At 37.9% G+C, this 54,492-nt stretch carries 42 protein-coding genes and 1 tRNA gene; 26 read left to right on the top strand and 17 right to left on the bottom strand.

Translation table 11 applies throughout. The features are described from left to right. Window positions 1-29: 29 nt before the first annotated feature. Window positions 30-656: a hypothetical protein gene (locus PLJ10_07065; protein HOK09406.1), complete on the top strand. Its 627-nt coding sequence runs from the start codon at window positions 30-32 to the stop codon at window positions 654-656. A gap of 73 nt (window positions 657-729) precedes the next feature. Beyond that, entirely contained in the window at window positions 730-2,058 is a 1,329-nt protein-coding gene (locus PLJ10_07060; GenBank protein HOK09405.1) for a P-loop NTPase, read from the top strand. 38 nt (window positions 2,059-2,096) lie between these two features. Here PLJ10_07060 and PLJ10_07055 read toward each other — a convergent pair whose 3' ends face one another. The 4 genes from PLJ10_07055 to PLJ10_07040 form a co-directional block, all read right to left on the bottom strand. Then, window positions 2,097-3,344: a glycosyltransferase family 4 protein gene (locus tag PLJ10_07055; GenBank protein ID HOK09404.1), complete on the bottom strand. Its 1,248-nt coding sequence runs from the start codon at window positions 3,342-3,344 to the stop codon at window positions 2,097-2,099. Between the two features lie 84 nt (window positions 3,345-3,428). Next, complete coding sequence (locus PLJ10_07050) at window positions 3,429-6,338, bottom strand: fused MFS/spermidine synthase (protein HOK09403.1); 2,910 nt, start codon at window positions 6,336-6,338, stop codon at window positions 3,429-3,431. A gap of 43 nt (window positions 6,339-6,381) precedes the next feature. Next, the gene (locus PLJ10_07045) at window positions 6,382-8,094 is read right to left on the bottom strand and encodes a nucleoside transporter (protein HOK09402.1); all 1,713 of its coding nucleotides are present in this window, start codon (window positions 8,092-8,094) and stop codon (window positions 6,382-6,384) included. 237 nt (window positions 8,095-8,331) lie between these two features. Next, window positions 8,332-9,564 (bottom strand): alginate export family protein, encoded by a 1,233-nt coding sequence (locus PLJ10_07040; protein HOK09401.1) that lies wholly within the window; start codon window positions 9,562-9,564, stop codon window positions 8,332-8,334. A 648-nt stretch (window positions 9,565-10,212) separates the two neighbouring features. Here PLJ10_07040 and PLJ10_07035 point away from each other — a divergent pair. From PLJ10_07035 to PLJ10_07010, 6 genes are all read left to right on the top strand, one after another. After that, window positions 10,213-10,647 carry a sigma factor-like helix-turn-helix DNA-binding protein gene (locus PLJ10_07035; protein HOK09400.1) on the top strand — a complete coding sequence of 145 codons (435 nt, stop codon included), beginning with the start codon at window positions 10,213-10,215 and terminating at the stop codon, window positions 10,645-10,647. A gap of 126 nt (window positions 10,648-10,773) precedes the next feature. Beyond that, window positions 10,774-11,280 carry a shikimate kinase gene (locus tag PLJ10_07030; GenBank protein ID HOK09399.1) on the top strand — a complete coding sequence of 169 codons (507 nt, stop codon included), beginning with the start codon at window positions 10,774-10,776 and terminating at the stop codon, window positions 11,278-11,280. Window positions 11,281-11,689: 409 nt separating this feature from the next. Next, complete coding sequence (locus tag PLJ10_07025) at window positions 11,690-12,505, top strand: SDR family oxidoreductase (protein ID HOK09398.1); 816 nt, start codon at window positions 11,690-11,692, stop codon at window positions 12,503-12,505. A 111-nt stretch (window positions 12,506-12,616) separates the two neighbouring features. After that, a complete protein-coding gene (locus PLJ10_07020) occupies window positions 12,617-13,219 on the top strand; it encodes a manganese efflux pump MntP family protein (GenBank protein ID HOK09397.1) in 603 nt (200 codons plus the stop codon). Window positions 13,220-13,277: 58 nt separating this feature from the next. Continuing rightward, entirely contained in the window at window positions 13,278-14,246 is a 969-nt protein-coding gene (locus PLJ10_07015) for an alpha/beta fold hydrolase (protein ID HOK09396.1), read from the top strand. A 190-nt stretch (window positions 14,247-14,436) separates the two neighbouring features. After that, window positions 14,437-15,024: an ATP-dependent Clp protease proteolytic subunit gene (locus PLJ10_07010; GenBank protein HOK09395.1), complete on the top strand. Its 588-nt coding sequence runs from the start codon at window positions 14,437-14,439 to the stop codon at window positions 15,022-15,024. A 79-nt stretch (window positions 15,025-15,103) separates the two neighbouring features. On the opposite strand, the gene glnE is transcribed toward PLJ10_07010, so the two are convergent. After that, complete coding sequence (gene glnE / locus PLJ10_07005) at window positions 15,104-18,187, bottom strand: bifunctional [glutamate--ammonia ligase]-adenylyl-L-tyrosine phosphorylase/[glutamate--ammonia-ligase] adenylyltransferase (GenBank protein HOK09394.1); 3,084 nt, start codon at window positions 18,185-18,187, stop codon at window positions 15,104-15,106. Between the two features lie 4 nt (window positions 18,188-18,191). After that, window positions 18,192-19,364: a glycerate kinase gene (locus PLJ10_07000; GenBank protein HOK09393.1), complete on the bottom strand. Its 1,173-nt coding sequence runs from the start codon at window positions 19,362-19,364 to the stop codon at window positions 18,192-18,194. A gap of 197 nt (window positions 19,365-19,561) precedes the next feature. Here PLJ10_07000 and greA point away from each other — a divergent pair, with 197 nt between their 5' ends. The 3 genes from greA to PLJ10_06985 all read left to right on the top strand — a co-directional run bounded on the left by greA (window position 19,562) and on the right by PLJ10_06985 (window position 24,304). Then, window positions 19,562-20,035: a transcription elongation factor GreA gene (greA, locus tag PLJ10_06995; GenBank protein HOK09392.1), complete on the top strand. Its 474-nt coding sequence runs from the start codon at window positions 19,562-19,564 to the stop codon at window positions 20,033-20,035. Between the two features lie 19 nt (window positions 20,036-20,054). Beyond that, window positions 20,055-23,354: a carbamoyl-phosphate synthase large subunit gene (carB, locus tag PLJ10_06990; protein ID HOK09391.1), complete on the top strand. Its 3,300-nt coding sequence runs from the start codon at window positions 20,055-20,057 to the stop codon at window positions 23,352-23,354. A gap of 200 nt (window positions 23,355-23,554) precedes the next feature. Then, window positions 23,555-24,304: a hypothetical protein gene (locus PLJ10_06985; GenBank protein HOK09390.1), complete on the top strand. Its 750-nt coding sequence runs from the start codon at window positions 23,555-23,557 to the stop codon at window positions 24,302-24,304. A gap of 34 nt (window positions 24,305-24,338) precedes the next feature. Here the strand turns inward: PLJ10_06985 and PLJ10_06980 are convergent, their stop codons facing one another. Continuing rightward, window positions 24,339-25,052, bottom strand: coding sequence for a metallophosphoesterase (locus PLJ10_06980; GenBank protein ID HOK09389.1), 714 nt, complete (start codon window positions 25,050-25,052; stop codon window positions 24,339-24,341). A gap of 66 nt (window positions 25,053-25,118) precedes the next feature. Here PLJ10_06980 and PLJ10_06975 point away from each other — a divergent pair, with 66 nt between their 5' ends. Continuing rightward, the gene (locus tag PLJ10_06975; protein HOK09388.1) at window positions 25,119-27,419 is read left to right on the top strand and encodes a VCBS repeat-containing protein; all 2,301 of its coding nucleotides are present in this window, start codon (window positions 25,119-25,121) and stop codon (window positions 27,417-27,419) included. A 315-nt stretch (window positions 27,420-27,734) separates the two neighbouring features. On the opposite strand, the gene PLJ10_06970 is transcribed toward PLJ10_06975, so the two are convergent. From PLJ10_06970 to PLJ10_06945, 6 genes are all read right to left on the bottom strand, one after another. Continuing rightward, entirely contained in the window at window positions 27,735-27,977 is a 243-nt protein-coding gene (locus PLJ10_06970) for a hypothetical protein (protein HOK09387.1), read from the bottom strand. A 111-nt stretch (window positions 27,978-28,088) separates the two neighbouring features. Further along, window positions 28,089-28,259 carry a hypothetical protein gene (locus PLJ10_06965; protein ID HOK09386.1) on the bottom strand — a complete coding sequence of 57 codons (171 nt, stop codon included), beginning with the start codon at window positions 28,257-28,259 and terminating at the stop codon, window positions 28,089-28,091. 265 nt (window positions 28,260-28,524) lie between these two features. After that, a tRNA-His gene (locus PLJ10_06960) sits at window positions 28,525-28,601 on the bottom strand. A 58-nt stretch (window positions 28,602-28,659) separates the two neighbouring features. Continuing rightward, window positions 28,660-29,595 carry a GDP-mannose 4,6-dehydratase gene (locus PLJ10_06955; GenBank protein HOK09385.1) on the bottom strand — a complete coding sequence of 312 codons (936 nt, stop codon included), beginning with the start codon at window positions 29,593-29,595 and terminating at the stop codon, window positions 28,660-28,662. Beyond that, window positions 29,588-30,595: a GDP-mannose 4,6-dehydratase gene (gmd, locus tag PLJ10_06950; protein HOK09384.1), complete on the bottom strand. Its 1,008-nt coding sequence runs from the start codon at window positions 30,593-30,595 to the stop codon at window positions 29,588-29,590. The genes PLJ10_06955 and gmd overlap by 8 nt, the downstream gene beginning before the upstream one ends. Before the next feature lie 9 nt (window positions 30,596-30,604). Further along, window positions 30,605-31,561, bottom strand: a complete 957-nt coding sequence (locus tag PLJ10_06945) for a GDP-mannose 4,6-dehydratase (protein HOK09383.1) — start codon at window positions 31,559-31,561, stop codon at window positions 30,605-30,607. 157 nt (window positions 31,562-31,718) lie between these two features. Between PLJ10_06945 and PLJ10_06940 the strand changes: the two genes are divergently transcribed. From PLJ10_06940 to PLJ10_06900, 9 genes are all read left to right on the top strand, one after another. After that, window positions 31,719-32,069 (top strand): hypothetical protein, encoded by a 351-nt coding sequence (locus PLJ10_06940; GenBank protein ID HOK09382.1) that lies wholly within the window; start codon window positions 31,719-31,721, stop codon window positions 32,067-32,069. Between the two features lie 106 nt (window positions 32,070-32,175). Then, entirely contained in the window at window positions 32,176-34,359 is a 2,184-nt protein-coding gene (locus PLJ10_06935) for a tetratricopeptide repeat protein (GenBank protein HOK09381.1), read from the top strand. Window positions 34,360-34,450: 91 nt separating this feature from the next. Beyond that, the gene (locus PLJ10_06930) at window positions 34,451-35,608 is read left to right on the top strand and encodes a hypothetical protein (protein ID HOK09380.1); all 1,158 of its coding nucleotides are present in this window, start codon (window positions 34,451-34,453) and stop codon (window positions 35,606-35,608) included. Between the two features lie 50 nt (window positions 35,609-35,658). Beyond that, window positions 35,659-36,828: a redoxin family protein gene (locus PLJ10_06925; protein HOK09379.1), complete on the top strand. Its 1,170-nt coding sequence runs from the start codon at window positions 35,659-35,661 to the stop codon at window positions 36,826-36,828. Window positions 36,829-36,884: 56 nt separating this feature from the next. Next, entirely contained in the window at window positions 36,885-37,442 is a 558-nt protein-coding gene (locus PLJ10_06920; GenBank protein HOK09378.1) for a TlpA disulfide reductase family protein, read from the top strand. 224 nt (window positions 37,443-37,666) lie between these two features. Continuing rightward, entirely contained in the window at window positions 37,667-38,623 is a 957-nt protein-coding gene (locus PLJ10_06915) for a substrate-binding domain-containing protein (GenBank protein HOK09377.1), read from the top strand. Beyond that, window positions 38,620-40,131 carry a sugar ABC transporter ATP-binding protein gene (gene gguA, locus PLJ10_06910; GenBank protein ID HOK09376.1) on the top strand — a complete coding sequence of 504 codons (1,512 nt, stop codon included), beginning with the start codon at window positions 38,620-38,622 and terminating at the stop codon, window positions 40,129-40,131. The genes PLJ10_06915 and gguA overlap by 4 nt, the downstream gene beginning before the upstream one ends. After that, window positions 40,121-41,119: an ABC transporter permease gene (locus tag PLJ10_06905; GenBank protein ID HOK09375.1), complete on the top strand. Its 999-nt coding sequence runs from the start codon at window positions 40,121-40,123 to the stop codon at window positions 41,117-41,119. Before gguA ends, PLJ10_06905 begins: the two co-directional genes overlap by 11 nt. Then, on the top strand, window positions 41,116-41,952 hold the full coding sequence (locus tag PLJ10_06900; GenBank protein HOK09374.1) for a hypothetical protein: 837 nt from the start codon (window positions 41,116-41,118) through the stop codon (window positions 41,950-41,952). Before PLJ10_06905 ends, PLJ10_06900 begins: the two co-directional genes overlap by 4 nt. Here the strand turns inward: PLJ10_06900 and PLJ10_06895 are convergent. Both PLJ10_06895 and PLJ10_06890 read right to left on the bottom strand, forming a co-directional pair. Next, on the bottom strand, window positions 41,949-42,671 hold the full coding sequence (locus PLJ10_06895; protein HOK09373.1) for a hypothetical protein: 723 nt from the start codon (window positions 42,669-42,671) through the stop codon (window positions 41,949-41,951). The two genes, PLJ10_06900 and PLJ10_06895, sit on opposite strands and share 4 nt — an antisense overlap. 77 nt (window positions 42,672-42,748) lie before the next feature. After that, window positions 42,749-44,476, bottom strand: coding sequence for a hypothetical protein (locus PLJ10_06890; protein HOK09372.1), 1,728 nt, complete (start codon window positions 44,474-44,476; stop codon window positions 42,749-42,751). Between the two features lie 564 nt (window positions 44,477-45,040). Here PLJ10_06890 and secA point away from each other — a divergent pair. Further along, on the top strand, window positions 45,041-47,788 hold the full coding sequence (gene secA, locus PLJ10_06885; protein ID HOK09371.1) for a preprotein translocase subunit SecA: 2,748 nt from the start codon (window positions 45,041-45,043) through the stop codon (window positions 47,786-47,788). Next, complete coding sequence (locus PLJ10_06880) at window positions 47,764-49,251, top strand: transglutaminase-like domain-containing protein (GenBank protein ID HOK09370.1); 1,488 nt, start codon at window positions 47,764-47,766, stop codon at window positions 49,249-49,251. The genes secA and PLJ10_06880 overlap by 25 nt, the downstream gene beginning before the upstream one ends. A gap of 40 nt (window positions 49,252-49,291) precedes the next feature. Here PLJ10_06880 and PLJ10_06875 read toward each other — a convergent pair whose 3' ends face one another. After that, on the bottom strand, window positions 49,292-50,296 hold the full coding sequence (locus tag PLJ10_06875; GenBank protein ID HOK09369.1) for an aspartate-semialdehyde dehydrogenase: 1,005 nt from the start codon (window positions 50,294-50,296) through the stop codon (window positions 49,292-49,294). 111 nt (window positions 50,297-50,407) lie between these two features. Continuing rightward, complete coding sequence (gene trxA, locus PLJ10_06870; protein ID HOK09368.1) at window positions 50,408-50,722, bottom strand: thioredoxin; 315 nt, start codon at window positions 50,720-50,722, stop codon at window positions 50,408-50,410. A 435-nt stretch (window positions 50,723-51,157) separates the two neighbouring features. Between trxA and PLJ10_06865 the strand changes: the two genes are divergently transcribed. The 3 genes from PLJ10_06865 to PLJ10_06855 form a co-directional block, all read left to right on the top strand. Then, entirely contained in the window at window positions 51,158-52,195 is a 1,038-nt protein-coding gene (locus PLJ10_06865) for a DUF1559 domain-containing protein (GenBank protein ID HOK09367.1), read from the top strand. Window positions 52,196-52,431: 236 nt separating this feature from the next. Beyond that, on the top strand, window positions 52,432-53,478 hold the full coding sequence (locus PLJ10_06860) for a prepilin-type N-terminal cleavage/methylation domain-containing protein (protein HOK09366.1): 1,047 nt from the start codon (window positions 52,432-52,434) through the stop codon (window positions 53,476-53,478). A gap of 25 nt (window positions 53,479-53,503) precedes the next feature. After that, a partial coding sequence (locus PLJ10_06855) for a prepilin-type N-terminal cleavage/methylation domain-containing protein (protein HOK09365.1) occupies window positions 53,504-54,492 on the top strand: 989 nt, incomplete at its 3' end.

Genomic DNA, 54,492 nt, shown 5'->3' with positions numbered 1-54,492 from the left:
AAAAACTTTAACTTTTGGGAGAGCATATTATGAAAACACAAAAATTATTTGCAACCAGTAAACTGTTGAGTATCCTCTTCATTATGATAGTGAGTATTTCTTTTTCAGGCTGTTTCAGATTAATTTTTAATTATTCTTCTTTATCAGAATTTAAGTTTGATACAACCCTTGCAAAAGATGTAAAGATTCCTGGCGAACCCAATGTCGATATTCGAATTGACAAAAGCGTTTCAATTGCAAAAGCTTGCGGAAAATTTAATATTGAAGAAATTAGGAAAGAAGTAGAACCTGCACTAAGGGATATCCCTATTGGTTCAAATATTGCACTTAATTTACTTAAAAAAATAAAAGTAAAAAACTTATGGATTGAACAAATTAAAATGAAAGCTAAAGAAGGTGATTTCTCTAAAATCGAGCAAATTTCGCTTATTTTGAAAATCAATGATAAAGAAATAACTTTTGGTGAAGGGGAAATTAGTTCAGATAAAACAGAAATAACTTTCTTAATTGACAAAGAACTTGATATATATCCCTTTATAAAAGATGCTACCGATGGCGGTTGTATCGAAGGGACATTACATGTGATAGGTTATTCCACTCAATCGGATATAAAGTTTGATGTGAATGCAAGTGTTAAAATAAAGTTAAAGTTATAATTCTACCTGTAACTATTACGTTGTTCCCTTTCTATTTTTTCGTTTTTATAACTCGTTGGGGTGAAGTGTTAATATGAGTTTTTCTGAGTCCATTAAAGAAAAGGTAATATCTATTTTAAAAACGGTCATCGACCCTGATTTAAAAACAGACATTGTCAGTGCTGGATTTGTAAAATCAGTTTCATGTGATGATGATGGCGTGGTTAATTTAATTATTGAATTAACTATTCCGACATGTCCCCTAAAAAATCAGTTTAAAGAAGAAATTGAGGCGAAGGTTTTTTCAGTACCAGGGGTAAAAAAGATAAACATCCAATTTACTTCACGTCAGCGCAACGTATCTCCACACCAACAACAAGTGACCCTGAATAATATCCACTCAATTATTGCTATATCCGCATGCAAGGGAGGCGTCGGGAAATCAACCATATCCGCATATCTTGCCCGTGCTTTACAAAGATGTGGATTAAGGGTGGGCTTGTTAGATTTGGATATGTACGGTCCTTCACTACCTACACTGATGAACAAAGTCCATGCAGATGTTGTAATGATTGATGAAAAACTTCTACCTGTTGAAATCGATGGTCTTCTAACTATGTCTTTAGGATATATATTAGGCGATTCCCCCGCAGTATTACGAGGACCCTTAGTCTCCACATATACAACACAATTGTTACACCAAACAGAATGGGGACCTCTTGATTTTTTAATCATTGATTTGCCTCCAGGGACTGGTGATATCCAATTAACACTCCTTCAACAGATTGCTTTAGACGGTGCCATTATTGTAACTACACCACAGACATTGTCGTTGGTTGATGTATCCAGAGGAATTTTGATGTTCGAAAAATTGCGTGTCCCTGTGCTGGGTATTGTAGAGAATATGTCCTACTTTATCTGCGATAACTGCGGGAAAAAACATTTTTTATTTGGAAATGGGACAGACGATTTACAACAACGTTTCGGTTTGCCAATACTGGCAAATATTCCTATTCTTCACAATTTTCATGATGCCTCTACCAAAAATGCGGGTCAAGAGCACGATACGACATGGAAACCTTTAATAGAGCAGATACAACGTGAAATAGGAAAACGTAGAGCAAATACACTATCCTCGCCAGAAGTACAAGTTAAAGGAAAAAACCTAATAATTGACTGGAAAGATGGAAAATTCTCCACAATTTCATTAGTAGAATTACGACGCGCATGTAGATGCGCCTACTGTGTAGATGAACTAACAGGGCAACCATTACTCAAACAAGAAAATATCCCAGAAGATATAAAGGTAGAACAATTCCAACTATTAGGCCATTATGCCATAAGCATATTTTGGAGCGATGGACATACTTCCAGTATATACCCATGGGAGTTTCTTAAAAAATTATCTCCTCCAAAATCATAATTCTCGATAACATACAAAAAAGAGTGATAATCAAACTTTTAAATCTTATTATTAGGGCATGCTGTTACTACAGATTGGAAGACATGGAGGTATTTCTGTGCATTTGTTTTGCGGGTAAAATGTTCAAGAACGTAGGCTCGTCCTTTTTTGCCAGCATTTTTCCTTATTTCAGGGTTATTTGCTAAAACTAAAAGCCCTTCCGTATAAGCATCAACATTTTCTGGTTCCACAGCGACACCAGCTTCTGCTTGTTCTAAAAGTTCACGTGCTTGACCTTCAGCACCTAAGAGGATAGGACGTTCACACGCCATAATTTCAAACATTTTGGACGGAATGTTATATTTGAAGACATTACGTTTTTTTAGTGAAACAAGGCAAATATCTGATGAGGCATACCAATCAGGCATTTCTTTTTTCTCCACTGCGGGGTAAAACTCAACATTATTCAATTGCATTTGAATTGATAAGCGAATAAGGTTATCTCGGTCTGCACCCGCACCCACAAAAACAAAAAGGAGACGTGGGTCATCTTTTACCCGTTCCGCAACTTCAAGGATAGTTTTTAGTCCCTGCGATAAACCCATAGTCCCAATGTAAAGTACAACAATCTTCGAATCATCCCAACCTTTTTCTTTGCGAATGCGATTTGGTGTATCTAAGGGTTTAAAGACATTTTCATCGATACCATTTGGAATAGTGAAAATTTTATTTTCATCAAAACCGCGTCGGGCTATTTCCCGTGACATAGCAGGGGCAATGGTAACAATTGCTTTAGCATGGCGATAAAGAAACGTTTCAAGGGCAGTTAGGATTGAGATAATAAATTTATTTTTGATTACTCCTAAATCAATAATCTGTGCAGGCCAGAGGTCTCGTACCTCAAATACAAAGGGTCGCCACTTAAAGACCGATACAATATAACCTGCTAAACCACATAGAATCTGCGGGGAACTTGCCATGACTACATCACATTTCCCCGCAAAAAAAGTAGCAACGATAATCGAAGAGAGCATATACGTTAAAAAGGCAATACTTCGTTTAACAACACCACGATTAGGAGTCACAAAAAGCCAGCCACGTAGTATGTTAATACCATCCCAATTTTCACGAATAAGCCACTTTCCCTGATATTCTGGAGGAACAATACCATCAGGATAGTTAGGCAGACCACAAACAACTATAACCTCATGACCTTCGGAAACCCAATATTTAGCATGCTCATAGGTACGTGCAGATAGGGCTCCCATTTCGGGTGGAAAAAATTGTGAAAGAACAAGTATTTTCATACACTTTTACTACTCGTTTGATTGATTTGATTTATTATTTTATAACGTTAACTCATACTATTTCACAAGAGAAACTATTTGTTTTTAATTCTTTGTATTAAGGAGATTTAAAAATTCAGGATTAACAGAATGATTTGCCTTTTGACATTCACGGATAAGTTCTTTAGCACGACCAGTATCACCTGAATAATAATACACTACCGCCATTTGTTCTTTAATCGAGTAATTATTGGGTTGGAGGTGTTCAGCTTGCTGTAAATATTGTAACGATTCGTCAAACTTACCCTGAGCAAACCTCAATACTGCATAATTCATCGTGGCATTAAATTTTAAGGTAGGTTCTTTTTCCAAAACATCTTTAATTAGTGTTTCTGCTCTTTCAAATTGTTTCTGTTGAATTAAGTATGTTGAGAGATTTATTTTAACATTTCCCAAATTAGGGTCTACTTGAATCGCTTGTTCCCATGCTTCAATTGCGGATTGGGTATTACTCAATCTGGCATAAGCAGTTCCTAAAAGGGTATACACTTTCACTTCATTAGGTAATCTCTGGATAAGTTTTTTTGCCCATGCCACGGCTTCTGGATACCGCTTAGCCTGAATAAGGGCATCAATCAAAATGATATAAGCATTATTAAAGTTAGGTCGTTCATTTATAATTCTTAATAACTGGTCAATAGCCTGATTTATGTTCCCACCGCTTGTTATTGTTTCTGCTATTCGTGTTAATCGACGGAGATATGGCGTCTCCTCAGTAAATGAGACGGTCGGTGCTAAAAGATTTTCCACAGGTGCAAACTGGTCTGTAAGGATAAAAGGGGTCGTTTTAGATAGTAGTGCTTTTATCTTTTCATCTGAGAAAGGATATACTTTTGTGTTATATCGTTCATATACCTGATTTGCAATTGTTTGAATTGGTAAGGGCTTCTTGGAAGCAACCAATACAAACGTATCTCTGGATTCGGGATTATCCGTAGTGGAGAACATATAGGTGTATGGGAAAACACTACTGTACGTTTCATACATGGCAGAGATAAAATAGCCATACATAAGGCAATCGATAGCATTCGTCAGATATATACCTTCCGAAGATAGTATGTAATAGATTTTTTCAACAAATTCTCTGGTTATAAGATGGAAAGGAACACTATAATCACTGAATGAGTCATTAATGATACAGTCATACGAAATCGCCATGTTACCATGTTTCTTTTCGCGGACTAAATCCTCTATGCGATTTCTGCCATCTTGATGATAAATTTTAAGATGTGTATCCTTCGGAAGCCCAAACACTTTAAATGCGGTTTTAGTCACTTCTGGGTCAATCTCTGCCACTTCAATCTGACACGTTGGATATTCTTGTTCAAGAAAATGGCAAAATGTATAGGCACCACCTCCAATGAGAAGCTGTCGATTAAATAATTTTTCTTTTTGAGTGTAATCAATGACACTATGAAATATATACTCATAAGGTGCTGTTAACTTGTTTGGCTCTTTCATATTTTTCCTATTGTGTATCATTTTATCTAATACAAGGTCCAATATATATGGTCGTTCTGGGTCTGCTAACTTAACCTGTATATAGTTATAATGACTCTCTTTCTCATAAAGGACATTTGGAGGACGATAAGGTTTTAGTCCTGTCTGTAATGCCAACGAGTCCCATGGATGCGATGGGGCTAATGCACTACAAAAGAGTATCAAAACTAAAATTGTGTAGGAAAATGACATCAACGTCTTTTTTGCTATCCAGAGGAAAAATAGAGCCGATATTATCGCTGTTAACGCAATAGTGATAGATGTGCCCCAATGTGCAATAGCATAGTAACCTGTTCCAATGACTCCTAAAATACCTCCAAAGGCATTCACTCCGTATATCATCCCAATCTTTTTGCCATGGACATCTTTATCATTTGTTGGGGAAATCATTCGTATTAAAATTGGGGAGATTGTTCCAAAAGCAACACATGCAGGTCCAAAAACAACAATAGAATGAATAAGGATCTGAACAGGCCATGAAAAATGCCATAAATATGGATTCCATGGCAGAAGGACATTTGCCAATGGAATAATCAATAGAAATAAACTCGACAAGAACAAGAAGAAACTGGCAACTTTCCTCGGATTTAAATGTTGACTTAAATAACCACCAATATATCCGCCTAAAGAAAGACAACCCAAGACAACGCCGATAATCGTTGTCCATGTATATAGGGAATTGCCGAAATTCTTAGCAAGCAGACGAGCAGATACAATTTCAAGAACCATGACCCCCGCACCAGCCCAGAACGAAATGAGTAGAACCTTATAAAATGGCTGAGTATCTACGTCTTTTATAGATTTTTCTTCCTTCTCAGAATACTCCATTTCAATTTTTTTTGAAGTAACTGATTGGATATACAAACTACCAATTGCATAGCCAATAGCAACAACAAATAAAAAAAACGCAGAAAGAAAAAGTAATGATGTATAGGCAAAATGTGCCAGAAAAACATAGCCTGTTAAAAAAGTCCCAGCTAAACTACCCAACAAAGAAAAACCAAAAAAGATACCTACACTTGTTCCCGAAGACGAAGAAACTTGAATTAATAGGCGAGTTAAAACAGGCGATATGGTACCTAATGCAAGAAAAGGTAGAAGTAGCATTAGAAATACATGTGCAAGGATTCGCCACTGCCAAGACAAATTTTGTAATAAAGAGAGATTTCCTAACAAGTGATTTGTTATATAAATAGAAGCTATAAGAATAGAGGCAAAGAAAAACTGAAAAGGAATAGTCTTAATGTTATTATATCGGTCAGATAATATTCCACCAACATGATTACCAATAGCAATTCCCGTGAGTGTAACTGCAATAATACTTGTCCAAGTAAGCAAGCTTTGACCTAAATACTGTGCAATAATCCGACCTGCCACTAATTGAAGGAACATAATTGCCATACTGGAGGTAAAAACAGTCAAATAAATAATACCGGACAATATTCGAGATCTCATGTATCCCTCAATTAGGTCTAAGTCTATCTACTTTTTTGCTTTATTAATTGTTTTGTTTCTCTCGGTCTCTTCGGATTACAAAAATCGTTCCAGCGATGAAGTATGCCAATGTTGGATAAAGAAGAATGCTATGGAACGTTTTGAGGTTTTGAGCAAAGCCATTGGTTCCTTTAACAAACACCCAGATTGAAAGTAGTAAGCATATAATTAATGATAGACCTGCGATGATACCCGATATCCATACAACAGGGTCAGATTTTGATTCTTCTTTTTGAGTGATTTCTTTTTTTCTTTGAGAAGATGTTACAATCAAATTGTTTTCTGCAGTAGGTATAACTTCTTTTGCATCCGCTGGAACATCTCTTGCCCCCATTAACATAGCCAGAATAGTATATAGAATAGAAGTCATAAGCCAGACAGGTACAAATAAGAAGAAAAGATGCAATGTCCCTGTTTTTTCCAATGTAATGGCAACTGCAATGGAGATGAGCCAACTTAACAAAGCAGGTAGATTCATCGACATTTGCTTCTTCTCAATCCAGTATCGTGTCAATCCTATTTTAGGGAATATCCAGTACTCCGTAAATGCCACTGCACCCAAGGGCATAAGAAGCAAACCATAGTAACCCACAAAATCGAGTAATTTTGTAAAGACAAATGGTGAACAAGCAATAATTGTAGTACCAGCACCTGCCAGTAAAGTAACGAGCCATCTTGGCCATCCAGGTGTAACTGCCTGCAAAGCAAGGCCTGCCCGATACAGAGTCGGGTTTGATGTAGTCCAACCTGCCAATATTACCGCAATTAGACCAGCAGTACCTAATGCTTCAGTAGCCACAGCACCAGAATCAAGTTCAATAATACTTTTTTGTAATAGGATTGCAGACATAGCACCCATTATACCAGCACAAATCCACGCTAAATAATGACCTAAAAACATACCAAAAGCAGAGAAAAGCCCATAGGCAGAGGAGCGAGCATATCTAAAAATTGCCATATCAGAGAGACCACCATGCATCGCCAGGTTACATATCCATGCAAAAGCAGATACATGCCAGAAAGATATCGGTTCTTTCCCATCTGGACGAACTCCAGTCCATATTTTCTGGGTCGCAATTTGCCAGAAATCATTCCAGGTGCGAATATCAACACCTGCTGCTGGTAAAAGGGCAATTGCACCTGCAATGAACATGAGGAACATCCATGGTGAACATACTACAGAAAATTGGGATAATCGTTTAAAGCCCAAAATAGCAAGAGTTACAACAACAGCCCCTACCACTAATACTACAAGTACGAATCGGAAGTCAGTAGGTATCCATTGCGTTTGAGGAGGTATCCCCAGCGGAACACGAACTGCTGAGGCAGAAACAGTAATCATACAGCCCGCCAAAATACAAAATAGAAATGCATTTAACACGTTATATATTGTTGTAACAGTTGGACCTGCAACTTTACGTAAAAACCAATAAAGCGTTAGACGTGTACGTACTGCAATTGGGGCACATATTAACGTCCAGGTGAGTACCGCCATTAAATTTCCAAGAAGCAACCCGACAAAGATGTCATAGGCATTAACTCCCCAACTAACAAATAACGCTCCGATAACAAATTCAGTTCCCGCAACGTGTTCACCAGCGAATAAACCTGCAAAATAACGACCTGGCTGAAGTTTATCCTCTGTCACTGGTTCACGTTCAAATTCATAGAGCAAATCTAATGCTTGAGTAGGTTTTAAGATAGGTGTTTCACTCAATTTAGGACCCTTTCTTTTTATTAAGTTTTATTCATGTTGACATTGCAAAAAAAATATGTAAAAACAATAAAAGAAATGCATAGAAAAAATCAAGTAGAGTTTTTAAATTGTTAAACAAAACCTTTAGATTAGATTGATTTAAAAATAGACAGCCTCGTAAGGTTTCCCTTACGAGGCCCTTTTCTACTCTCTTTTCCTAAATATTGATTTAGGAGAAGAAACCAATGAACAGAGACATTAGAAGCTAATCTCAGTTTCAGCAAATAGGTAGTTGAAATCCTGGTCTTCAAGCAGTTCTTGACCGAAGAAATGGGAGTAACCAGCACGAACAACTAAGTCTTCGCTGTAGTTGTAAGCACCTGTTAACTGAAGTTCCCAACCTAACTCATCATCATCATTCTTTGCTTCTTCGTCTAACATGTAATATTGACCTTCAAGAGCAAGTTTAATGGCTTCGGTCGGCTGGACACCTAAACCAAGACGATATACGAAAGCATTGCTAAGTGTTGTATCGTCTAAGAAATCAGAATATTCCCAGTTGGAGAATAGACGGTTGAAAGCAAATTCAACATCGTCTTTCTTGAACCAATAGCAATCCACATCCGGTCCTTCCAAATATGCAAAGCCGGCATAAATCCGTGGCTGCCAGGAAATATCGAAGGTGTAACCTAATTCAAGGTTTGCTGCCCATGCATTGAAATCATTGGTTTGACCAAAAATCCACCAACCTGTGTCTTCTGCATCACCTAACTGATAAGCGGCTTCAGCTTCGAAATCGAAGGCACCGACTTTACCAGCACCGCGAAGACCAAGGGTATGAAGGTTAGATTCAAGTTCTGTCGCATCGTCACGGATATACATCCAGTAGGCATCGATTACGACATCTTCAAGACCTGTATAGCTACCATAGATAGCATACAAATCAACATCATCTTCTGCGAAATCCTTCATGGATTCGACTAATTTGGCTGCGATAGCATCAACGCTGACCATGTCTGTTACATAGCTCAAGCGAAGTGCATCCCAGGAAAGACCTGTGAAGTTGTAGCGTTTGTCGTTTGTGCCGACAAGCCAGCCACTACCAAGGGTCAATTCCTGACGACCAACACGGGCACGAAGCGGGGTTCCCCACATCTCACGGGCTTCGACATAGGCTTGATAGACTTCAACATCATCTACACTCGCCTGACGATTGTCTACACCAGTAAGATAATTGGGAGAACGAAAATCCTCGCCCCAAATATCATAGCTGTCTAATTCAATCATCGCTGTAACTTCATCGGTGAAGTCTGCTTTTACATTTAAACGTGTTCTCTGTTCGATAAAGCTTGTTTCACCGGCATCATCATAATCTAACCAATTCGCACGAATGCGAATTTTTCCGCCGACTTCTACATTCTGAAGTTCGGCATAAGCCATCGTGCCTAAAAGTACGACTGCTACTGCAACTAATAACATGCTTTTACGCATAGTTTCATACTCCTTTTACAAGTTCAGTTCAATTTAATATAAACTTTTCTTTCCGTGTCTGCCCTCACAGACACTTTCTCATCTACATTTTATCGACCACATCGACCCAATCCAATTCCTGTGCGAGCCTTCTCTCTGGTCATCATACCTCCTTTCTTCTCGCTGGATTTCAGAATTGGCGGCGATGAATTTTCATATTAAATTTGTAAAATCTTAACATAAAACAAAACCACTTGTCAAATTAAAATACCCATTTTTTTTATAAAATTTAAAAATTTTTTATTCTACAATTTTCGCAGAAACACAACATATTGTATTCTTATTTTTCAGAATTACCACATATATATGTACAAACATTCCTGACAAAAAAATTTCCTTTTAATTTATACAGTATTCTGCTCAATCAACATACCGCAATTAAAAAGACACTATTTGAAAAATCTTTTTTACATATTTAGATTTTCTTTGCGATTCTCTTTTTCACCTAAACTGATTTCTTAAAAATAAAACCAAATAAAAATTAAACAAAAAATAAACCATCTGCAAAGTACTTTTTCAATTCCATATTCGTAAAATGTTCTCACCTTTTTACTATTAAGTTATTAAGGATTGTTACGTTTTATTTTCAAAAAAGAAAGGATTAAAGTTATGAAAAAGAATTCACAACACCTACTTACCAAAAGTAAAAATACCGATTGTTTAGAAAAGGAGTTTTTGAACCATACTGTTTTAGTATCGCAAGATTTTTTGGAACAAGTACCATCACATTGCTCATTGTGGTATGAATCACCAGAAGAGATTGAGAAAAAATTAGCATGGGGAGAAGAAAAGACTCGTCTTTTGCAATGGGTTAGAAAACAGGTTCAGCGAAAACTTAGTCCAAAAGAAAAACGCTATATTGAAATGTATTATTTTCAAGGACTAACACTTGAAACTATTTCAGAACGTTCAGGGGCAAACCCTTCTGCTATACATAGAGCCCTTAGACGAGGTATTCGCAAACTGATTCATTTAACCAAAGATGAAAATCTCTGTTTCCAAAAGATTCGGATGGGACGAACAAAAAAGAATGAAAAAGAATAATCCTTACATTAGAACATGAATTCCCATTTTTATTTTCAGACTTGTTTTTTATAATATTTGTAAAACTTTATTAAATTCTACAGACACCTATCTTGTCATGTCATTAAAATTATATTGGAATTACAAATGATAAAAGAGAACATTATTTTAATTGGTATGCCGTGGTCAGGGAAAAGCACCATTGGTGTCTTGTTAGCTAAATCATTGCATTGGAATTTTATAGATACCGATTTGTTAATACAATCTGAAACTGGCAAATTACTTCAACAGATTATTGATGAGCAAGGGGTAGAACAATTCCGCAAAATTGAGGAGGAGTATGTACTTAAAATCAAGCCTCTCCAGTGTGTCGTCGCAACTGGAGGTAGTGTGGTATATAGCCATAAAGCAATGGAATACCTGAAGCAACTTGGAAATATCATTTACCTAAAATATCCATTCGAAGAAATTAATCGACGTGCAAAGAGTGTTGAAGAACGTGGATTGGTAAGAGCCAAAGGACAAACTCTGTATGATTTATATCAAGAACGAACACCGCTTTATGAATCATGGGCAGACATAATCATCGATTGTCATCATTTGAATCATGAACAGGTTGTGGATAAAATCTTACTTTCCATTAAATATATTTGATTTACATTTGTTTCATATTTAGACAATAAACAGTCAATTTCTTACAACCATAAAAATTCTTTGTTTGAAAATAAAACTTTTGATATACTTACTTTTGAATTGAAAAATACACTATAATTAACCTTTAAATAAAAGGATAATTTTATGACTGAATTCCTCACAGTTGTGTTTATTTTCTTGATGGATATTGTTCTTTTGCTTCTATCTATTTTTGGGTTTAAAGAATTATTTTGATTTCAATAGATCTTATATTTTAAGGAGTTGAAACTGTGAATGTTTTAGAAGACCTTGCATATATTGGTTTGTCAATCATGGGTATACTTCTTCGGGTGCTTGCTATTCTGTTTGGGGCGTTCTTGTTTACTCTGTAAAATCTATACACCAAAACAAGAATAAAAAGGATTGACTTATGCTATCTACTTTTTTTCTGACAGGCTGTGCCAGTGGCATGGGAAGACATATGACCACTGTTTTCCTGAGGCAAGGGCATAAGGTCATAGCCACAGATATTAATGCAGAACAGTTAGAGCAAGTAGCGACAGAAGAAGGCTGGAACCCATCACAGGTTCGCCTATTTCGTCTGGATGTGACTAATTACAATGAATGGGAAGATGTCTTTCAGAAAGCAGTTAAAGAATGGGGAGGAATTGACGTAACTATCAATTTTGCGGGGCTACTTCTTTCCTCATGGGCTACAGAAACACCATTAAAAGAGATTCATTCACAAATTGATGTAAACCTTAAAGGCACAATATTCGGAACACAAATTTCCGCACGACACATGGTTGAACGTGGAAGTGGACATATCATTAACATTTCTTCAATTGCAGGGGTTGTCCCTGTGCCAGGATTATCAATTTATTCAGCAAGTAAACATGCAGTTCGGGCATATTCACTATCTGTTGCTTTAGAACTGAAAAAGAAAGGGGTATATGTTACTGTGATTTGCCCTGCTACCGTACAAACGCCAATGTTAGATAATCAGCTTCATGTCGAAGCAGCAGAATTGTACTTTTCAGGTTTACGTATTCTAACTGTTAAAGATATTGAAAAAGCTATTGTCAAAAGAGCCTTACCTAAAAAACCGATGGAAATATTCATTCCACGATTTAAGGTAAAACTTTTTCAGATTGTCTCATTATGTCCCTCATTAGGCAGATTTATTTCACCTATCTATCAATGGGCAGGAAGGTGGCGTCAAAATCGACGACGTAAAAAGAATTAATAGATGTAAAACATATCAATACCTTAATCGCAAACTATTGTATGATTTAAAAGTTTAACAATATTCTGATTAAATGGGAACATTTATTGCTTTTATGAAAGTTGACAATGCATGTTAAATCCATTTGTTTTAGCTGGAATAGCCATCGCTTTAGCGATGGATGCCTTCGCTGTATCTATTGGTATTAGCACCCTTATTCGCAAAGTCAGCCCACGACAAATGTTCCGACTATCTTTCCATTTCGGTTTATTTCAAGCAATTATGCCCATTTTGGGCTGGTATACAGGAAATCAGGTGGGGGATTGGCTTCTGGATTATGACCACTGGATTGCATGCTCCATTCTCTGGGGTATCGGTGGAAAAATCGTCTACCAATCTTTCCTTGATAAAGAACCCTCTTCCCCAGAGAATCCATCCACAGATAATAATCACCCACTGAAAAAAGATCCAACTCGTGGCATCTCCTTAATTATGCTCTCAATTGCAACCAGTATTGACGCTTATGCTGTCGGATTAAGCTTCGCTTTTATTGGTGTTTCCATCTGGTTTCCATCATTTTGGATAGGCATTACAGCGGGATTTCTAACCCTTTTGGGGATGAGAATTGGAATTTATGTAAGCAAAAAATTCGGTAAGGGCATGGAATTAGTCGGGGCTATCCTTTTGTTTATTATCGGTGCTAAAATTTTATTTGACCATATTATCACACAATAAAAAATATTAAAAACCAAACAAATTTTTTTGAATTAATAACATTTAAGGAGAGTTGACAATGCCTGTGTTTGAACTACCATTAGAGGAACTATGGAAGTATCAAGGTAGAAATCCAAAACCTGAAGATTTTGATGACTACTGGCAACGAGCGTTAGCAGAACTTAAAACGCTCGATTTTAAGGTAGAACTAATACCTGCCTCTTTTCATAGCAAAATAGCCGAGTGTTTTGACTTATATTTCAACAGTGTTCGTGGTGCTCGAATCCATGCTCAATACTTGCGTCCTGCAAAACGGTCAAAGCCATGCCCAACACTGCTTAAATTTCATGGTTACGGTGGCAATGCTGGCGATTGGTATGAAAAATTAGGTTTCGTTGCGGAAGGTTTTTGTGTAACCGCTATGGATGTCCGTGGACAAGGTGGGCAATCCACAGAAACGGGGAACATTGTAGGAAATACCCTGAAAGGACATATTATCCGTGGATTAGACGATGTGCCAGATAATTTACTCTACCGACACATCTTTTTAGATACCGTGGCATTGGTATCTGTAATAACACAGTTTGAAGAGGTCGATGAAAATAAATTGGGTGCCTATGGAATGTCCCAAGGCGGGGCATTAACATTAGCCTGTGCAGGTCTGGAACCCCGAATAAAGAAATTAGCACCTATGTGTCCATTTCTATGCGACTACAAAAGAGTTTGGGAGATGGATTTGGCAGAAGAAGCTTATGAAGAATTAAAAACATACTTCCGTTTGTTTGACCCACGACATGAACGTGAAGATGAAATTTTCCGTAAATTAGGTTATATTGACTGTCAATATTTAGCAGAACGCATACAAGGTGAAGTCCTTATGGCAATCGGGTTAATGGACCAAATTTGTCCTCCCTCAACTCAATTCTCCGCATACAATAAAATTAAATCCCCAAAAAAAGTTATTCTCTACCCTGATTTCGCTCATGAATACTACCCTGGTTTCATAGACCAAATGTTTGATTTTTTTCGCACTGGCTGGATTGAGTAAATTTATCATAAAATCTGCTTCCGAAATACAATATGAGGTTGAAAGAATAAAATCAAAAACAAGAAACCTTTCCAGTATTCGATTTTTGGAGACAAATAAAATAGATAAAATTGTTTTTTCAAAGGGTTTCAAGTTAAAATTATCTCTTAACTAATTTAGATATAATCCTGTTAATCAAAGGAGCAATACCATGATTTTTAACGAAGAGCCTGAAATTTGTGAAGAAGAAAAACCCGTTCAGTCGGAAGGCTTAACGGTTCGACTATTAAAAAATCGTGCAGTTATCATATCTGGCGAAGTAACTCAGGAATTGGCAGAAAAAGCCATAACACAATTGTTATTGTTGGATTACGAATCTCAGGAACCGATAACTGTGTATGTATGTTCTCCTGGCGGACATGTAGATTCGGGCTTTGCCATTTACGATATTATGAAGTTTATACATTCGCCAGTTACAACCATTGGCGTAGGTTGGGTTGCAAGTATTGCTGTTCCTATTATGATGGGTGCACCAAAGGAGCGAAGATTGGCACTACCAAACACACGTTTCTTGATACATCAACCTTCAGGGGGTGCTGGTGGACAGGCAGCAGATATTAGAATAGAAGCACAGGAAATTTTAAAAATTCGGGAAAGAATTAACCGTCTTTTATCATTAGAAACAGGTCATCCAATAGAGAAAATAGCCAAAGACAGTGATCGCAATTTCTGGATGTCCGCAGAAGAGGCATTAGAATATGGTTTAATTGGAGAGATTATCTCAAAAAGAAAAGTGTAACAAAAAATAAAATGGTTGAAATTACCCCTCCTGTCAAAAATCAACATTTATCCACTTGGCAAATTCAAAAAACACCTTTCTAATTCCTTAACTCAATCCAGTTTTGAACGGTTTGCATAGTTTCTAAATAAAATTGATGGACTTCTGTTTTTAAGTTAATCAGGTATTCTGATGGTGTCGGTGTAAACTGTAGTTCAGGTAATAATTGTGGAAGGGAGGAAAGTGCTTGTTCAGAAAGGGTAGAACTACGAACACCAGTGAAAAGGCGATAGCGATTCAATATTTGCAAATAGATACCAAATGTCTTCTTTAAGAATTGCCATTTTTGCAAGTGTTCAGGTGCAACATTTATTAGAATGTTTAAAGCATTAATCACAGACGGGGTTGCTAATTCTGGAAATTTCTCAACTTTCATTCTCTGCCACCAGCGAACGATATACTCTAATTCTGCAGTTCCACCTTCCGATTTCTTTAAGTTATTTGTACTCGTTTGCTGAACCATTTTTTGACGTATATCTTCACTTTTTTGTAAATCTTCTATTGATACAGGAAAATAGAATGCTAATTTGGTAAGCATCTGGTAAATATCTTTGTTAATATGACCATGTTTTATAATAACACGTGCTTTCATTAATGCCATTTTTTCCCAAATATCTGCCTCATTCTCGTAGTAGTCTTTAAATTGTGATAAGCTTATTGCTAATACACCTTTTGAGCCATAAGGACGTAATCGAGCATCAATATCATACAAAATCCCGAAACGTGTAGGTTCTTTTAGCTTTTTTATAATACGTGATGATACATCCGCAAAATATTCCGATGGGCTGATAAGCATATCCTCTGATTTTTCAACAGAATTTATATGTTCATCATCATAAACAAATATCAAATCGAGGTCGCTACCGAAAGTCATCTCTCTTCCGCCAATTTTACCCAACCCGATAACTACAAAAGGAATCGTAGACACGCCATACTTCTGCCTTGTCTCTTGTTGAGCCTCTACCACAATATCTTCCAATATTATTTCAGCCAGAAGAGTTAATTGCTCACAGACTTCATCGATAGCAAACTTGCCCAGTAAATCTCCCAATGCGATACGTAGCCATTCAGAATCCTTTAACCGATAGTGAGAAGACTCGGGGAATACAGACCTTTTCAGTTCTTGTAATGAAAATGTTAAGTAATTCGCATCAACCTTTTGTCCAATAAGTTCTTCTCGGAGAAGAACCTCGATACTACTTGGTTCTTTTATCCATACATCTGCTAAGGCGGGAGCACGAGTTGTCAATGTAACAAAGAATGAACATAGGTTATGATTTTCTTTAAATAATTCATAGACAATTCCGGGAAATCTCATTCGTGAAAGTTGAGAATAAAACTGCTCCAGAGCAATATCTGGAGAAAGTGTTTTTCTTAATTCTTCACATAAGTAGGGAACGATATTAATAAAATTCTCGCGTACATGTAGCGGGTACGGAGTTCCCTCAGAACCATTTGCTAATTTGCGGAAAATATCTTTTGCTTCTGTTACGTCTTTAAAACCAAATTCTTTTAATTTTTCTATCCCTTCCTTTCCCTCTGTTTGTAAACTTACCAAATCATAAACCCATAGATTTCCAGAAGCCTTGACCGCAACAAATTGTTCCAATATAACACGAACTTCACGGGTCTTATCTTTATAAACACGCCAAAATGATTCGCCAGAAGTATAGCCTAATCGTCGGGCAAACTCATCTAACTCCTCCGCATTCTGGGGCAAAGCGTGTTTTTGAGTTCCATATTCAATCTGTAGGCGATGTTCTATCTCTCTCAAAAAACAATAGTTCGTTATTAACGTTTCTGCATCAAACGGTTTCAAATAATTATTTTCCATCAGCTTATGAATTGCTTCAATAGTATTAGTAATCCTCAATTCAGGTTTTCTCCCACCGTTTAACAATTGAAGTAATTGCACTGTAAATTCAATATCTCGAATTCCACCCCACCCTAATTTAACTTCGTAATCTGTTTGTCCTTGCTCCGCAACTTGTTTTTCAACCATTAGTTTTGTCTGGTGTATATCCTCCAACGTTTTATCATCAAAAAATTTGGGAAAAACGAAAGGACGCATTGTTACTATAAATTCATCGCCCAAATCCAAATCACCCGCACATGGTCTACACTTTACTAATGCCTGTCGTTCCCACGCCCGTCCATATTGATAATAATACTCGACAGAATTTGCAAGAGTTTCTGCTAAAGCACCTACTTTCCCATAAGGACGTAGACGCATATCAACACGATAAATTTGCCCTTCTTCTGTATGCTCAGAAAGAAATTTGATGATTTGTTCTCCCAATTTGCAATAAAATTCACGGTTGGTAATTTGTCCTTTTAAGCCACCACTTGTCTCTCCATCATCATCGTAAATAAATAGTAAATCAATATCTGAACTAAAATTAAGTTCTCTGCCTCCTAATTTCCCCAAACCAAGGATGACAAAGCGAGAAGGAATACCTTCCTTCTTTTCGTCACTATACTTAATTGGTCTTCCATAACTTTGAGTTAAATAAGCCAAAACAAGATGAAAACATAATTCAAGGTGTGCATCTGCAAGGTTAGACAGGTCTTCTGCAATTGACTTAACTTCATTATGTTCTACTATATCACGGGTAGTGATTCTTAGCAATGCCTTCTTATGACACTGGCGAAGATATATCATGATTTTTCTTAAATTCCAATTATTTGCAGATATAAATTGATTGTTTTGGAGATAATTTATAATGTCAGAATTAGAGGTTAGCAGAGTAGAGTCCCACCCTAAATAAAGTAACCATTCATCTTTAGTGAGTGCACGTGAAAGATGAGGTGATAATAAAATCTCATCAGCATAGTCTGGATGTTTAATAAGGGTATCGGTAAGAAAAGGACTTTGAGAAAATATCCTTTCAAAAAATCGGAGGTACTTTGGTGTCTCGAGATATTTAGCGATATAAGTTTCAATAGGTGCTGGCACATTCTTTAAGAACTGAGTAAATGCAACAATAACACGCTCAGGATTAGAACTTTCACTAAGAAGCAATTCTAACTTCGTTTGCCATTCTTGAATAGGAATTGATTTCAAATAGTTTAAATCTTCTTTAACACTTTCCGACAGTCTGTTGTAAAAGTCTCTATGTTCCATATTATTAATCTGCTCTTCTTATTCCTGTCTTATGATTGTAATGAAACAGTTTTGCTATTTGTTGGCTTGTCCGTTGGAGATTAATCGAGGTATTTTTTAGGAGTTCTTCTTTTGATGTTTCTCCAGCAGAAATAGGGAAAACAATAACATTTCCCTTGGACAAACAAATCTCCCAACCTTTACCTAATGTGCCAACAAGGATTATCACTGGTTTGTCGTGTAGTTTGGCAAGATGAATCATCTCACCAACAACTTTACCTGAAAAACTTTGATAATCTAATTGTCCTTCCCCAGTGATAACCAAATCAACAGAAGCAACCTTTTCGGACAAATTACTGGCTTGGGCTATCCATTGGAACCCTGGAATAAATTTTCCAAAAGCAAAAGCGAATAGAGCACCTCCCATTCCACCAGCGGAACCGCTCCCTGGTTGTTTTTGCACATCTATCTTCATATCTCGCTTTATAATGCATGCAAAGTGTTTAAGGGCTCTGTCTACAATAGGGCACAATTCCTTTCTCAATCCTTTCTGTGGACCATAAACAAATGTGGCACCGTGAGAACCATAATAAGGGTTCTTGACATCGCTCGCTATGATGATGGCTGTGTTTTTAATTTGTTCACCATAAATACTGCTTTTTATACATGCAAGATTTTGAAGGTCCAGAGGACCTCTTCCGATAGGCTTTCCATCAAAGTTCAGAAGCTGATATCCTAATGCCTGAGCAATTCCTGCACCACCATCATTAACTCCAGACCCCCCTAAACCCAGAACAACCTGTTTTGCACCTTTCTGAATAGCATTCAGAATAACTTCACCTACACCATAACTGGTAAACTTCTCAGGTGTGCGATTTTCAGGTGGGACAAGATGAAGCCCAACAACGCTCGCAGTCTCTATAATAGCTACCTTTTGTTTGGGAAGCCAACCATATCTGATTTTTCTCTTTTTACCTGTTAAATCTGCAACCGTTGTCGATAAATATTGCATGTTTAAACTCATAGATACCGCATCTAAAAAACCTTCCCCTCCATCCGAGATAGGACATGTAATCAATTGACTGGTAGGATAAGCCTTCTTCCAGCCCTTAACAATATACTTAGCTACCTCGGTTGTATTTAAGGACTCCTTAAATGAGTCTGGAGCAACAAGAACTTTTAACTCTTCTGGTCTCATTTTACCTTCCTATCCATATTAAACAAGTATATTATTACAGACCTCTACAATGTAAAAGTAATCTCATCTTCATCTCAGAAAAATTCAATTTCAAGAGGATATTAAAATATGATATAATCCTTCCAATTTAAATAATAAAAAAATGAGAAACTACGTTTTGGGCGTCTCGTTAATCTTCAAAAGTATTGGAAACGTATATGGAACCAATTTATATTACAGAAGAAGGCTTACAAAAGTTACGAGAAGAATTAGCAGAATTAAATAAACAAAAGATTAAGTTAGCTGAAGTAATTGCGTATGCCCGTTCTTTAGGGGATTTGAGTGAAAATGCAGAATATCATACCGCTAAACACGAACAGGGATTATTAATGGCAAAAATTAACGACCTTGAAGATAAAATTGCACGGGCAGTTATTATTGATTCAACACAAATAGACACCTCTGAAGTACGATTGGGAGTAAGTGTTCGCGTGTTAAATGAGAAATTAGGCAAGGAGATTATATATACAATCGTAAGCCCAGTAGAATCGGATTTATCAGCAGGTAAGTTGTCAACGCAATCCCCTGTTGGGCAGGCATTATTAGGAAAAAAAGTTGGAGATGTAATCGAAGTTCAAGTTCCTGCGGGGACATTAAAACTCAAAATTCTTGAAATTTTACCTTCATCATAAATCGTTAAGGAACTATTATATGCCCAAAAGGACAGACATTAAGAAGATAATGATTATAGGCTCAGGTCCTATTATTATCGGACAGGCATGTGAATTTGATTATTCTGGAACCCAAGCCTGCAAAGCCCTTCGTGAAGAAGGCTATGAGGTGATATTGGTCAATAGTAATCCAGCGACTATAATGACAGACCCAGAAATGGCTGACTCTACATATATAGAACCTTTAACTGTCCCATTCCTTGAAAAGATAATTAAACAAGAGAAACCAGATGCATTACTTCCAACGGTAGGGGGACAAACAGGGCTTAATCTTTCTGTAGCATTGGCAGATGCAGGAATCCTCGAAAAATATGGGGTTCGGATGATAGGAGCTAACGCACAAACCATCAGGAAAGCAGAAGACCGTGGTTTGTTTAAGGAAGCAATGCTCCATTGTGGATTAGAAGTTCCACGTAGTATGGTTATTCATCATCTCGATGAAGCAATGGAATTCGGAGCAGAAATTAATTACTCCGCGGTGATTCGTCCTGCATTCACATTAGGTGGGACAGGTGCAGGATTATCTTTCAACAAAGATGAGTATATATCAGCAATCCAAAAAGGATTGGAAGCCAGCCCAATTCATGAGGTTCTGGTAGAAGAGTCTGTTATCGGTTGGAAAGAATATGAATTAGAAGTAATGCGGGACTTGAAAGATAATGTGGTAATTGTATGCCCAATCGAAAATGTAGACCCGATGGGTGTCCATACAGGAGATAGTGTAACCGTAGCACCTGCTCAGACCTTGACAGATAAAGAATATCAAATTATGAGGAATGCGGCGATTGCTATCATGCGTGAGATTGGAGTAGATACAGGCGGGTCAAATGTTCAGTTCGCTATACATCCACAAACAGGACGGATGGTTGTAATTGAGATGAATCCTCGCGTGTCGCGGAGTTCTGCGTTGGCTTCTAAGGCAACAGGGTTTCCAATTGCGAAAATAGCTGCGAAATTAGCTGTCGGTTATACTCTGGATGAAATACCAAACGATATCACAAAAGAAACGCCAGCATGTTTTGAACCAACTATCGATTATGTGGTCACTAAAATACCGCGTTGGGCTTTTGAAAAATTCTCTGGTGCGGAACCAATATTAACAGTACAAATGAAAAGCGTCGGCGAAACAATGAGCATCGGCAGAACATTTAAGGAATCTCTCCAAAAAGCCATTCGCGGGCTGGAAATTGGTAGATTTGGTTTTGGTGGTGATGGAAAAGCAAAACCTCTAACAAAAGAACCATATTCACAGGCAGAAAAAAATGCTCTTCTGCGAGCTCTGAGAACTCCTTCACCACATCGCTATCTTCATCTTGCGGAAGCGATTCGCCTCGGGGCGACCGTAGAAGAATTGCATGAAATAACAAAAATCGACCCATGGTTCATTCGGCAGATGGAAGAAATTGTAGAGGAGGAAAAGAATCTTATTGAATTATCATCTGAAGTACATGCTCACATAAACACAAAGAATACTACCAAAAAAGAAATCATAACGAAGAAAATAAAAAGAGCAAAACAATACGGTTTCTCTGACTTTCAATTGGCAAGGTATTGGAAGTCAAGTGAGTTAGATGTTCGGAATTTGCGAAAGGAACTCGGTATTATTCCAACATATCGACTTATAGATACATGTGCTGGTGAGTTTGAGGCATATACTCCCTACTATTATTCCACCTATGAAGATGAAGACGAAGTACGACTTGCAGATAAACCGCGGATAATCATTTTAGGAGGTGGTCCCAACCGAATAGGTCAGGGGATTGAGTTCGATTACTGTTGTGTACATGCTGTTTTTGCTCTTAGAGATGCAGGTTATGAAACCATTATGGTTAATTGCAATCCAGAAACAGTCTCCACTGACTATGACACATCAGACCGCTTATTTTTTGAGCCAGTTACTTTTGAAGATGTAATGAACATTATTGAACGGGTTCAGCCTGAGGGAGTTATTGTCCAATTTGGGGGACAAACACCTTTAAATATAGCCCAGCAATTAGAAAAAGCTGGTGCTCCTATTATCGGAACCTCTCCTTGGAATATTGCACGCGCGGAAGACCGAAAACTCTTCCGTGAGGTTGTCGAAAAATTGAACCTACTCCAACCAGAAAATGATACCGCCCGTTCATTTGAAGAGGCTCTGCAAATTGCAGAGAGAATTGGCTATCCAGTTGTGGTAAGACCTTCCTTCGTTTTAGGTGGTCGTGCTATGGAAATTGTGTATGATGCAGAGGCTCTCCAAAGATATATGGAGTTCGCAGTAGAAGCATCACCTGAACACCCAATATTAATTGATAAATTTTTAGAGGATGCTATTGAAATCGACGTGGATGCCATCGCAGATAAAGAACAAGTCATCATTGGTGGGGTTATGCAACATATTGAAGAAGCTGGTATACATTCTGGTGATAGTGCCTGCATTCTGCCTCCATACGACCTACCTTACGATATTGTAGAGGTTATCAAAGAGCAAACCCGAGCTCTGGCACGAGAATTAGAAGTACGAGGGCTTATGAATGTGCAATATGCGGTAAAAGACCGAAAAGTATATCTTTTAGAAGTTAATCCACGTGCATCACGAACAATACCGTTTGTAAGTAAAGCAGTTGGAGTTCCCCTTGCCAAACTCGCTGCTTTAGTCATGGTAGGAAAACGACTATCTGACATGGGGCTCACCAAAGACCCTGAACCACAATATATCTCCGCAAAAGAAGTCGTTTTACCTTTTATCAAATTCCCAGGCGTAGATATTGTTCTTGGACCTGAAATGAGAAGTACTGGGGAAGTTATGGGAATTGATAAAAACATGGGACTTGCCTATGCAAAAAGTCAAATCGCCGCAGGGAACAGCATCCCATTAGAAGGAACTATTTTTATCAGTTTAAACGACCACGACAAAAAAAATATAGGCTCTGTAGCTAAAGATTTATACGAATTAGGATTTAAATTCATTGCAACAAAAGGAACCGCATCTGTATTACGCTCTCAAGGTATCGATGTTGCAGAAGTATTCAAGGTCGGAGAAGGTAGACCGAACGTATTGGATTGTATTATTAATGGCTACATCAACTGGATTATCAACACACCAAAGGGAAAATCTTCAAAGGACGATGAAGTTATTATCCGTAGAAAAGCATTAGAAAATAATATCCCAACAATGACAACACTTGCAGCTGCAAGAGCAGCAGTTCAAGCATTACGCGAAATGAAAAAAGGCACTATGGATATTTTATCTATCCAAAAATACCACAGCCTAACAGGAATAAAAATAAAAACGAGGTAACTCCCTCTCTCTTAATGCCCTCTTAACTCATTTATTTTTCATTCTTTACTTTTTTTGGAATATGCAGGTTTCTTTCATGAATTATCTCTATAACTAATGAATTTATGTATATATTGAAACAAAAAATGTTAGCGGAACGTTTTACATGATAGAATTATAATGTTGATAATTACATAGAATTAATGATAAAGGTTTTTACCATGAGACCAAAAACAGTGCTTTTTATAATGGCTATTCCCTCTTGTTTTTTATTGCTATTTTCAGGGTGTGGAGTTGAGTTGTTGACAACAACAGCAATACAAGGGGAACTTCAAGCACAGCAGTTAAAAAGTATGCAGAAACAGGTACAAGGCATTGCAAACCAAACAGGCAAAATAAACCTTGAACGAGCAATTCAAACATTTCAAGCGGAAAACGGTAGGTATCCGAAATCGTTAGATGAATTGGTACCTCAATATTTACCTTCGTTACCACAGCCGTCTGGGGATAGTTTGTATAGTTTTGACCCTTCTACTGGGCAAATTATCACAGTTCCTGCGGGTATTGAACCTGCTGACCTTCGAAAGTTAGAGCAAATTAAGTTTGCAGTATTACAATATGCATACACAACGGGATATTACCCCACAAATCTTGACATGCTTTATCCGACATATCTTTCATTTCTACCGAAAACTTCGAGTGGTGAAGCCTTTGTATATAACCCACAGACAGGGGCTGTGATGCATCCAAAACAAACGTCAGGAATGCCAAACACTATTCCATCTGGAAATCCTGTACCTATTAATTCTCCAGTGTCTCCTGTGACCGGAGGGATTGCAATTCAGCAACAGTTAAATGGTATGACTAACTCGTCAGGTGCGGTAGGTTCATACTCGCGTCAATCAGTCCAAAATATTCAAAATGATTACTCAAACAAACAAAATAAAGTGATGGACGATTTAGGTTTATAATTCGGTAAGAGGGATATTTTGTTGTTAGAATGTGTTAAAGTACAAGGGTACGGAGAATATTTAGTTTCATCCCCTTGTAAGCGGTACCTGAGTTATGGAATGTTATGCCTTTATAACGGAAATTTCGCAAAGGCACATGAGTATGTCCAAAATAGACCTCGGTAATACCCGAATTTTTTCCCAATGCAAGGTCTTCAAGATACCATAATAAATTTCGTGCTGTGCGACGGCGTCGAAAATATAGTCGAGATACAACAACATGTGTTTTCATTTGGACAGCAACATCATAAATCTGATTTAGAAAAGCATCGTTCCGTGTTGGCTTATGTTCCCAACGGGCTCGATATTTTTGTAATTGACTGTGTCTCATCTTACGGATAGACGCATCTCCATGAAGAAAAACGATATTCCCTATTCTTAAATAATAAGGGTGCCACGAAAAGTTAGGAAGTTCATTTTCTAATTGAGTTAATAACTGGCAAAATTGTCGATGATGGTCATGATTGCCTAAATTTAGGTGTATCTGGCATTTTGGATTTTTAAGAACAATGCTTCGCAAGAATTGAACAGCTTGCTGGAAAACATCGTTTGCCTTCTCTTCATTTGCCCAGCGGAAATCGAAGGTATCTCCATTGAAAACAAATATATCAGATGATTGTATTGCTTCTTCAATTGCAGATAGTTTCTTTTCCCAATTTGAGCGAGAACAAAAAATATGTAAATCAGAAACGACGGATATTCTTTTCATAGGTGGATAACTTATTGTATGATATATGTTAAATTATAAAAGATATTCAAGTGAAGGACATAACATGTGAGAAGTATATCTAAATATAAGAATTTTGTGCACAAATGCATTGTTCCTTTTTTGTGGATTTCTGCTATTTTCATTTGCTTTATTTCTCTGGAAAGTTGCAAAAATACCAACGAAGCCGACCCAAACGTTCCTATTCGTTACTTTCATGCTCATTATCAATATCCTACGGGGGGAAATAGTCATTATTTAACCCACGGCGATTTTAATCGAGACGGTGCTATTGACTTAGCAATAACTACATATAATACGAATCACGTTGCTGTTTTGTTACGTGATTCGGAAAAAGGTAACTTTAAACTACATGTAGATTACCCCGTTGGCAAAGGTCCTGGCATGATAGTTTGTGGGCAGTTGGATGGAGATGGCTTCGAAGACTTGGTCGTCCTAAATCAGGACGGTGATTCTTTTTCCACACTTTACGGGAAAGGAGATGGAACTTTTGAGGACCCTATAGAGTTTGGGTTAACAAACGGAGCAAAATCTTCTGCAATCGCTTTAACAGATGCAAACAAGGATGGTTTAACAGATGTAATAATTGCAGAATATGGTACAGGTATCATCCTACTTATCCAGAATGCAGGGGCACGAACATGGGGTAACGTAGATATCATTCATTATGGAAGTGGACCTCGTTGGCTACTTCCCATTGATTTGGACAAAAACGGAGAGGTCGATTTAATCATTTCTAACCGTGATTCTAACAATATCTCTGTATTATTAAGTCAACCAGGAGCCCTATTTTCACAAAAAAATGATTATCCTGTCGGCGTATATCCTCGTTCAATAGATACATGTGATATTAATGGAGATAGTTACCCAGACTTAGTTGTTGCAAATGCTGGTTCGGGGACATACTCAGTTTTGTTAAATGATACTAAAGGAGTTATGACAGTTCTATCTACCATACAATCACGGAAATTGCCAACCAAAGCCCTACTACGGGATATAAACAAGGATGGTTTCGTTGATTTGATTGGTTTATTATATGGTGAACTTACCTTGAGCACAGGCACTATTGCTAATGGACCTTTTGCATCGGCAGAAATTTTCTACGGAACACAGGAAAGAACGTTTGAATACTTAAAAACAATCAATTTAGGGGTAGGTGCAGTAGACATAGACACAGCTGACTTAAATGCAGATACCCATGAAGATTTGATGTTTACATTATTCGGTCTCGACCGAGTAGGGATTATTTATGGGGACAGTCAATTTTTTAATAAAGCAGAAGAAAGACCCGAATTTAGTGGTGACATCGGAACATTAGCAACTGCTAATCTCGATAGTGACGCAGAAAAGGAAATAGTTATTGCATCCAATAGGGCTCCGTATTTCCGTATTTTTAAATTTGATTCTAATCAAAAACTTGTAGAAAAAGGCAAGTGGGATTTGCCATCTATTATCCAGAATATAAATCTTACCAGTATTGATAACGGTAACAACTCGATTGATATGATACTTTGCCTAAAAGGTCAAGAATATGTTGTTGTATATTTGAATAATGGCGAGGGTTTACTCCAAAAAAAAGGAGAATTTTCAGTAAGAGCCCCATCTATCAACCATCAAACCTTTCCCTCCTCTGTAGCTGTCGGCGATGTTAATAATGATGGAAATAATGACCTTGTCACAGCCAATCCACAAGCGGATACCGTCTCTGTTCTCCTTGGCGATGGTAACGGCTCATTCGGTCCAGCAAACGAAACAGTGGTTGGTGATTATCCCATGGCGGTGAAACTTGCTGACGTAAATAAGGATGGAATCCTTGATTTACTTTTTGTGAGTAGTCGTGACCCAAATGACCCAAATGATACTGCTCCATCACGGTTCGTATGTTGGCTCGGGAAAGGAGATGGAACCTTTGACAAAAGCACACAAAAACGATACGCTACAGACGGGAATCCACGTGGACTACTGCTCTATGATCTGGATAAAGATGGTGATTCAGAAGCAGTAACGGTTCACCCAGGTGGAGGAAGTTTCGTGGTATTTGGGGCTAAAGATAATGGCTCATTTGTGAGGGTTAAAACAATTAGAATAGGTAAAACATCCAAATCTTTATTTACATGGGATATAAATAATGATAGTTTCTCCGATTTAATATCTACAAATGGAGAAAGTATCATTTCCATAATCTTAAATCAAGGCGGATTAGACTTTTCTTCAGAGTATTACTATTACGTAGGACATAGTCCTGTATCTGCTATCCCTTACGATATCGACAAAGATGGAATTTTAGATATAATTATTGCAAATAATGCATCGAATGACTTGTCTTTCGTTTATGGGAGACAACCTTAAAAGTTTTTTATCAAGACGAATTTGAAACAAAAGCAATTGATAATGTGTCAAAATATCAATTCTCTTGGGACTAACTATTATCACCATAAACAAACATATAGGAGTTATCTTTATGAGTATAGTAAAGAAAACATTTAAATGGATTGGCATCACTATTCTTGTTCTAATTTTAGCGATTCTTCTATTCAAGTTTTATGCAGACCGTACTTACTTTAACAATTACGACCCTTCTCTTCCTCTTAACCCACGGGTCGAAGAAGTAAAAGAAATCAATGACGAGATAGAAGTTTTTAACGTGAAACGTCCGCGACATTTTCAGAGTGTTAAATTCTCATACGAGAGTCGACCAGGTGAACGAGTCCCTGCCTTGATTGTGTTCCCAACCGAATTAAAAGGCAAAGTGCCTTGTGTAATTTTCTTGCATGGTATAGGCCAAAGCAAAGGATTTATCCACGAAATTGCTGGCCCCTTCGTGGAAAAAGGTTTTGCTATGGCAAGTTTCGACCAGAGCATGCAAGGAGAACGGAAAATTAAAGGTGGCTGGCTTAAACAAGCCATAGCCTTCCGACAAAGACCATGGAAAACAATTAATGATGCAAGGAGATTAATAGACTATTTGCAAACACATCCAGATATTGACCCGAACCGAATTTACTTAGTGGGAGCCAGTTATGGTGCTATTACAGGCTGTACTTTAACAGCCTTTGATAAACGGATAAAAGCATCTATTTTAGTCGTAGGTGGAGGTAATATCCGTGTTATGTTAGATGCACCCCTTATAAAAAATAATTCACCTAAATGGCTCCATATGATAGCGAAACCTATTGTTTCCTTTATCATGAATGTCGCAGACCCTATACACTATGCAAAAGGGACGTCTCCAACACCACTTCTGTTTTTAAATGGTGACCAAGACAAGTTAGTCACTCCAGAAGCAGGTAAAATTTTATTCAATTCGGCGGGGGAACCAAAAGAAATACGGTGGTATCCTATTGACCACCCAGGACTTCGCAATAGTGACGGGCTGGAAATTATACGGATGTTAGATGAAGGGCTTGCTTGGCTCGTAGAACAGGACAACAAGATAAAACAAACCGCATATAACTGGTACCGGGGCTGGGAGTCGAACCCAGGACATCTGGAACCACAATCCAGTGCTCTAACCAACTGAGCTACCCCGGCACCGACTATTATTTTACACAAGAAATGAATAAAAACGCAAGATATGGACTTTTAGCGGTCAGGATGCGTTAGCAAGTTTATCTTTCCAGAATGCCAGTAAATCTATTAATATATTATTTATATCCTTTTTCGGCGACCAACCTATATTCCGTTTAATCTTTTGTGAACTTCCATAAATTTTTTTAATATCGTGCTTCCGTCTTCTTGTGTTTTCAACAACCACTTCTATTTTAAGATTTGTTAATTCTTGAAGAATATCTATCACAGTACTTAAAGCAACTGATATTCCTGAACATAAATTATATACTTCTCCTTCTTCCCCGCAATTGGCAAGCATTTCATAAGCACAAACAACATCATCGACATGCAGGAAGTCCCGCTCTACCTCGATATTGCCAACATATAATACAGGGTCTTTAAGCCCAATCTGCATTTCAGCAAATTGTTTCGCAAAATTGGATAATACAAATCGCTCATTTTGTCCCGCTCCTGAATGGTTAAAAGGTCGCACTACAATAGTAGACAACAGACCATGTCGTGCCAGATATTGGCAGTATAAATCAGAACTGAGTTTTGATATTGCATATGGATTTTGTGGATTTAATGGATGCGTTTCGTCAATAGGCAGAAACACAGGAGGTCCATATACTTCAGAGGTGCTTATAAAAATAAACTTAACATTTTCTCCAAAATATTTCCTGAGTATGTCGGTAAATACTACAACACTATCCGTATTCACCTTGAAACAATTAGAAGGGTCTTGAACTGACTGAGGAACGAATGTAATTGCAGAGAGATAAAAAACATGTGTCAATGGTGGAAGCGTATTTAGAAGGGTTTTAACTTGTTGTTCATCTTGGACATCGCATTGGATAATATTCTTCTGTGGATGAATATCACAGCCAAAGACATCCCAACCACATTGACTTAGGTATCTAAATAAATGTTGACCGACAAATCCACCTGCACCAGTAATTAAAGCACGTTTATTCATGTTTGTACCTTAATTCCCGAATGTGTCTCTCAACAAATTTCAGGTCTGCATCTACCATCATATGAATCAAATCTTCAAAGGAATGCCTCTTTTTCCAACCTAATTTCGCTTTTGCTTTGGAACAATCCCCTAACAGCAGGTTTACTTCTGCGGGACGATAAAACTGTTCGTCAACACGGACATATTTTTCCCAATCCAATCCAACATGAGCAAAAGCAATCTCACAAAATTCACGAACACTATGTGTCTCCTCACTGGCAATGACATAATCATCCGGTTGCTCCTGTTGTAGCATAAGCCACATCGCTTCAATATAATCACCCGCATATCCCCAGTCTCGTTTCGCATCCAAATTACCTAACCTTAATTCATCTTTAAGACCATGCACGATACAAGCAACCCCGTGCGTTATCTTTCGTGTTACAAATTCGAGTCCCCGCCGTGGAGATTCGTGATTAAACAATATTCCTGAGCAAGCAAATATGTCATAACTTTCGCGATAATTCACGGTTATCATGTGTCCATAAACTTTTGCCACCCCATAGGGGCTACGTGGATGAAACGGTGTATTTTCATTTTGAGGTGTCTCTTTTACCTTCCCAAACATCTCGCTGGATGATGCCTGATAAAAACGTATCTTGGGATTGACAACACGTATGGCTTCAAGAACACGGGTTACCCCTAAAGCGGTTACATCACCAGTAAGAATAGGTTGTTTCCACGACGTTGGAACAAATGATTGTGCCGCTAAATTATAAACTTCATTCGGGTCCGCTACTTGGATGGCTTCGATAACGGATACCTGGTCTGTAAGGTCCGCTTGAATTAGATGTATTTGTTCCTGAATATGAGCAATACGTTCAAACGTCTCCGTACTTGAACGTCGAACAATTCCGAACACTTCATATCCCTTCGATAGTAAAAACTCGGCGAGATATGAGCCATCCTGCCCTGTAATTCCTGTGATAAGGGCACGACGTTTTTCTTGATTATTTACCATAAAACTCTCCTAACCTATTTCATAAAATGTTTTAAACCAGCGAACATACCTTCGGATACCTTCTTCAATCGGAATGCAAGGACGATAATCCAGCAATGTACGTGCATGGGTAATATCAGCAAACGTAATTTCTACATCTCCCGGCTGTCTGGGTTGCCAATTTATTTCAACAGGCTTACCAACCGCCTCAGAAATAATCTCAATTAAATCAATCAATTTTGTCGTTCGACTCTCACCCAAATTAAATATCTCATATCGAAATGGACGTTCAATACTTTTGATAAGTCCATCCAAAATATCATCAATGTATGTATAATCTCTTGCTGAAGAACCATCTCCAAAAAGGATAACCGGCTCACCATGGAGAATTTGTTTTGTAAATTTATGTATACCCATATCAGGTCGTTGGCGAGGACCGTATACGGTAAAAAACCGTAGCATTGTTACATTCACACCATACACAGAACTATAAACATGTGCTTGGAGTTCATTTGTCCGTTTTGTAACAGCATAAGGACTAATAGGGAACATTACCGGATCCACCTCAGAATAAGGAATAGCCTTACTACCTCCATACACCGAAGAACTGGATGCAAAGACAAGATGCGATGGCTGAAAATCTCTACACGCATCTAAAATATTCTGCGAACCAATAATATTTACCCTATAATATTCCTCTGGATTTTGTAAAGAGGGACGAACTCCTGCTCGTGCTGCTAAATGAACAACAACCTCCGGGGACTCCTGTTCAAAAATTTCATATATTGCATCTCTATTGCAAATATCTGCTTCATACAACTTAAAATACTCGGACTTAGTAGCACCTTCTATATATCTTCTTTTTATTTCCGGCTTATATGTTGGACTAAAGTCATCAATTCCTATAACCCGATTCTTAAACATAATAAGTCTGTCCGCAAGACTTGAACCAATAAAACCTGCCACTCCTGTAATAAGAACCTTCATGGATCTCCCTTCTGATTTCATGTTTATGTCAATAAAAGTGTAATAAAATGAATTTTATAAAGGCAAACCTAAAACTTTTAGCATTCTCTTTTGTAGAAACCGATTTTTAGTGGTATACTGAAAATTATTTTGTGTCTATACATAAGGAAATTGTAAAATGAAATATTATAAGTGTGATGGCTGTGGAAAAATCTTGAAGCAAGACGAATTGCGTTATCGTATTAAAATAGAAGGTATGGCAATTTACGAACAAAATGAAATTCATCTGGCTGACCTAATTCGTGACCATCAGAATGAAATTTCAGATTTAATCAAAAAGATGGAAAACATGAGCCCAGATGAACTTGAAGAACAAATTTATAAAAATTTTGAATTTGATTTATGTCCTGCTTGTTACAAAATATATATTCGTAATCCAATCATTTTGTTGAAAAACGAATACCTGGAAAAAGATAATGCTAACGGAGCTATAGAACGATTTTTAAACTCACTAAAGAAACCAGAATAAAAAATATATGAGTAGGTTTATTGTTGACAAATAAATTGGTATAATAAGTACATAACTATTAAAAATTAAATAGTGAATACCAAATGAACAATCACCGGGAGAAATTATGAGCCAAGAAATCCCCAATGAAGAAGGATTAGGGGGTGCTTCACTTAGTGAGATAATAGAAGAGGTATGGCAAAATAAACTTACTAAGGTGGTAGAGTTATTTAAATCGAGGGCTTTCGCAGATGCTCTTCCAGTAGCAGAAGAATGTTTCCAATATGCACAACAGAATTTCGATGAGACAGACCCACGATATGCAATAAGTTTAAATAATCTTGCTGAGATTTTACGTGGTTTGCATAGATACACAGAGGCAGAAGAATATGCCCGAAAAGCATTAGCCACACGAATAACAATTTTTGGTGAAGAGCATACAGATGTTGCTAATAGTTATCATACATTAGGCGTTATTTGCCATGAACAAAGAAAATATACCGAAGCAGAGAGAGCCCACTTAAAGGCGTTGGAAATTCGGAGAAAGGTTTTAAGTCAGAAGCATCCAGATATTGCCCGTTCCTTATATAATTTAGCCGGTTTGTATATGACGATGAAGAATTTTGCAGAGGCGGAGAAAAGTGCTCAGGAGGCTTTAGACATTCGTGAGAAAATTCTCGGTCCGATGCACCCAGAAGTTGCTTCAACATTACAACTAATGGGTGATATATATCGTCAGCAAAATGATCTGGTACTTGCGGAGTCGTTATATAGACGGGCATTGGAGATACGCGAAAGTGCATTGGGTTCCAACCACCCAGAAACTGCATTCACGTTAAATGCATTAGGCGTCCTATGTCACGCACAGGGGAAAATACAAGAGGCAATTCATTATACAGAGCGGGCAGTTAACTTATACCGCTCTATATGGGGTAATGCGAGTATTGATGTAGCAAGGGTATTACATAATTTAGCAGGGTATTATCGGACTGTAGGCAGATTTTTTGAAGCAGAACAGTTATATCAAGAATCACTCACAATTAAACAAAGTTTCCTACCACCCAAACATCCTGACATTGCTGTTACATACTATCAATTAGCAGAGTTGTATAAAGCTCAAGGATTCCCTCAAAAGGCGGAACCTCTTAGCATGAAATGCCTTCAAATATGGGAAGAAATATTCGGACCCGAAGATATAAATGTCGGAAACGCTCTTTGCAATTGGGCAGAAGTCCTTAAATGTTTAGGCAAATTACAAGAATCAGAAAAAGCATACGTCAGGGCATTAGAAATTTGGAAAAAGAAATATGGTTCGGAACATCCAAATGTTGCAACGACATTAAACAACTTGGGGGAAGTATATCGTTTTCAGGAACGATTTATTGAGGCAGAACGACATTACCTTGAAGCCATTGAATTATGGCGAAAATTATCTGGACCAGAGCACCCTAATGTCGCTGCTGTACTATCAAATTTAGGTGAACTACGAAAATCAGAGCACCGTTATGAAGAAGCAGAACGATTTTTCCGCCAAGCACTACAAATCCTTGAAAAGAGCATGGGCACTTTTAATAACGCAGTAGCAACCTTGTACCATCAATTGGCACGTCTATTTGAACAGCAAGGAAAATACCCACCTGCGGAAAGTTTGTATCGGCGTGCCTTAGAAATACGAGAGAAAGTATTAGGTCCTCTCCATCCTGATGTTGAAACGATCCTGCAGGATTTAGAAGCCTTATATCTGGCTCAGGGCAAATATGGTTCTGCAGAACCTCTATATCTTCGTTCCTTCGAGATATGGAAATCGGCATATGGCGGTATGGATCACCCCGATTTAGCAAGGGCATTAAATAATTTAGCAGGTGTATATCAAGCACAACGTCGATTTAAAGAAGCAGAAGAATTTTATTTGAAAGCCATCGAGATGAAACAAAGAATTTACGGACCACAACACTTAGAAGTGGGAAAAACCATAAATAACCTTGCCGGGCTATACTACGAAACAAAAAGGTATCAAGAATCTGATATGTATTACCGTGAAGCACTCAAAATTAAACAAAGCTACTTAGGAGAAGACCACCCTGAGTTAGCCACTACATATAATAATATGGGATTGCTATATCTTGCGTTAAAACGGTTCAGCGAGGCAGAGGTATATTTTATCAAAGCATTAGAAATATGGCGAAAAGCATGGGGAGAAAAAGACCCATCTGTTATTTTAGTTCTTAGAAGTCTACAAGATGTTTACAATCAAAGTGGAAATCGGGCAAAACTTGAAGAAGTCCGTAAAAAGTTAATGGAACTCCTTTAATGTTGGCTGTAAATTTGTGGTATACTTTTGCTACATGCAACGTTTTATAATTATCCATAATAAAAGAGTTTGATATAGGATAAACAGCGTAATGAAATGTTTGTATAACTGTATCCAATTGATAATAGTAGGATTATTCCTTTTATTCACCACATCCTGTGGTAGAATTGGCGACCCAGAAACGATAAAAATCGCACGGATTGACAATACATATATTACAAGGGGTGATTTATATCGAATCCTACGAGAGATGGACGACCGAGAACGACCAAAAATAACCAGCCGTGGCGATTTCTTACGGGTTTTAAATCAATACATCGACCAGCAAATTAAAATTCCATTAGGCAAAAAGTTAGCTGAGGAAGGAAAAATATCCCTTAACCGTGAAATAGCCCGAGAACAATTTTTTAAGCAGGCTGGCGATGATGAAGACCAGTTTCGTTCTATCTGGAATATTCCCATTCCAGAAGGGAATACAGTTACACCATTAATGCAGGTTTATAATCTAACTCCTGCAACACTCCGTACAATGAAAGAGTATATCGAGCAAGAAACAGATAAAATCTATGAACGTCTATTAGGAGAACAAGCAGTTGCTTACCTGGTATCAGAAGATTTGAAAGCAGGAAAGTTAAATGTAACTGCAGAAGAATTGGAGAGAGAGTATAATCTACGCAAAAACAGTTTTCACGTATATGAAACAATTAAATTTAGGGGTATTTTCGTGCCTACTACTTTGTCCAATTCCGCAAGAATATGTGCAGAATATCGCAAACAAATAGATAGCGGAAAAGACTTTGACAAACTCGTAGAGGAAATTATACAACAAAAAGAATCCGCTGTTATTGTCCCCGAAATGAAGGATATAAAAATTATCGAAAGTGATATTGAGAATAATCCTGAATCGACAAGATTTCGCGGTTTCTGGACTGTTGCGGAAAATGCAGAACCAGGAACTATTTTAGGCCCTGTTTACATGCCAGAATTCCAAAGAATGGCACGGGATAGCACAGGGGTAGTCAAAGCACAAATTATGCCCGATGCCTACGTAGTCCTAAAAGTCCTTGAACATAACCCAGAACGCATACCAACCATTGAAGAAGTAAAACATCTGCTTGCTCCCAATATCCTAATGGCAAAAAAAATGGAAGAATTAAGAAAATTACATAATGTCGAAATCTATGAAAAAAATATCCCAGACCCGTCATCATCTCGTGACCAATTTACAAATCCATGGGAAGAACTATGACATCGCATTGACAAAAGATATAAAACAAAATAATAAAGAAAGGATTTTCTATGAACATAGGTAAAACAACTTTTTTACTGTTCCTAACTATCACCATTTTTTGCTTCTTTAGCTTATATGCAGAGCAAAACACAGAAAAAACGACTGAAAAACAATCGTTTTTAGACATATTAAAACCTATCCAGAATGCGGAGACATGTAAAGTACAGGTAAAAGCAATTTATACATTAACCGACGACAACAAAATGCAAGATATGCAACATACCTTTAATATCACTACCAAAGGTGACAAATTATCTTTTGTCTCCATGGAGTATAGTCAAGGAACAATACAATTTTTCCGTAACGGTCCCAATATAACAATTTATTCTGATGAAGAGAAAAAGTATATAGAACGAGAAGCTCCTAAAGGGTTAAGGATGTTCAGTTTCATTCAGGGGCTCGAACTAATGGATACAATTCTGTTCGGTGAAGAAGATACTCCTATTAATTTTGAGGTGAAAAAATATGAAGTTGTCTCCAATCCCGATACAGGCACAAAAGAAAAATATTACAAAATCGAAACCGAAAAAGGAGAAACCTACGACCTCTGGTTCTCAGACGAGGCTAATCCACAATTAATAAGAATATCAGCAGAAACCATTCGTTCAGGCAATACTGCAAAAAAAGCCACGTATTATTTCACCGATTGGAAACTTAACTCTGCTGTAGATGATAAGGTTTTCAAATTTACACCACCTGAAGGTGTTACGAAACTTGAGAGAGAAGAAACCAAAGACCCCTTATTAGGCAAAAAAGCCCCAGACTTTACCTTAACCTCATTAGATGGCTCTCAAGTATCTTTGAAAGATTTTAAGGATAAAAAAGTTGTGGTGTTAGATTTCTGGGCAAGCTGGTGTGGGCCTTGTCGAATGGCTATGCCTGTTGTGCAGGCTGTCAGTGAAGAGCTAAAAGATAAAGATGTTGCATTCTTCGCAGTGAATATTCAAGAAGATAAGAATGTAATTACACGATTCATAGAAAAGCAAAATATAAAAATACCAGTACTTATGGATAAAACAGGCAAAACAGCAGAACAATACTTAGTTCAATCCATCCCTCGATTAGTAATCATAGGTAAAGATGGGGTCATTCACGGAGGACATTCAGGATTTTCGCAAGGAATGAGAGAAAGTTTAAAGAAAGAAATTTTAGATATTTTGGAGGGAAAATCAAAATAGAAGATAAAATCTAAAAAAGATGTTATAATAATATGCTGTCTAAGAAGGAAAAGAATATGTTTAAAAAAGAGAGAATTGTTTTAGTACTATTGTTCTCCATAGTAGTAATTTATCTCTCGGTACACTATGGCATTAAGTTCTTAGGAATTAATGGAGATAACCACCCTTTGATTGGCAAAAAAGCCCCTGAACTAACCATTAAGGGGATAGATGGAACTTCCGAAGTTAAATTGTCTTCCTTTTCAGGTAAAAAAGCCATTATCTTGGATTTCTGGGCAAGCTGGTGCGGTCCTTGTCGCCAAGCATTACCTATTATGGAAAATTTAGCAAAACAATACAATCCCGAACAGTTTTCTGTTATTGCAGTAAATGTTTGGGATGGGAATATAGACCAGATTAAAAGATTCCTAAGCGAAAAAAATATTAAAACAGTAAACGTGTTTATCGAAACAGATAAAGAAACAAATGAAAAATTCATGTTTTCGGGGGTACCTGCTATTTTTATATTGGATGGAGACCTAAACATTAAACAATTTTACAGGGGTTATTCCCCTTCTTTAGAAAGAGCCATTAAAAAAACAGTAGAAAAACTAATATCTGAAAAAAATCAATAAGATATTATCATCCTCCTCTTTTAATATGATTTCTAAACCCTTAACTCATCATTTCTTCTTACTTCTATACTCATATTATCCGTAATAAAAACCTATCTGGAATAGACATTACTAAATCATTCTCATCATTATAATTGTCAGATGTAATTGGAGAAACACATATTCTATATATTAAAATGATTTTATTGAAATATAAAATCATTTACAAAAAGAGTAATCTGCTTATGAAAATAGGAAAGAAACTACTATATTTTTCTGTTTTTTTATCTATTACATTTTTTAGTTGTTCAGCTCCTATTGGCAGTAAAGAGCCAGCCCAAAATAATTCTAATAGTGGAGCGGTTGGAGCTTCGTTACTAACACAAACTCACGTTTTCTACCAAGATCTGGCTGGGGCTATGAAAGAAACAGCAAATCAGCGGAATATTAATTTGCGAATTCAGTATGCGGAATTTGACCCTCGCAAACAAAATGACCAGATTGAGATGTTCATTCTACAAGGGGTTCGTGCTTTAGTCGTTGCACCTACAGATTCCAGTGGGATGGCTCCCCTGATAAAGCAAGCGATGGATAAAAAAATACCCGTGTTCACCGTAGACATTGCCGTAAAAGATACGGATGTTATTTGTCATATTGCCTCTGACAATTATCAAGGTGGTGTGTTGTTAGGTGAGTTTTTAGCGAAGCAACTAAACGGGCAAGGTAAAGTCGCTATTATTGACCACCCGACAGTAACCTCGGTTCAGGAACGGGTTAAAGGTTTTGAAGATGCGTTAGCGAAATATCCAGACATAGCCATTGTCCAGAAAATTCCTGGGGAAGGACAACGTGATAAAGCCATGCGTTCCGCTCAGGACCTGATTGCTTCTCGTTCTGACCTCAGTGCAATATTTGGGATTAACGATGACTCAGCCCTGGGAGCATTAGCAGCAATAGAATCCGCAGGATTACAAGATAAAATCAAAATCGTAGGTTTTGATGCAACACCAGAAGCCTGCCAGGCGATTCGCGACGGAAAAGCACTTATTGCCGATATTGCCCAATTTCCAAAGGAAATTGGCAAAGTAGCAATGGAAACAATTGACGAATACTTTAAGGGAGCACAGCCCCCTCGTGTAAAATATGTACCTGTAAAATTAATAACTCGTGAAACTCTACTTTCAGAAGGGTCAAATCTATGAGCGAAACCCTACTACTTGAAATGCGTGATATTACAAAACGATTTCCTGGTGTCCTGGCACTGGATAAAGTAAAATTGGAAGTGCGTTATGGTGAAGTGCACTGTCTGGTCGGCGAAAATGGAGCCGGTAAATCTACATTAATGAAGATACTATCCGGTGCAGTCCCCATGGATTCCGGAGAAATCTTTTTAGAAGGACAACCCATTCATATTATATCTCCATATCATGCTCAACAATTGGGCATCAGTATGATATATCAGGAATTCAACCTTATCCCCTACCTCAGCGTAGCGGAAAATATTTTTCTTGGTCGTGAACCTCGCATTCCCAAAACACCGCTAATTAACTGGAAAAAAATGTACGACGAAGCAACCAAAGTGCTGGAACAGGTTGGCTTAAAACTTGATGTCCGTCTACCAGTTGCAGAGTTAAGTATCGCACAACAACAAATGGTTGAAATCGCTAAAGCACTAAGTATTAAATCAAAAATTATTGTTATGGATGAACCCTCCGCAACACTCACCGACCATGAACTAAAAACATTATTTGAACTGATTAAATCACTACGGAGGCAGAATTTAGGAATTATCTATATCTCACATCGATTGGAAGAATTATATGAGATTGGCAATCGGGTCACCGTAATGCGTGATGGGCAATATGTTGGCACTCACGAAGTATGTGATGTTACCCGCGAAGACTTAATACGGATGATGGTAGGCCGCGAACTTACCGAGGAATATCCAAAAATCTTTTTACCCCGTGGCAAAGAACGTTTACGCGTAGAGAATTTAACACGACGTGGTGCATTTAAAAATATAAGTTTTTCAGTATATTCTGGTGAAATAGTAGGATTAACAGGTTTAGTCGGTGCAGGTCGGACAGAAGTGGCTCGTGCTATTTTCGGTGCAGACCCGATAGATGACGGAAAAATCTATATCGACGGCGAAGAAGTAAAAATTCGTTCCCCTCAGGAAGCAATTAAACATGGTATCGGTCTATTAACGGAAGACCGTAAAAATCAGGGACTTGTTCTCGGCATGACTATTCGTGAAAATACAACCTTAGCAAACCTAAAAGCCATCACAAAAGGCATTTTCTTAAATCTCCCCAAAGAAAGAGAAATTACAGAAAAATATGTGCACGATATTCAGATACGTACCCCTTCCATAGAACAAATCGCCCAAAATTTAAGTGGTGGAAACCAGCAAAAAGTAGTTCTTGCCAAATGGCTATTCACTAATTCACGCATCCTTATCTTCGACGAACCTACCCGCGGAATTGATGTCGGCGCCAAAGCGGAAATTTTCCGACTTATGAATAGACTCTTAGAACAAGGAGTGGCTATTCTTATGATTTCCAGCGAACTCCCTGAAGTTTTAGGCATGTGTGACCGAATCCTTGTTATGCACGAAGGAACCTTAGTCGGTGAACTTTCACGAGATGAAGCGACACAGGAAAAAATCATGCAGTTTGCCACAGGATATAAAAAGCAAAATGTGGCTTAATAAAGGAATAAAAACCTTCTTTTTCCGCTCTTGGGTTCCGTTAACAATTACACTTGTTCTCGAATTTATTATCTTCGAATTTATTGGCAGACAAAAAGCACAACCTGGGTTCGCTTCCTTTCCCACAGTCATACTAATCCTAAATCAATTATCCATCTTCGGGATTATGGCAATCGGCATGACATTCGTAATCATGGCGGGAGGTATCGACCTATCCATTGGCTCATTAGGAGCCATGTCCGGTGTCATCTCTGCCTTAGTAGCGGTTTATATATCATCTATATCTTTACATTTCGTGCCAATAGCATTCTTATTAGGTCCCACTTTAGGCATATTCGTTGGAATTATTATGGGGAGCATAATTACCTTCTTGAATATCCAGCCTTTCATCGTCACACTTGCCTTTATGAGTTTGCTCCGTGGGTTAGCAAATATCATAACCAATGGGAAACCTATCAGTCCTGTTCCAGATAATTTCTTAATGTTAGGTCGGGGTATGTGTCTTCAAATTATACCCATCAGTGTCGTTATTTTCGGACTGATATTTTTTTTGGGATTAATTATCCTTCATTACACCTCTTTAGGCAGACATACCCTCGCCATTGGTGGAAACGAAGAATCGGCTCGCCTTAGTGGGGTTCCTATACAAAAAGTAAAACTTTCTATATATATATTATGCAGTGCCCTCTCTGCGTTAGCAGGCGTTATTTTAGCCTCACGAATGGGTTCTGGTAGTCCAAAGGTAGGTATCGGCGATGAACTTGCGGTTATCGCAAGTGTTGTAATCGGTGGCACAAGTTTGAGCGGAGGAAAAGGTTCCCTTTGGGGAACACTATTAGGATTGTGCGTCGTATTCACATTAAATAGTGGACTTAATTGGATTGGAATCGAAACCTTTGGACAGCAAGTAACATTGGGACTCGTCATATTAACAGCAGTTCTTATTGATAAAATCCAAGGAAAACTAAAAGAGCAACAACCGAAATGATTATTCCTCCGTTGTACCTTTCTCCGCTTATTGCTCTATGCCTTGCTATTATTAATAGCTCCGCACAGCCTTCACAACAACAAACAGACATGTTAAAACAGGCACAGCAAAAGATATTAAATTATGTTCACATCCATAAATCTCAATTTCGGGTCGAAGACCTTGTCTTGTTAGATTATCTCTACCGTCGATTCAACCTTGATCATGAATTTTCGTTTAAACATTCTTTCACTCGTATCCCAAGCCGACAAGATATACAATCATTAGAAGTTTATGGAAGGTTAGTAAACTACACATCTATTCCATGGAAAAAACCAATAAAAGCAGAACCATTTATTTGGATGGAAATACAGGCACTATTCATAGAAAAACAAGATGGTTGTCCATCAAAACAAAAAATATTATCAATATTAAAAAAACAACTTTATGAAGGTGGTTATTCTACGACACATACAGCATTAGCATTAGGTTGGTTTATAGAACAAGGTTGCTTATCTGAAACAGACCCAGAGGTAATCCAGTTCAAACAAGAAATTACCCACCAACTATTAAACATATCACAAACAATCACATACCCAACAGATTTAAAAACAGAGGCATTGGCATTTATTTGTTATCTCGGAGAAAAAAATAATGTCGACGCAAACAATTTTATCCAATTATTAACCTACCAGAGGGATGACGGTGCCTTTTCAGGCACTAAAAATCCCAACGACGGGATTAATGTCCACACCACATTACTAATGCTTTGGCTTACCTATGAGTTCCTAAATAAACAAACGAATTACTCAGAACCTATGATTATTCCCCTTAAAAAGAAACCCGCAAATTAATGCAAAAACCGAACTGTGTCCTCAGAACCTGGTTCCCGTACCCCAATACAATATGGAGCAACCCGTGAAATACCTTCTTTCCCCAAAGGCTGTTTAGGTGGCGGCGCTGATTTTTGGACAGCAGGAGGACTATTCAATGGTTGTTTTGCTGGAGGTTGTTTTATTGCTTGTTGTGGAGGACTACTTAATGGTTTTTTAGGAGGAGGTGCTGATTTCGGTTCTGCTGGCGGGGCAGTCAGTGCTTTCTTCGCCTGCGGTTGACGAATAGCCTGGGCTGGCGGATTACTCAACGCCTTTTTAGGGGGAGGGGCTAATTTCGGTTCTGCTGGCGGGGCAGTTAATGCCTTCTTCACCTGCGGTGCTTTTATGGGCTGTGCTGGTGGATTATTGAGAGGATTTTTCTTTGGTGGAGTAGAAATCGCCGTAGCTGGCGGATTGTTCAACGACTTTTTAGGTGGAGGTGACTCTTTGGGTTCTGCTGGTGGTGCCGTTAACGACTTTTTTGCTTGAGGTGCTTTTATTGGTTGTGCAGGTTCATTTTCCAGTGGAACACGAGAAGGTGGTTTACTAATCTGCTTTGCAGGTGGCTGTATTGCAAATCGAGAATGATATGGACCACATCCTTTATCTCCTGTTTCCTGTTGTTGTGCAAAACATGAAATAATACTCACCACAAAGAAAACAAATAGCAACAAGAAAATTATTTTATCGTGTTTCATCCACAAAACCATTTTATTTTCACCAACACGTTATAATTCTTAATATTGCATCACTTCTCACTACTGAGAAAACCATACTACTGTTGAGCAGGTGGTGCTACAGGACGAATTCCTCCCGGTGGTGCTGCTGGAGGTGGAACAAGGCGTGGTGCACCACCACCGCCACCACCACCTTGCTGTGCAGCACGCTGTTGTGCTTCTTGCATCGCTTGCTCATAACGAACTTTCGCAATCTTTGCTTCTTCAATACGCTTTTTGGAAAGTTCAATTACATTTTGTTTTTGTTGTGTTAATGTCGGATTCTCATCATCTGGAATCACGCTAACAATACTTTCCACTTTCGAATAAGCAGATATGGCTTCTTCGAACCTGTTACTTTCCTTATGCTGGTCCCCTTGGTCAATCGCATCGCTCGCACGGTCTAACACTTCATTTATAACATCAGAAATACTTTTCTTAACTCTTCGCAATCCGCCCTTGGCATTGCTTTCCAAATCTTTGAAGCGATCATCCACAGAATTATACAAACTCACTGCAATACGATAGGTCAATATTGCATTTCCATAGTCACCCGACAACCGATATTTTTCCGCTTCTTCTTGGGTCTTCTCCGCTTGAGAGATAATAGTCACTAACATATTTCGATATTCTGTTCGTTCCTTTATTTCCTGATACGTTTGCTGTATCATATTAACAATCTCTTGATTTTCTCTATCAAATTCAATTGCTTGCTGAAAACTATATAAAGCATTGTTCAGATCTTCTTCTTTACCTCCCGGTTGATTAGCACGAGCAAGACTGGTTTGCCCTTGATCATAATAATATTTACTTAACTTTTTCGCTATAGTATTCCGAAGTTCTCCCGCTGACACAGTATATGCACTTCGCCATAACTGGACAGCCCGATTTTTCGCCTCCGAAGAATTCATACGATAAAACGCGTCGCCAATACGGTTCACCGCCTCAGGGGGAGTTAGGCTCAGTTTTGTAAAGTTTTCATATACTTTATCTGCCTGAAACATATTCTTCTTTACATCAAGCAGAAATTCAATTTCTTTCACAAAATACCATGCCCGAGTACGGTCAGATGGGGGACTTACCCAAACCCCCTCATCCTCAGGTCGTAACACGGTGTACCAGACATCAGAGACTGCTCTAACAGTCCGCACAAAATAATCCAGTCCTGCTTTTGCAAGTAATCCATTATATCCTTTACCAAGACGATAATCATTTGCGATAAGTCGTTTGTTCTCCACAAAGTATGGACGCCGTTCTGAAAAATATTTTTTTACATCAATAATAAAATTTCTCTGCGTTTGCTGTGCTTGATATGCATAAGAGTCCAACTGTTTATCTATATCTTCATTTACTACCTTTTGAAGTTGTCGTTCTTCATCTGTCCACGCAAACCCATAAGGAATCATCAAATCCGCTACTAATGCGGAGAGAACACCTAAACGATACGCATAATAAGAAGATGGTCCAAATCTCCGAATATCCCGTAGCAATTGAATTTCTGACGTTATTGCCGAAAATATAGCCTCTTCATTTTCAAATGAATAAAATTCCGCTATGGTCTGCCATCCATCCGCCGAACCCTGTATCGCCTCCTTCTCATAACCAACACCAGCAGAGCCCGACGGTCGAAATGTATATGGGAATTCAGACTGTATCATCTGAATAGCCATTGCCGTTATTGCCTGCTTCGCACGGGGACCCCATGCATAAGCCGATGAAAACATACCCATTATTTGAAAAAATAAAATACCAATTAAAATTAATTTCATCCTCATAAATCTTTCCATCGTTAAAACTCCATATTACATTTTTAACATCAATAACTTTATACCTATAAATAATAAAACATTATACTACTTTTTTTGCAAAATTAACACAATTTTATCTTTACCGTCAAGATTTTTATCACAACAATTTATAAAATAAATTAAATATTTACTTATATGAGAATTATAACCTAACACTGGGTCTCTATAAAAGAATAATTATACTTGACATAAAATAAAAAATGATACTCCGTAAAAATCTATTTGCTATATAAGCAATAATTAAATTCGTGTATAATAATACACCCAATACGAATTTAAATATATTCAAAGGAGAGAGAATTAAATTTTTTAAATAGAAACTGAAATCGGATAGCCTACAATCGTTTGAGAGAATAAAAAACATTCGTGAATAAAAACAACAAAAAATAATATTTAGTTAAAGATAACATATAATATAATTAACTCTGAACGAAGATAAACATATAATTAGTTACAAATTTTATAGTTTACAACGTTTATTAATAATCGAATAATCACAAGTGAAAACGAAATGCTATCTTCAAATAAAAGGGACTCAAAACAGTGATATTCAAAGTTATTGAATGGATATTCGGTTCAAGTAAAGAACGAGCGGTGCGGAAACTTCTACCGTTGTTAGATGCAGTCCGTGAAGAAGAACCTCGTATCGTCAAAATGACAAATGCAGAGTTGCGAAACCAAACAGCAATATTAAAAGAAAAACTCTCGCAAGGTGCAAGTTTGGATGATTTACTTCCCCATGCTTTTGCGGTAGTTCGTGAAACAGCCAAACGAGTTGTTGGGTTAAGACCTTTTGACGTGCAGATTATTGGTGGCATTGTTCTCCATCAAGGTGGCATTGCAGAAATGGTTACAGGCGAAGGAAAGACATTAGTTGCTACAATGCCTGTATACTTAAATGCCTTAACTGGAGAAGGCGTACATGTAGTTACCGTAAATGACTATTTAGCACGCCGTGACGCGGAATGGATGGGACCTATCTACCAGTTCTTAGGTCTAACCGTTGGACTCATCCAACATGACATGGGACTCTATGAACGACAGGTAGGATACCGCGCAGACATTACCTACGGTACCAACAACGAATTCGGTTTTGATTACCTACGCGACAACATGGCTGTAAGAAAAGATTTCCAAGTTCAACGCGGATTAAATTATGCTATTGTCGACGAGGTCGACTCCATACTCATTGATGAAGCAAGAACACCCCTTATTATTTCAGGTCGTCCTGAACGTAGCTCAGATATTTACGTAAAGGTAGACGAGGTCGTTCGCAGGTTACGTCGTGGCGAACATTACGAAGTAGATGAGAAACAGCGATATGTATTGATAACCGACGAAGGCATGGAACAGGCAGAACGATTATTAGGAGTTGATGACCTTTTCACAGATACCAATATCGGCATTGTCCATATCTTGGAACAATCCATTCGTGCCCATAATTTATATCATCGAGACAAAGACTATATTGTCCGCAATGGCGAAGTACTTATTGTTGACGAATTTACAGGTAGAGCCCTTGAAGGACGGCGTTACTCTGACGGATTACATCAGGCGATTGAAGCAAAAGAACGTGTGCCTATCCGTTTCGAATCACAGACAATAGCCACTATTACTTATCAGAATTACTTCCGAATGTATAAAAAATTAGCAGGTATGACAGGAACCGCTATCACTGAAGCTTTAGAATTCAGTAAAATCTACGGATTGGAAGTAACACAAATACCAACAAATTTACCCTTAATCCGTGAAGACTTGAATGACCTCGTCTTTGCAACAGAAAACGGTAAATTCCATTATGTCGTAAAAGAAATTCAACGAATTCATGCAACAGACCGACCTATCCTCGTCGGAACTGTAAGCATAGAAAAATCGGAAAAATTATCAGCAATGCTCCAGGAAGTAGGAATTGACGATTTCCAGGTTTTAAATGCAAAACATCACGAACGCGAAGCCGTGATTATCGCTAACGCTGGAAAAAAATCCGCAATTACAATCGCCACCAACATGGCAGGACGTGGTACAGACATCAAATTGGCTGAAGGTGTCCGTGAATTAGGTGGATTATATATCATTGGCACAGAACGACACGAAGCACGTCGTATTGACAATCAATTACGAGGCCGTGCTGGCAGACAAGGTGACCCTGGCACCACACGTTTCTACGTAAGTCTTGAGGATGAAGTAGCCCGTCTGTTCGGTGGCGACCGCGTTAAACGTCTACTGGATATGTTCGGTAGTAATAGCGAAATGGATGCACAACCATTAAGTCAAAGAATGGTTTCGAGGTCAATTGAACGAGCCCAAAGACAAGTTGAAGAGTACAACTACGAAATTCGAAAACACCTCCTTGAATATGATGAAGTCATGGATAAACAAAGAAAATATATCTACGCAATGCGTCAGGATGTGCTTGAAGATAAAGATGTAACTGAACGATTAAAGGAAATGTTCTCTAATATTATTGCCGACACCCTTGACCAATTTGCCCCAGAAGACCAATTACCAGAACAATGGGACATAGAAGGACTTCAAAAACAATTAAAGAAAATTTTCGGTATTGATTTCGACTTAAGTGGTGAATCCGATGACGAACCTTTATCTTTGCAAGAAAGTATATTAAAACAAGTTTTGAAAGAATACGAACATCGACATGAACTTCTTGAAAAAGAATTACAAAAACAGTATGAGAATCAAATAAAAGAAGGCATGTCCTTACCACCAGTAAACTTTAAAAAGTTAGCACGAAAACGCATTCACGAATTGGAATTAATGGTTCTTTTACGAGCAGTAGATGAAAAATGGATTGACCATCTTTACGAAATGGATTATTTACGCGAATCGGTGCGATTGCGTGCTTATGGACAACGGGACCCCTTACTCGAATATAAACAAGAGGCTTTCGAACTATTCCAAAATCTGATACAGTCCATCGAGATGAATGTTGTCCAATCCCTGTTCCGAATCACCGACCCTGAATATCGCAAAAAACGCCAAATACCAATACGCACCTCCGCTGGAACTGCGGAGGATGACCCCTTCGCACATTTGCAACGATATAGTTACATCGCAGCGGACAAAGAAGCTGACCGTAGTTTTTCTGCTTTCGATACCCGAAAATTCGCATTAGGTGGACAATCTGTGCCAGATGGTTCATCAAAGGAAGAAAGTGAAGAAGAAAAACCGAAACGTGTCCCTGTTCGCGTAGGACCCAAAGTAGGACCTAATGACCCTTGCCCCTGTGGCAGTGGAAAGAAGTATAAAAAATGCTGTGGAAAACAACTCGTCTAATAGTCTATATCGCTATCATCCTGTTCTGGGCAGGCATGATGACCCTGCTTTTTATTCGCGAAGGATACTTTTCAAAATCCTCATGGTCATTCCCCCAAAAACGTTGGGAAGAACCTAAAGAATGGGTTGTCGGTTTATATACAAATGATGATAAAAGAATCGGATTTATCCAAACTTGGACACAACCTGACCAGCTGAGTCCATACGGACCCGCCTTCAAATTAAATCTCCTTTCCCGTTTGGAAACAGTTATCTTCTCAACACCAGTAAAATTATCTATTGATGGTTTCGCATGGTTCAGTGAAAAGAAAGGGTTAGAAAATTTTCAGTTGACTTTTCGTTCTGAAGATATACGAATTATGATTTATGGAGAATACAATGACCAACAATTGAAAGGTAAAATCATCACAGGAAAGGAAGAAATTCCTTACTCAATACCCGTAGGTAAAAATGTCTTATTGGCAGGTGGACCAGCATTACCACTCATGGATACCCCAGTATTAGAACCAGGACAAAGTATCTCCGTTGACGTTTTTGACCCCTTGTCAATGTCTACTCAAAAGGCTATCATCACCTCCCAAGGTAAAGAATTATTACACGTAATAGGAGAGGAAGTTGAGACGTATCGCATGACTGTTACCCTTGGTGGATTAACTTCAACTATATGGGTTACACCTGACCAGGACCTCATTCAGGCACATACACCGTTCGGATTAAAGTTAAAAAAAATTAGCACAACCGAAGCTCTCAATACACGCCCTGAAGATACAGGAAATTTAATCGTAAGCACAGCCATAAAACCTAAAGGGGTAAAACCTTTTAGAGGTGCCAAACAAATGTGGGTAAAGATTGATGGTATTAGTGAAACAAATCCACTCCCAACAAGCCCATATCAGGTACACACACCCCAAGGATATTTTATTAGCCCACCCGTTGAAGTAAAATCTGTTCCGTTAACAGAAAAATTGATTAGGGATATCCCACCAAACACTTTATCTGGTGATGCATTTGTGCAGGTTGAACATCCAAAAATTAAACAACTCGCACAAGAAATTGTTGGAAATGAACAAGACTTATGGATAAAAAGCAAAAAAATCTTCGATTGGGTATACAACAACATCGAGAAAAAAATCACAATAAACATTCCTTCTGCCCTTAGTGTGCTTGAATCAAAACAAGGTGATTGTAATGAACATACCGTTCTCTTTACTGCCCTCGCTCGTGCAGTAGGAATACCCACACGCGTCTGTTTAGGGCTGGTATGGAGCGATGAACTGCAAGCTTTCGGTTATCATGCATGGGCAGAAGTCTTCGTTGGCGATTGGATTCCTATTGACCCCACACTAAATCAGCTAATAGCAGATGCTACCCACATTAAATTGCTCCATGGTAACATCGAACAATGGACGCACCTCTCATCATATATGAATCAAATCCAACTCGAAATTACCTACATTGAATAAAACAACTCAGAAATAAATCTCACTTCTTAACGCAGACAAATCACAAATACTCCGCGATTTGAACTGCATTATATGCAGCACCCTTTAGTAAATTATCCGCAACAATCCATAAATCAAGTGCGGAAGGATGAGATATATCCTCACGAATCCTACCGACAAAAGTTTCCCAACGCCCCACTGCAATGGTAGCAAGTGGATATAATTGTTTTGCAGGGTCATCCATCAAAATAACTCCTGGAGCGTTTGATAGAAGTTTACGGGCTTCATCTGCGGTTATCTTCCGCTCTGTTTGTATATTAACTGATTCACTATGGCTATTAATCACAGGAACACGAACGGTTGTCGCTGTGACTTGGATACTTGGGTCGCCCATAATCTTCTTCGTTTCATTGACCATTTTCATCTCTTCATTTGTATAGCCATTCGCCTCAAACGCATCCTTCTGAGGTATCTGAGGAATGCAGTTAAACAAAATCTGGTGCGGAAAAACGTTAACTCCAATCGGTTTCCCTTCTATATACGCACGCATCTGGTCCAATAATTCCTGCACTGCTTTTTGTCCTGCACCAGAGACTGCCTGATAGGTAGAAACAACAACTCGTTTTATCTTCGCATAATCATGTATCGGCTTCAAAACGACAACCATCTGTATCGTGGAACAATTCGGATTCGCAATAATTCCCTTATGATTCTTTATCTCATGGGCATTAACTTCAGGCACTACTAACGGAACCTCCGGATCCATCCGCCATGCACTTGAATTATCAACAACAACACATCCATCTTTTACTGCAATCGGTGCAAATTTTTTACTCGTGCCTCCACCCGCACTAAACAGGGCAATCTCAACCCCTTTAAATGAATTCTCATCCAGAACCTCAACATCTATTTCTTCACCCTTAAAAGGCAATTTCCTTCCACGTGAACGTTCCGATGCAAGAAATTTAATCGATTTTATCGGAAAATTCCTTTGCTCTAATGTCTCTATCATTTTTCTACCGACTAAACCTGTAGCACCTACAACAGCAACAGACCTCAGATTCATATAGAACTCTCCTAATATTAATTTTTTTGTTTTTATACTCTACCTATTAATAAACTAATTATCAGGGAAGTGTTATTAGTTTGTATTATTTAAAATTATGTCCTGAAAATACTAACCTAAAAATGACTCAAGTGCTGAAGAAATAACTGCTTTTTGAGTTAAACCTATAAACCGTTTTACTTCATTTCCATCTTTCAATATTACCAGTGTCGGAATACTCGAAACACCAAATTGTTCCGCCAACTCCATCTCCTCATCTACATTCACTTTTCCTATCTTAACTCTACCTTCATATTCCTTAGCCAACTCATCAATAATTGGACTTATCATTCGACACGGACCGCACCACTCTGCCCAAAAATCAACTAAACTAACTCCTGTAGATGTTTCAGATGCAAAATTATCTTTCGTAAATCTCAATGACATATTTGTCTCCTTTAATATAAAATATTCTTAATAAGAATGCATAATTATACGTATAATATATCTTTCTTTTCAAATAAAGAATTTCACCAAACATAGTAAAAATAAAATTCAAAAAATAACTATCAAAGTTATACAAAAAACTTTAATCTATAAAGGCTCCTTTTAAAAATTTTATAACTATGAATAACCCAAAATGTGTTCTTTAATTTTATCAAAGTCTATAAATACCTATTTTATTCCCTTAAAATTTATTTGTTCTCCCTTTTAATTTTTATTGACATTCATATAATTTTATATTATAATAGAATTAGATTCATATTATATAATTGTATTTATTTCTTTAACTCAGTAAGAAAGGAGGTGAGAAGGATAAAAAATCGATTTATTATTTTAATTAATATAATAATTCATTTTTTAGAGTAAGGAGAACAAACAATGAGGAAACATGGCTTCACATTAATTGAATTGCTTGTCGTTATAGCAATCATAGGTATTCTTGCAGCGATATTACTGCCTGCATTAGCACGTGCCCGTGAAGCGGCCCGTCGCTCCAGTTGCCAGAACAACCTCAAACAATGGGGATTAGTGTTTAAGATGTATTCGAATGAATCCAAAGGAGAACGTTTTCCACCGTTAGAATTAGAAGCAGCACAACGCGATGATAACGGACAATGGGATTTATTTTTTGCCGCAGGACCTAAAGTAAAGGCTATTTATCCTGAATATCTAACTGACCCATCCATTGTTATTTGTCCATCCGATTCTCAAGACACTGTCAATGACACATTAAAAGGTGATAGTTTCCCCACATTAGGAATAACACCAGATGACTTCCATTTCGGTTTCTATCTCGGTGGTGGAACAGGTGTTAATGTAATTGATGCCAGTTACGCTTACTTCGGCTGGGTATTCGACCGTATGGGAGACAATCCAGGAGATTTAGTACCGATAAATTCACTTCCACCTGAAGTGCAAATGTTTGTAAATCTAATCGGAAGTGTGAGTTTAACAGGAGACCAGCTCGTTCCTGCTCAACTTCCACTTGCCATCGCTCAATTGGCTCTTAACCATCCACAAGGTGTAGCAGCAATACAAGCAGCCGATTCACATTCTGCCCCAAGCCCAGCTCAAATTACAGATTTAAATAATGGTGTGGATGGTGATGTTTCTGGCAGTTTGCTCGTAGGCTACGGTAATGGTGGCTCAAATACAGTCTACCGTCTTCGTGAAGGTATTGAACGATTTATGATTACAGATATTAATAACCCTGCCGCTACAGCACAAGCACAAAGTAGTATCTTTATTATGATTGACCAATTAGGCACAGGTGGAACAACTCTACTTTTCAATCACATTCCTGGTGGTTGTAATGTATTATATCTCGATGGTCATGTCGAATTTATTCGCTACCCAACGAAACAACCCATCAACCAGGGTGTAGCAAATATCATGGGATTATTTGAAGCCTCATAATTGATTTCTTACAGCCTTCTTAATATGAATTACCTTGTCTGCAAACGACAAGGTAATTCACTTTTAATAACATTTTTGCAAATAATCTTATAGTACACAACAAAGGGTGTAGTTGAAAATAAAAACAGAAAACCATAAATGCACGAATAAAAATTAATTGACTTACAAACTATTTCTGATAATATAATAAAAAGAAGATAAAAAATAATCTTTCATTGTTTTAAGGAATTTCAACGATGAAGAAACAGGGTTTTACTTTGATTGAACTACTGGTTGTCATTGCCATCATCGGCATCCTTGCATCAATATTACTACCTGCATTAGCACGAGCACGCGAGGCAGCGCGTCGTTCCAGTTGTCAAAACAACCTGAAACAATGGGGATTGATTTTTAAAATGTATGCCAACGAATCAAAAGGTGAAAAATTTCCTCCCATGGATGTAGAAGCGGAACGAAATGACTATTACGGTATATATTCCAATTATTTCAATGTGGGACCAAAAGTAAATGCTGTCTATCCTGAATACTTAACAGACCTATCAATAATTATCTGTCCATCCGATTCTAAAGAAACTATTCAATCCTTAAAAGCCGTGAGTTTAGAACCACAAATAGCCGAAGCCTTAGGATTAGCACCTGAGGATTTTCATATCAGTTTTCACCTTCACGGAGAATGGGGAGTTAACATGATTGATGCAAGTTATGCCTATTTAGGATGGGTATTTGACAAATCGGGAGACAATCCATCAGATTTGCTAAAGGTCAGTGAACTGCGTCAAGAAGTAAATTTGCTTATTCAATTTATTGAACAGGGTTCACTTTCAGAGGATCTATTAGTGCCTGCTCAGTTCCCTTACGCTTTTACACAGATGATATTAAATAGTCCCGAAGCGGTAACAGCCATGTATACCGCTCGCAATCACGGAGAACCCACACCAGCACAACTTACAAAACTATATCAGACCATTGACAGTGATATATCAGGCGAATTACTTGAAGGATTCGGCAACGGAGGTTCAAATACTGTGTATCGTCTTCGTGAGGGAATTGAACGATTTCTAATAACAGATATTAATAATCCTTCTGCCTCCGCTCAGGCACAAAGTACTATCTTCGTAATGTTCGACCAGATAGGTGCCCGCGGAACAATTACATTGTTTAATCATTTGCCTGGCGGGTGTAATGTTCTGTATTTAGATGGACATGTAGAATTCATTCAATACCCAACAAAACAACCTGTTAACCAACCAATAGCAAATATTATGTCATTGTTCTCAGCATAGATTAATACAAAAGAGAGTGTGATAAATGAAAAGAAACGGTTTTACACTTATTGAATTATTAGTCGTCATTGCCATCATTGGCATCCTCTCCTCAATATTACTACCTGCATTAGCACGAGCACGCGAGGCGGCGCGTCGTTCCAGTTGCCAAAACAACCTGAAACAATGGGGATTAATCTTCAAAATGTACGCTAACGAATCGAAAGGTGAAAAATTTCCACCTATTGAATTAGAAATCGCTCAAAAAGAAGATATAGGAGTATGGGAACTATACATGGCAGTAGGTCCCAAAGTGAAATCTATCTATCCCGAATATCTGACCGACCCTTCAATTATTATTTGTCCCTCAGATGCAAACGATACAGTCGAAAAAACTCTTAAAGGTTATACTTCTGTGCCATTAAATCTCACACCTGACGATTACCATTTCTGTTATTACCTCGGTTACTACCAGGGCGTCGCAGTCATCGACGCAAGCTATATCTATTTCGGTTGGGTCTTTGATAAAATGGGAGATAATCCTAATGATTTACTACAAATTAATCAACTACCACCAGAAGTAAATATATTTATACAAATTATAAGTCAAGTCAACCTCCCCGGTGAAAAAACAGTGCCTGCTCAACTACCATTAGCCCTGCTACAAATGGCTCTAAACCATCCTCAAGGAATTGTTGGCATGCAAATAGCAGAAGGAAATGGTCAACCCTCTCCTGAACAGGTTAAAGACTTAAACATGGCTGCGGATGGCGATATTACAGGTGACCGCCTTACTGGCTTCGGAAACGGAGGCTCAAATACTGTATATCGTCTTCGCGAAGGTATCGAACGATTTTTGATAACTGACATCAACAATCCATCAGCCACCACTCAGGCACAAAGCACTATCTTCATTATGTTAGACCAATTAGGTGCAGGTGGAACTATTAATCTGTTTAACCATATTCCCGGCGGTTGTAACGTCCTATATCTTGACGGACATGTTGAATTTATCCACTACCCAACAAAACAACC

This window comes from Candidatus Hydrogenedens sp., assembly GCA_035361075.1.
In the GTDB taxonomy this organism is placed as follows: Bacteria; Hydrogenedentota; Hydrogenedentia; order Hydrogenedentales; family Hydrogenedentaceae; genus Hydrogenedens.
The sequence above is the reverse complement of the archived record's forward strand: the minus strand, read 5'-3'. Positions and strand labels throughout refer to the sequence as shown.

What these genes read in the sequence shown, in the direction of transcription:
- PLJ10_07065 (HOK09406.1), top strand. Translation starts at nt 30, where the DNA reads ATGAAAACACAAAAATTATTTGCAACCAGTAAACTGTTGAGTATCCTC.
- PLJ10_07060 (HOK09405.1), top strand. Translation starts at nt 730, where the DNA reads ATGAGTTTTTCTGAGTCCATTAAAGAAAAGGTAATATCTATTTTAAAA.
- PLJ10_07055 (HOK09404.1), bottom strand. Translation starts at nt 3,344, where the DNA reads ATGAAAATACTTGTTCTTTCACAATTTTTTCCACCCGAAATGGGAGCC.
- PLJ10_07050 (HOK09403.1), bottom strand. Translation starts at nt 6,338, where the DNA reads ATGAGATCTCGAATATTGTCCGGTATTATTTATTTGACTGTTTTTACC.
- PLJ10_07040 (HOK09401.1), bottom strand. Translation starts at nt 9,564, where the DNA reads ATGCGTAAAAGCATGTTATTAGTTGCAGTAGCAGTCGTACTTTTAGGC.
- PLJ10_07035 (HOK09400.1), top strand. Translation starts at nt 10,213, where the DNA reads ATGAAAAAGAATTCACAACACCTACTTACCAAAAGTAAAAATACCGAT.
- PLJ10_07030 (HOK09399.1), top strand. Translation starts at nt 10,774, where the DNA reads ATGATAAAAGAGAACATTATTTTAATTGGTATGCCGTGGTCAGGGAAA.
- PLJ10_07025 (HOK09398.1), top strand. Translation starts at nt 11,690, where the DNA reads ATGCTATCTACTTTTTTTCTGACAGGCTGTGCCAGTGGCATGGGAAGA.
- PLJ10_07020 (HOK09397.1), top strand. Translation starts at nt 12,617, where the DNA reads ATGTTAAATCCATTTGTTTTAGCTGGAATAGCCATCGCTTTAGCGATG.
- PLJ10_07015 (HOK09396.1), top strand. Translation starts at nt 13,278, where the DNA reads ATGCCTGTGTTTGAACTACCATTAGAGGAACTATGGAAGTATCAAGGT.
- PLJ10_07010 (HOK09395.1), top strand. Translation starts at nt 14,437, where the DNA reads ATGATTTTTAACGAAGAGCCTGAAATTTGTGAAGAAGAAAAACCCGTT.
- glnE (HOK09394.1), bottom strand. Translation starts at nt 18,187, where the DNA reads ATGGAACATAGAGACTTTTACAACAGACTGTCGGAAAGTGTTAAAGAA.
- PLJ10_07000 (HOK09393.1), bottom strand. Translation starts at nt 19,364, where the DNA reads ATGAGACCAGAAGAGTTAAAAGTTCTTGTTGCTCCAGACTCATTTAAG.
- greA (HOK09392.1), top strand. Translation starts at nt 19,562, where the DNA reads ATGGAACCAATTTATATTACAGAAGAAGGCTTACAAAAGTTACGAGAA.
- carB (HOK09391.1), top strand. Translation starts at nt 20,055, where the DNA reads ATGCCCAAAAGGACAGACATTAAGAAGATAATGATTATAGGCTCAGGT.
- PLJ10_06985 (HOK09390.1), top strand. Translation starts at nt 23,555, where the DNA reads ATGAGACCAAAAACAGTGCTTTTTATAATGGCTATTCCCTCTTGTTTT.
- PLJ10_06980 (HOK09389.1), bottom strand. Translation starts at nt 25,052, where the DNA reads ATGAAAAGAATATCCGTCGTTTCTGATTTACATATTTTTTGTTCTCGC.
- PLJ10_06970 (HOK09387.1), bottom strand. Translation starts at nt 27,977, where the DNA reads ATGGCTTGTTTAAGCCAGCCACCTTTAATTTTCCGTTCTCCTTGCATG.
- PLJ10_06965 (HOK09386.1), bottom strand. Translation starts at nt 28,259, where the DNA reads ATGATAAAGGAAACAATAGGTTTCGCTATCATATGGAGCCATTTAGGT.
- PLJ10_06955 (HOK09385.1), bottom strand. Translation starts at nt 29,595, where the DNA reads ATGAATAAACGTGCTTTAATTACTGGTGCAGGTGGATTTGTCGGTCAA.
- gmd (HOK09384.1), bottom strand. Translation starts at nt 30,595, where the DNA reads ATGGTAAATAATCAAGAAAAACGTCGTGCCCTTATCACAGGAATTACA.
- PLJ10_06945 (HOK09383.1), bottom strand. Translation starts at nt 31,561, where the DNA reads ATGAAGGTTCTTATTACAGGAGTGGCAGGTTTTATTGGTTCAAGTCTT.
- PLJ10_06940 (HOK09382.1), top strand. Translation starts at nt 31,719, where the DNA reads ATGAAATATTATAAGTGTGATGGCTGTGGAAAAATCTTGAAGCAAGAC.
- PLJ10_06935 (HOK09381.1), top strand. Translation starts at nt 32,176, where the DNA reads ATGAGCCAAGAAATCCCCAATGAAGAAGGATTAGGGGGTGCTTCACTT.
- PLJ10_06930 (HOK09380.1), top strand. Translation starts at nt 34,451, where the DNA reads ATGAAATGTTTGTATAACTGTATCCAATTGATAATAGTAGGATTATTC.
- PLJ10_06925 (HOK09379.1), top strand. Translation starts at nt 35,659, where the DNA reads ATGAACATAGGTAAAACAACTTTTTTACTGTTCCTAACTATCACCATT.
- PLJ10_06920 (HOK09378.1), top strand. Translation starts at nt 36,885, where the DNA reads ATGTTTAAAAAAGAGAGAATTGTTTTAGTACTATTGTTCTCCATAGTA.
- PLJ10_06915 (HOK09377.1), top strand. Translation starts at nt 37,667, where the DNA reads ATGAAAATAGGAAAGAAACTACTATATTTTTCTGTTTTTTTATCTATT.
- gguA (HOK09376.1), top strand. Translation starts at nt 38,620, where the DNA reads ATGAGCGAAACCCTACTACTTGAAATGCGTGATATTACAAAACGATTT.
- PLJ10_06905 (HOK09375.1), top strand. Translation starts at nt 40,121, where the DNA reads ATGTGGCTTAATAAAGGAATAAAAACCTTCTTTTTCCGCTCTTGGGTT.
- PLJ10_06900 (HOK09374.1), top strand. Translation starts at nt 41,116, where the DNA reads ATGATTATTCCTCCGTTGTACCTTTCTCCGCTTATTGCTCTATGCCTT.
- PLJ10_06895 (HOK09373.1), bottom strand. Translation starts at nt 42,671, where the DNA reads ATGAAACACGATAAAATAATTTTCTTGTTGCTATTTGTTTTCTTTGTG.
- PLJ10_06890 (HOK09372.1), bottom strand. Translation starts at nt 44,476, where the DNA reads ATGGAAAGATTTATGAGGATGAAATTAATTTTAATTGGTATTTTATTT.
- PLJ10_06880 (HOK09370.1), top strand. Translation starts at nt 47,764, where the DNA reads ATGCTGTGGAAAACAACTCGTCTAATAGTCTATATCGCTATCATCCTG.
- PLJ10_06875 (HOK09369.1), bottom strand. Translation starts at nt 50,296, where the DNA reads ATGAATCTGAGGTCTGTTGCTGTTGTAGGTGCTACAGGTTTAGTCGGT.
- trxA (HOK09368.1), bottom strand. Translation starts at nt 50,722, where the DNA reads ATGTCATTGAGATTTACGAAAGATAATTTTGCATCTGAAACATCTACA.
- PLJ10_06865 (HOK09367.1), top strand. Translation starts at nt 51,158, where the DNA reads ATGAGGAAACATGGCTTCACATTAATTGAATTGCTTGTCGTTATAGCA.
- PLJ10_06860 (HOK09366.1), top strand. Translation starts at nt 52,432, where the DNA reads ATGAAGAAACAGGGTTTTACTTTGATTGAACTACTGGTTGTCATTGCC.